Annotated in this window: 66 protein-coding genes and 2 tRNA genes; 22 read left to right on the forward strand and 46 right to left on the reverse strand. The window is 41.6% G+C overall.

The window, feature by feature from the left end; translation table 11 throughout:
• The 4 genes from KCX82_RS04630 to KCX82_RS04645 all read right to left on the reverse strand — a co-directional run.
• Positions 1-588: phosphate ABC transporter ATP-binding protein (locus KCX82_RS04630; RefSeq protein WP_227017269.1), on the reverse strand; the 588-nt coding region annotated here is incomplete at its 3' end.
• Entirely contained in the window at positions 578-1,459 is an 882-nt protein-coding gene (pstA, locus tag KCX82_RS04635) for a phosphate ABC transporter permease PstA (protein WP_227017270.1), read from the reverse strand. The genes KCX82_RS04630 and pstA, both read right to left, overlap by 11 nt.
• Complete coding sequence (gene pstC / locus KCX82_RS04640; protein ID WP_227017271.1) at positions 1,456-2,346, reverse strand: phosphate ABC transporter permease subunit PstC; 891 nt, start codon at positions 2,344-2,346, stop codon at positions 1,456-1,458. The genes pstA and pstC overlap by 4 nt, the downstream gene beginning before the upstream one ends.
• A 101-nt stretch (positions 2,347-2,447) precedes the next feature.
• Positions 2,448-3,320, reverse strand: coding sequence for a phosphate ABC transporter substrate-binding protein (locus tag KCX82_RS04645; RefSeq protein ID WP_227017272.1), 873 nt, complete (start codon positions 3,318-3,320; stop codon positions 2,448-2,450).
• 237 nt (positions 3,321-3,557) lie between these two features.
• Between KCX82_RS04645 and KCX82_RS04650 the strand changes: the two genes are divergently transcribed.
• Entirely contained in the window at positions 3,558-4,286 is a 729-nt protein-coding gene (locus tag KCX82_RS04650; protein WP_227017273.1) for a DUF881 domain-containing protein, read from the forward strand.
• A 3-nt stretch (positions 4,287-4,289) separates the two neighbouring features.
• Here KCX82_RS04650 and KCX82_RS04655 read toward each other — a convergent pair whose 3' ends face one another.
• The 15 genes from KCX82_RS04655 to KCX82_RS04720 form a co-directional block, all read right to left on the reverse strand.
• Positions 4,290-5,597, reverse strand: a complete 1,308-nt coding sequence (locus KCX82_RS04655) for a sensor histidine kinase (protein ID WP_227017274.1) — start codon at positions 5,595-5,597, stop codon at positions 4,290-4,292.
• Positions 5,598-5,609: 12 nt separating this feature from the next.
• Positions 5,610-6,284, reverse strand: coding sequence for a response regulator transcription factor (locus KCX82_RS04660; protein WP_227017275.1), 675 nt, complete (start codon positions 6,282-6,284; stop codon positions 5,610-5,612).
• A 287-nt stretch (positions 6,285-6,571) separates the two neighbouring features.
• Positions 6,572-7,825, reverse strand: a complete 1,254-nt coding sequence (gene preA, locus KCX82_RS04665; protein WP_227017276.1) for an NAD-dependent dihydropyrimidine dehydrogenase subunit PreA — start codon at positions 7,823-7,825, stop codon at positions 6,572-6,574.
• Position 7,826: 1 nt separating this feature from the next.
• A complete protein-coding gene (locus KCX82_RS04670) occupies positions 7,827-9,110 on the reverse strand; it encodes an FAD-dependent oxidoreductase (RefSeq protein WP_227017277.1) in 1,284 nt (427 codons plus the stop codon).
• A gap of 354 nt (positions 9,111-9,464) precedes the next feature.
• Positions 9,465-10,571: a hypothetical protein gene (locus KCX82_RS04675; RefSeq protein WP_227017278.1), complete on the reverse strand. Its 1,107-nt coding sequence runs from the start codon at positions 10,569-10,571 to the stop codon at positions 9,465-9,467.
• Entirely contained in the window at positions 10,571-11,596 is a 1,026-nt protein-coding gene (locus KCX82_RS04680) for a LacI family DNA-binding transcriptional regulator (protein WP_227017279.1), read from the reverse strand. Before KCX82_RS04680 ends, KCX82_RS04675 begins: the two co-directional genes overlap by 1 nt.
• Positions 11,597-11,655: 59 nt before the next feature.
• Positions 11,656-11,781 (reverse strand): hypothetical protein, encoded by a 126-nt coding sequence (locus KCX82_RS22915; protein ID WP_264373187.1) that lies wholly within the window; start codon positions 11,779-11,781, stop codon positions 11,656-11,658.
• Positions 11,782-12,024: 243 nt separating this feature from the next.
• The gene (locus tag KCX82_RS04685; RefSeq protein WP_227017280.1) at positions 12,025-13,140 is read right to left on the reverse strand and encodes a hypothetical protein; all 1,116 of its coding nucleotides are present in this window, start codon (positions 13,138-13,140) and stop codon (positions 12,025-12,027) included.
• A gap of 19 nt (positions 13,141-13,159) precedes the next feature.
• The gene (locus KCX82_RS04690; RefSeq protein ID WP_227017281.1) at positions 13,160-14,185 is read right to left on the reverse strand and encodes a LacI family DNA-binding transcriptional regulator; all 1,026 of its coding nucleotides are present in this window, start codon (positions 14,183-14,185) and stop codon (positions 13,160-13,162) included.
• A 153-nt stretch (positions 14,186-14,338) separates the two neighbouring features.
• The gene (locus tag KCX82_RS04695; protein ID WP_227017282.1) at positions 14,339-15,619 is read right to left on the reverse strand and encodes a cytosine deaminase; all 1,281 of its coding nucleotides are present in this window, start codon (positions 15,617-15,619) and stop codon (positions 14,339-14,341) included.
• Positions 15,620-15,651: 32 nt separating this feature from the next.
• Positions 15,652-16,971, reverse strand: coding sequence for a cytosine permease (codB, locus tag KCX82_RS04700; protein ID WP_227017283.1), 1,320 nt, complete (start codon positions 16,969-16,971; stop codon positions 15,652-15,654).
• 324 nt (positions 16,972-17,295) lie between these two features.
• Positions 17,296-17,475 (reverse strand): small, acid-soluble spore protein, alpha/beta type, encoded by a 180-nt coding sequence (locus KCX82_RS04705; RefSeq protein WP_227017284.1) that lies wholly within the window; start codon positions 17,473-17,475, stop codon positions 17,296-17,298.
• Positions 17,476-17,546: 71 nt separating this feature from the next.
• Positions 17,547-17,705, reverse strand: coding sequence for a CDIF630_02480 family spore surface protein (locus KCX82_RS04710; protein WP_227017285.1), 159 nt, complete (start codon positions 17,703-17,705; stop codon positions 17,547-17,549).
• 89 nt (positions 17,706-17,794) lie between these two features.
• Positions 17,795-18,004 (reverse strand): alpha/beta-type small acid-soluble spore protein, encoded by a 210-nt coding sequence (locus KCX82_RS04715; RefSeq protein ID WP_227017286.1) that lies wholly within the window; start codon positions 18,002-18,004, stop codon positions 17,795-17,797.
• 105 nt (positions 18,005-18,109) lie between these two features.
• Positions 18,110-18,295 carry a hypothetical protein gene (locus KCX82_RS04720; RefSeq protein WP_227017287.1) on the reverse strand — a complete coding sequence of 62 codons (186 nt, stop codon included), beginning with the start codon at positions 18,293-18,295 and terminating at the stop codon, positions 18,110-18,112.
• A 175-nt stretch (positions 18,296-18,470) separates the two neighbouring features.
• Here KCX82_RS04720 and ku point away from each other — a divergent pair, with 175 nt between their 5' ends.
• Positions 18,471-19,292 carry a non-homologous end joining protein Ku gene (gene ku, locus KCX82_RS04725; RefSeq protein WP_405127668.1) on the forward strand — a complete coding sequence of 274 codons (822 nt, stop codon included), beginning with the start codon at positions 18,471-18,473 and terminating at the stop codon, positions 19,290-19,292.
• A gap of 159 nt (positions 19,293-19,451) precedes the next feature.
• On the opposite strand, the gene KCX82_RS04730 is transcribed toward ku, so the two are convergent.
• Complete coding sequence (locus KCX82_RS04730) at positions 19,452-19,592, reverse strand: hypothetical protein (RefSeq protein WP_227017288.1); 141 nt, start codon at positions 19,590-19,592, stop codon at positions 19,452-19,454.
• Positions 19,593-19,754: 162 nt separating this feature from the next.
• Here KCX82_RS04730 and KCX82_RS04735 point away from each other — a divergent pair, with 162 nt between their 5' ends.
• Complete coding sequence (locus tag KCX82_RS04735) at positions 19,755-19,919, forward strand: hypothetical protein (RefSeq protein ID WP_227017289.1); 165 nt, start codon at positions 19,755-19,757, stop codon at positions 19,917-19,919.
• An 18-nt stretch (positions 19,920-19,937) separates the two neighbouring features.
• Here KCX82_RS04735 and KCX82_RS04740 read toward each other — a convergent pair whose 3' ends face one another.
• The 5 genes from KCX82_RS04740 to KCX82_RS04760 all read right to left on the reverse strand — a co-directional run bounded on the left by KCX82_RS04740 (position 19,938) and on the right by KCX82_RS04760 (position 23,777).
• Positions 19,938-20,651 (reverse strand): NifB/NifX family molybdenum-iron cluster-binding protein, encoded by a 714-nt coding sequence (locus KCX82_RS04740; RefSeq protein ID WP_227017290.1) that lies wholly within the window; start codon positions 20,649-20,651, stop codon positions 19,938-19,940.
• Positions 20,652-20,946: 295 nt separating this feature from the next.
• The gene (locus tag KCX82_RS04745; RefSeq protein WP_227017291.1) at positions 20,947-22,167 is read right to left on the reverse strand and encodes an FAD-dependent oxidoreductase; all 1,221 of its coding nucleotides are present in this window, start codon (positions 22,165-22,167) and stop codon (positions 20,947-20,949) included.
• 87 nt (positions 22,168-22,254) lie between these two features.
• A complete protein-coding gene (locus KCX82_RS04750; RefSeq protein ID WP_227017292.1) occupies positions 22,255-22,803 on the reverse strand; it encodes a YeeE/YedE thiosulfate transporter family protein in 549 nt (182 codons plus the stop codon).
• A 45-nt stretch (positions 22,804-22,848) separates the two neighbouring features.
• On the reverse strand, positions 22,849-23,076 hold the full coding sequence (locus tag KCX82_RS04755) for a sulfurtransferase TusA family protein (protein ID WP_227017293.1): 228 nt from the start codon (positions 23,074-23,076) through the stop codon (positions 22,849-22,851).
• A 20-nt stretch (positions 23,077-23,096) separates the two neighbouring features.
• Positions 23,097-23,777 (reverse strand): YeeE/YedE thiosulfate transporter family protein, encoded by a 681-nt coding sequence (locus KCX82_RS04760; RefSeq protein WP_227017294.1) that lies wholly within the window; start codon positions 23,775-23,777, stop codon positions 23,097-23,099.
• A 157-nt stretch (positions 23,778-23,934) separates the two neighbouring features.
• On the opposite strand from KCX82_RS04760, the gene KCX82_RS04765 reads away from it, so the two are divergent.
• Complete coding sequence (locus KCX82_RS04765) at positions 23,935-24,831, forward strand: LysR family transcriptional regulator (protein WP_227017295.1); 897 nt, start codon at positions 23,935-23,937, stop codon at positions 24,829-24,831.
• Here KCX82_RS04765 and KCX82_RS04770 read toward each other — a convergent pair.
• Together KCX82_RS04770 and rfbB are read right to left on the reverse strand one after the other, a co-directional pair.
• Positions 24,828-25,070 carry a sulfurtransferase TusA family protein gene (locus tag KCX82_RS04770; protein ID WP_227017296.1) on the reverse strand — a complete coding sequence of 81 codons (243 nt, stop codon included), beginning with the start codon at positions 25,068-25,070 and terminating at the stop codon, positions 24,828-24,830. The two genes, KCX82_RS04765 and KCX82_RS04770, sit on opposite strands and share 4 nt — an antisense overlap.
• Position 25,071: 1 nt before the next feature.
• Positions 25,072-26,055 (reverse strand): dTDP-glucose 4,6-dehydratase, encoded by a 984-nt coding sequence (gene rfbB / locus KCX82_RS04775; protein ID WP_227017297.1) that lies wholly within the window; start codon positions 26,053-26,055, stop codon positions 25,072-25,074.
• A gap of 277 nt (positions 26,056-26,332) precedes the next feature.
• On the opposite strand from rfbB, the gene KCX82_RS04780 reads away from it, so the two are divergent.
• From KCX82_RS04780 to KCX82_RS04805, 6 genes are read left to right on the forward strand one after another with little or no spacing between them, the layout of a single operon-like run.
• Complete coding sequence (locus KCX82_RS04780) at positions 26,333-27,517, forward strand: aminotransferase class V-fold PLP-dependent enzyme (RefSeq protein WP_227017298.1); 1,185 nt, start codon at positions 26,333-26,335, stop codon at positions 27,515-27,517.
• Entirely contained in the window at positions 27,496-28,197 is a 702-nt protein-coding gene (locus KCX82_RS04785; RefSeq protein WP_227017299.1) for a glycosyltransferase family 2 protein, read from the forward strand. The genes KCX82_RS04780 and KCX82_RS04785 overlap by 22 nt, the downstream gene beginning before the upstream one ends.
• Before the next feature lie 11 nt (positions 28,198-28,208).
• Positions 28,209-29,435: an ATP-grasp domain-containing protein gene (locus KCX82_RS04790; protein ID WP_227017300.1), complete on the forward strand. Its 1,227-nt coding sequence runs from the start codon at positions 28,209-28,211 to the stop codon at positions 29,433-29,435.
• Positions 29,435-30,448, forward strand: a complete 1,014-nt coding sequence (locus tag KCX82_RS04795) for an ABC transporter substrate-binding protein (RefSeq protein WP_227017301.1) — start codon at positions 29,435-29,437, stop codon at positions 30,446-30,448. The genes KCX82_RS04790 and KCX82_RS04795 overlap by 1 nt, the downstream gene beginning before the upstream one ends.
• Positions 30,426-31,214, forward strand: coding sequence for an ABC transporter permease (locus KCX82_RS04800; RefSeq protein ID WP_227017302.1), 789 nt, complete (start codon positions 30,426-30,428; stop codon positions 31,212-31,214). The genes KCX82_RS04795 and KCX82_RS04800 overlap by 23 nt, the downstream gene beginning before the upstream one ends.
• 16 nt (positions 31,215-31,230) lie before the next feature.
• Entirely contained in the window at positions 31,231-31,854 is a 624-nt protein-coding gene (locus KCX82_RS04805) for an ABC transporter ATP-binding protein (protein ID WP_227017303.1), read from the forward strand.
• Here the strand turns inward: KCX82_RS04805 and KCX82_RS04810 are convergent.
• Positions 31,804-33,249 carry an ArnT family glycosyltransferase gene (locus KCX82_RS04810; RefSeq protein WP_227017304.1) on the reverse strand — a complete coding sequence of 482 codons (1,446 nt, stop codon included), beginning with the start codon at positions 33,247-33,249 and terminating at the stop codon, positions 31,804-31,806. The genes KCX82_RS04805 and KCX82_RS04810 overlap by 51 nt on opposite strands.
• Positions 33,250-33,620: 371 nt before the next feature.
• Here KCX82_RS04810 and KCX82_RS04815 point away from each other — a divergent pair, with 371 nt between their 5' ends.
• Together KCX82_RS04815 and KCX82_RS04820 are read left to right on the forward strand one after the other, a co-directional pair.
• Positions 33,621-34,541 carry a sulfurtransferase gene (locus KCX82_RS04815; RefSeq protein ID WP_227017305.1) on the forward strand — a complete coding sequence of 307 codons (921 nt, stop codon included), beginning with the start codon at positions 33,621-33,623 and terminating at the stop codon, positions 34,539-34,541.
• Positions 34,542-34,555: 14 nt separating this feature from the next.
• Positions 34,556-35,503, forward strand: coding sequence for a rhodanese-like domain-containing protein (locus tag KCX82_RS04820; RefSeq protein WP_227017306.1), 948 nt, complete (start codon positions 34,556-34,558; stop codon positions 35,501-35,503).
• Between the two features lie 108 nt (positions 35,504-35,611).
• Here KCX82_RS04820 and KCX82_RS04825 read toward each other — a convergent pair whose 3' ends face one another.
• Positions 35,612-36,049 (reverse strand): C-GCAxxG-C-C family (seleno)protein, encoded by a 438-nt coding sequence (locus KCX82_RS04825; RefSeq protein ID WP_227017307.1) that lies wholly within the window; start codon positions 36,047-36,049, stop codon positions 35,612-35,614.
• A gap of 143 nt (positions 36,050-36,192) precedes the next feature.
• Positions 36,193-36,642 (reverse strand): DUF2680 domain-containing protein, encoded by a 450-nt coding sequence (locus tag KCX82_RS04830; RefSeq protein ID WP_227017308.1) that lies wholly within the window; start codon positions 36,640-36,642, stop codon positions 36,193-36,195.
• Between the two features lie 201 nt (positions 36,643-36,843).
• Here KCX82_RS04830 and KCX82_RS04835 point away from each other — a divergent pair, with 201 nt between their 5' ends.
• Both KCX82_RS04835 and KCX82_RS04840 read left to right on the forward strand, forming a co-directional pair.
• Entirely contained in the window at positions 36,844-37,539 is a 696-nt protein-coding gene (locus KCX82_RS04835; protein WP_227017309.1) for a response regulator transcription factor, read from the forward strand.
• Entirely contained in the window at positions 37,529-38,977 is a 1,449-nt protein-coding gene (locus KCX82_RS04840; protein ID WP_227017310.1) for a sensor histidine kinase, read from the forward strand. The genes KCX82_RS04835 and KCX82_RS04840 overlap by 11 nt, the downstream gene beginning before the upstream one ends.
• A gap of 56 nt (positions 38,978-39,033) precedes the next feature.
• On the opposite strand, the gene KCX82_RS04845 is transcribed toward KCX82_RS04840, so the two are convergent.
• Positions 39,034-39,921, reverse strand: a complete 888-nt coding sequence (locus tag KCX82_RS04845) for a LysR substrate-binding domain-containing protein (RefSeq protein WP_319633332.1) — start codon at positions 39,919-39,921, stop codon at positions 39,034-39,036.
• Positions 39,922-40,068: 147 nt separating this feature from the next.
• Here KCX82_RS04845 and KCX82_RS04850 point away from each other — a divergent pair, with 147 nt between their 5' ends.
• Positions 40,069-41,073 (forward strand): YeiH family protein, encoded by a 1,005-nt coding sequence (locus tag KCX82_RS04850; RefSeq protein ID WP_227017312.1) that lies wholly within the window; start codon positions 40,069-40,071, stop codon positions 41,071-41,073.
• Positions 41,074-41,192: 119 nt separating this feature from the next.
• Here the strand turns inward: KCX82_RS04850 and KCX82_RS22920 are convergent, their stop codons facing one another.
• Together KCX82_RS22920 and KCX82_RS04855 are read right to left on the reverse strand one after the other, a co-directional pair.
• Complete coding sequence (locus KCX82_RS22920) at positions 41,193-41,318, reverse strand: hypothetical protein (RefSeq protein ID WP_264373188.1); 126 nt, start codon at positions 41,316-41,318, stop codon at positions 41,193-41,195.
• Positions 41,319-41,436: 118 nt separating this feature from the next.
• Positions 41,437-41,649, reverse strand: a complete 213-nt coding sequence (locus KCX82_RS04855) for a hypothetical protein (RefSeq protein ID WP_227017313.1) — start codon at positions 41,647-41,649, stop codon at positions 41,437-41,439.
• A 216-nt stretch (positions 41,650-41,865) separates the two neighbouring features.
• Here KCX82_RS04855 and KCX82_RS04860 point away from each other — a divergent pair, with 216 nt between their 5' ends.
• Positions 41,866-42,750, forward strand: coding sequence for a hypothetical protein (locus tag KCX82_RS04860; RefSeq protein ID WP_227017314.1), 885 nt, complete (start codon positions 41,866-41,868; stop codon positions 42,748-42,750).
• A gap of 96 nt (positions 42,751-42,846) precedes the next feature.
• Here the strand turns inward: KCX82_RS04860 and KCX82_RS04865 are convergent, their stop codons facing one another.
• Positions 42,847-43,164 carry a phage holin family protein gene (locus tag KCX82_RS04865; RefSeq protein WP_227017315.1) on the reverse strand — a complete coding sequence of 106 codons (318 nt, stop codon included), beginning with the start codon at positions 43,162-43,164 and terminating at the stop codon, positions 42,847-42,849.
• Positions 43,165-43,695: 531 nt separating this feature from the next.
• Here KCX82_RS04865 and KCX82_RS04870 point away from each other — a divergent pair.
• A tRNA-Pro gene (locus KCX82_RS04870) sits at positions 43,696-43,773 on the forward strand.
• Positions 43,774-43,973: 200 nt separating this feature from the next.
• Positions 43,974-44,120, forward strand: a complete 147-nt coding sequence (locus KCX82_RS04875; protein ID WP_227017316.1) for a hypothetical protein — start codon at positions 43,974-43,976, stop codon at positions 44,118-44,120.
• Between the two features lie 64 nt (positions 44,121-44,184).
• Here KCX82_RS04875 and KCX82_RS04880 read toward each other — a convergent pair whose 3' ends face one another.
• From KCX82_RS04880 to KCX82_RS04895, 4 genes are all read right to left on the reverse strand, one after another.
• Positions 44,185-44,508, reverse strand: coding sequence for an LPS biosynthesis protein (locus KCX82_RS04880; protein WP_227017317.1), 324 nt, complete (start codon positions 44,506-44,508; stop codon positions 44,185-44,187).
• A 118-nt stretch (positions 44,509-44,626) separates the two neighbouring features.
• A complete protein-coding gene (locus KCX82_RS04885; protein ID WP_227017318.1) occupies positions 44,627-45,247 on the reverse strand; it encodes a zf-HC2 domain-containing protein in 621 nt (206 codons plus the stop codon).
• Positions 45,244-45,726 (reverse strand): RNA polymerase sigma factor, encoded by a 483-nt coding sequence (locus tag KCX82_RS04890; RefSeq protein WP_227017319.1) that lies wholly within the window; start codon positions 45,724-45,726, stop codon positions 45,244-45,246. Before KCX82_RS04890 ends, KCX82_RS04885 begins: the two co-directional genes overlap by 4 nt.
• A 148-nt stretch (positions 45,727-45,874) precedes the next feature.
• Positions 45,875-46,579: a thermonuclease family protein gene (locus KCX82_RS04895; protein WP_227017428.1), complete on the reverse strand. Its 705-nt coding sequence runs from the start codon at positions 46,577-46,579 to the stop codon at positions 45,875-45,877.
• Positions 46,580-46,773: 194 nt separating this feature from the next.
• Here KCX82_RS04895 and KCX82_RS04900 point away from each other — a divergent pair.
• Together KCX82_RS04900 and KCX82_RS04905 are read left to right on the forward strand one after the other, a co-directional pair.
• A tRNA-Pro gene (locus KCX82_RS04900) sits at positions 46,774-46,850 on the forward strand.
• A gap of 145 nt (positions 46,851-46,995) precedes the next feature.
• Positions 46,996-47,589 (forward strand): hypothetical protein, encoded by a 594-nt coding sequence (locus KCX82_RS04905; protein ID WP_227017320.1) that lies wholly within the window; start codon positions 46,996-46,998, stop codon positions 47,587-47,589.
• Here the strand turns inward: KCX82_RS04905 and KCX82_RS04910 are convergent.
• A complete protein-coding gene (locus KCX82_RS04910) occupies positions 47,586-47,930 on the reverse strand; it encodes a DsrE family protein (protein WP_227017321.1) in 345 nt (114 codons plus the stop codon). The two genes, KCX82_RS04905 and KCX82_RS04910, sit on opposite strands and share 4 nt — an antisense overlap.
• Before the next feature lie 97 nt (positions 47,931-48,027).
• Here KCX82_RS04910 and KCX82_RS04915 point away from each other — a divergent pair, with 97 nt between their 5' ends.
• A complete protein-coding gene (locus KCX82_RS04915) occupies positions 48,028-48,642 on the forward strand; it encodes a hypothetical protein (RefSeq protein WP_227017322.1) in 615 nt (204 codons plus the stop codon).
• 39 nt (positions 48,643-48,681) lie between these two features.
• Here KCX82_RS04915 and KCX82_RS04920 read toward each other — a convergent pair whose 3' ends face one another.
• Both KCX82_RS04920 and KCX82_RS04925 read right to left on the reverse strand, forming a co-directional pair.
• Positions 48,682-48,873: a hypothetical protein gene (locus tag KCX82_RS04920; RefSeq protein WP_227017323.1), complete on the reverse strand. Its 192-nt coding sequence runs from the start codon at positions 48,871-48,873 to the stop codon at positions 48,682-48,684.
• A 110-nt stretch (positions 48,874-48,983) separates the two neighbouring features.
• Positions 48,984-50,096, reverse strand: a complete 1,113-nt coding sequence (locus KCX82_RS04925; protein WP_227017324.1) for a glycoside hydrolase family 3 protein — start codon at positions 50,094-50,096, stop codon at positions 48,984-48,986.
• A 308-nt stretch (positions 50,097-50,404) separates the two neighbouring features.
• Between KCX82_RS04925 and KCX82_RS04930 the strand changes: the two genes are divergently transcribed.
• Positions 50,405-51,100, forward strand: coding sequence for a TMEM165/GDT1 family protein (locus KCX82_RS04930; RefSeq protein WP_227017325.1), 696 nt, complete (start codon positions 50,405-50,407; stop codon positions 51,098-51,100).
• 52 nt (positions 51,101-51,152) lie between these two features.
• On the opposite strand, the gene KCX82_RS04935 is transcribed toward KCX82_RS04930, so the two are convergent.
• The 5 genes from KCX82_RS04935 to KCX82_RS04955 all read right to left on the reverse strand — a co-directional run bounded on the left by KCX82_RS04935 (position 51,153) and on the right by KCX82_RS04955 (position 55,331).
• Positions 51,153-51,548, reverse strand: coding sequence for a PspC domain-containing protein (locus KCX82_RS04935; RefSeq protein WP_227017326.1), 396 nt, complete (start codon positions 51,546-51,548; stop codon positions 51,153-51,155).
• A gap of 102 nt (positions 51,549-51,650) precedes the next feature.
• On the reverse strand, positions 51,651-52,532 hold the full coding sequence (locus KCX82_RS04940; RefSeq protein WP_227017327.1) for a patatin-like phospholipase family protein: 882 nt from the start codon (positions 52,530-52,532) through the stop codon (positions 51,651-51,653).
• 71 nt (positions 52,533-52,603) lie between these two features.
• Positions 52,604-53,008 carry a hypothetical protein gene (locus tag KCX82_RS04945; protein ID WP_227017328.1) on the reverse strand — a complete coding sequence of 135 codons (405 nt, stop codon included), beginning with the start codon at positions 53,006-53,008 and terminating at the stop codon, positions 52,604-52,606.
• Positions 53,009-53,038: 30 nt separating this feature from the next.
• Complete coding sequence (locus KCX82_RS04950) at positions 53,039-53,566, reverse strand: hypothetical protein (protein ID WP_227017329.1); 528 nt, start codon at positions 53,564-53,566, stop codon at positions 53,039-53,041.
• A gap of 613 nt (positions 53,567-54,179) precedes the next feature.
• Positions 54,180-55,331: a copper amine oxidase N-terminal domain-containing protein gene (locus KCX82_RS04955; RefSeq protein ID WP_227017330.1), complete on the reverse strand. Its 1,152-nt coding sequence runs from the start codon at positions 55,329-55,331 to the stop codon at positions 54,180-54,182.
• Positions 55,332-55,512 lie beyond the last annotated feature (181 nt).

The following is a 55,512-nucleotide window of genomic DNA, read 5'->3' on the forward strand; positions in this document are numbered from 1 at the left end:
CTTCTCTGCAAGCTCCTCAAGGAGACCTTCTATTTTAGAGGTAGCCACCGGATCCAGTGCGGATGTGGGTTCATCCATGAGAATCACTTCCGGTTCTACAGCCAGACACCGGGCAATGCAAAGCCTTTGCTGCTGCCCGCCGGAAAGACCCATAGCCGGTTTATGCAGTCTGTCCTTTACTTCATCCCACAGGGCAACCTCGCGAAGAGTTCTTTCTACGATATGATCCAGCTGGCTTTTATCCCTTTCTCCATGAATCCTCGGCCCGTAAACAATGTTCTCATAAATTGTTTTCGGGAATGGATTGGGTTTTTGGAATACCATACCCACCTTTTTTCTCAGGTTGATGATATCGTAGTCCTTTCCATAGATATCCTCTCCGTCAAAAAGGATGTTTCCTTCTATTTTAATACCTGTAATCAGGTCGTTCATTCTGTTCAGAGTTCTTAAAAATGTGGATTTACCGCAGCCCGAAGGTCCGATGAGCGCCGTGATCTTGTTTCCATATATGGTCATATCCACACTTTTTAGAGCCTGAAAACTGCCATAATACAAATCCAGATTTTTGATATCAAATTTAGTTTCCATTTCTTCCTCCTAGACTGCTGCCGATGAGATTGGCTGCCGTATTGATAAGCAGCACGATGACAATTAAAAGTGCAGCAGTTGCATATGTTTTTTCTTGTGACAATCCTTCCGCCGATAGGATATAGAGATGTACTGCCATGGTTCTGGTGGAGTCAAAAAGAGAGTCAGGCACCCTGAGGGATCCTCCCACTGTCAGCATAATGGCTGCCGTCTCACCAATGGCCCTCCCGATTCCAAGAATCAGGCCTGTCAAAATTCCCGGTTTGCAGCAAGGAATAATGACCTTTATGATAGTCTGCCATTTCGTTGCTCCCAGAGACAAGCTTCCTTCCCGATATGCCATAGGAACCGTCTTTAAGGATTCTTCCGTAGCCCGTATCAGAGTAGGCAATACCATCATAGCCAGAGTCAGGCCCCCGGAAAGTACCGACCATCCCATCCCTAGGAAGATGACAAAGAAAGCAAAACCAAATAAACCGAATATAATAGACGGAATACCTGCTAAAATTTCTGTAAAGAATCGTATCAGAGTGACACCTTTGCCTTCTTTGGCATACTCGGTAAAATAAACGGCTGCCGCAATGCCAATAGGAGTTGCAATGAGAATGCCGACCCCGGTTACATACAAGGTTCCGATGATAATAGAGAAGATTCCGCCTTCCTTACCCATTCTTCTGGGTTCTTCTGTTAAAAATTCAAGATTGATATGGGAGAGACCGTTAATCAGAATGTATCCGATAATAATGATCAGTGCAGCCAGCGTAACTGCAGCCAGAAATCCTATGAGTCCATAAAAGATGACATTCTTGGTTGTCTTTATCTTTTTCCTGTCTTTATTTATTTTTGTATTTCTTATGTTCTGATCTGTCATGATGCCTTACCTCCTATCCCCTTCATGCTGACCTGAGCGATGATATTCAACAGCATGATGATGACAAACAGGATAATTCCCACGGCAAACAGCGCCTGCTGATGAGTTGGTGACGCGTAGCCCATTTCCATGGCAATGGTACCTGTCAAAGTGGCCACCGGATCCAGTATGCTTCCCGGAATTTTTGCCATGTTTCCCGTGATCAGCAATACCGCCATCGTCTCTCCGATGGCTCTTCCCATACCCAAAATGATAGAGGAGATGATCCCCGATTTGGCAGCAGGTATCAAGACTTTTATAATGGTTTCCATTTTATTGGCTCCCAATGCGAGAGATGCTTCTTTATACTCTCTGGGCACCGCGGCTATGGAATTTTCCGAAATACTCACGATAGTGGGGAGTATCATAATTGCCAGAATAACAGCACCGGCTAAGATGCTAAAGCCCGTAGTACTTTTATCCGGATTAAAAAACTGGTAGATAGGAAGAATATAATTTCGTATTGCAGGGACCAGCACCACCAGCCCAAAAAATCCGTAAACCACCGAAGGAATGCCCGCAAGCAGTTCAATGGCGGATTTGAAACCTTTCGCCCATTTTGCAGGTAATATTTCAGCCAAAAAGACAGCACAGGCAATGCCGGTCGGGATTCCAATCACAAGCGCCCCGAAGGTTACGGAGAGGGTTCCTGCGATTAATGGTAGAATCCCGTAGCTGCCATTGGTTGGAGACCAGGTTGTTCCTAAAATAAAATCAAAAACTCCGTAGCTAGCCAAAACCGGTAAACCTGACTGAAATATAAAAATAGTAATCAGCGCTACGGATATGGTTGCTACGACAGCAGAAATTAATATTAACTTTTCGATTATTCTTTCATATGTTTTCATCTGCGTTACCCTATGCAGTCTCAGCGAAAGCCTTCCCGTAATTTTACGGCAAGGCTCACTGTTTCACAAACTGCTCTATCTATATAAAATTGAGGAGAAGCTTATATTACCGGGATAAACCCACTTTCTTCAACGATTGCCTGACCTTCTTCGCTCATCACAAAGTCGATGTAAAGTTTTGCTGCTTCTGTCAGTTCACCGCTTACTACATAGATGAATGGTCTGGATATTTTGTATTCGCCTGAGAGTACTGTTTCTTCAGAAGGCGCAACCCCTTCAACTTTCACAACTTTTACGCTGTCGCTCAGTGATCCCAGAGATACGTATCCAATGGTGTTCGGGGTAGTGGCAACAGTCTGCATAACTGCCCCGGTTGAACCTTGTACCAAAGCGTCTTTTGTTGTTCCGTCAATTTCTTCTCCGGCTTCATTTTTGCTCATGACTTTGGTAATCTCAGTAAATGCACCCCTTGTTCCGGAACCTTCTTCTCGGGATACTACGACGATGGGAGCATCTTCTCCGCCGACTTCTTTCCAGTTCTTAATCTCACCGGTATAGATCTTTTTGATCTGCTCAATCGTAAGATCTGTTACGGTAGATTCAGGATTCACAACAACGGCAACACCGTCCTTTGCAATGATAAATTCTTCTGCTACGGAACCCTTTTCTTCATCCTTTACGTTTCTTGATAATGCGCCAAAGTCTGCGATTTTTTCTTGTATGGCTTTAATTCCCTGTCCTGAGCCACCTCCCTGTACTTCTACAGAGATTCCAGGATTGGCATCCATAAATGCTGCCGCTAATTCTTCTGATAAAGGCTGCACTGAGGTTGATCCCGCAGTTACTACAGTTCCGGTTACATCGCTTGCATTACCGTTATTGCCGTCATCTCCGGTGCTGTCTTTGGCGCCGCAGCCTGCCAGTGCTCCAAGAGCCAATAATATTACTAAAGTAATGGATAATATCTTTTTCATTTTTTAATTCCCTCTTTCTTGTTTTATTGTTGATGTTATTCTTTCTCTTTACATTTCTTATCATACATAGTGAATGTTAAGAGCCAATAAACCAAATGTTAAGAGTATGTTAAAATGTAAATGGACGAACTTATCAATATGATGTATAGTTTGTATAAAAAGTGTTAAATGCTTTATGATAAAGAGACAGCTATGTTCACAAATAATGCCGGTAATGCGGTGTAGGGAGACTACAAGATGAATAAAAAGAATCGTATCATTACAATCTTCGGAATGACTTTCCTCATAGGAGTGGTCCTATCGGCACAGATCGGTGCACAAAACTCCGGACAAAGAGGGCTTGTTCTCATCACTCAAACACAAATGTATAAAGAGGAACTTCAGAAAGTACAGGAAGAAAAAGAGTCAGCCGGTAAACAGCTTCTGGAATGCGAGAGCAGAATAGATGAAATCGAGAAGGACGAAGCCGGCAAAAGTGCCTATTTGAAATCGCTGGTAGAAGATGTTGACAAGTACAAGATAGATGCCGCACTTACGGACGTAAAAGGGCCAGGGATTAAGATAACCATAATGGATCCTGTTCTTCTGGAAGAAAATCTCCTGGAAAAGGACGAAAGCATAATTATGTCAAATTGCGATTTATTGATAAGTCTGGTGAACAAATTAAAAAGTGCCGGGGCTGAAGCGATTTCCATTAATGGTCAGAGAATTTTAGCGACTACAGAAATTATTTTTGTTGGTGACAACGTAAATATCAACACCGTGCCTACCGCGCCGCCTTATTTGATAAAAGCTATCGGTGACCCCGATGCGCTGGAGTATGCATTGACTATTCGATATGGAATCGCCGAACTGATGAGGCAAAGCTATTCGCTTCAGGTGACTGTAGAAAAACAAGAAGAAGTGACAATTCCCAGATACAACCGCATCATCAATTTTCGTTATGCGAAACCGGCAAAAGACTAATTCCTATTTAAAAATTACGGTAAAGGTAGATCCCTTCCCCAATTCGCTTTCCACCTTGATTTCCGCTTCGAACAATGCTGCAATATGCTTCACAATGGCAAGACCGAGCCCTGTGCCGCCTACCTTCTGGGAACGGGATTTATCAACCCGGTAAAAACGTTCGAAAAGCCTCGGCAGGTGCTCCTCTGAAATGCCGATACCTTGATCTTTTACACTAATGTGTACCTTACCCTCTACTTTTTTTGCAGCGATAAAGATCGCTCCCCCGTCATGGGAGTATTTTACCGCATTTTCTATGAGATTCATCATGAGCTGCTTAAACCGGTCATAATTTCCGCCAATGTAGATTTCATAAGCAAAGTACGTGGATACGCTAACCTTCTTTGCCTCCAGGATAGGCTCCAAAGCAGCTAAAATTTCCTCGATGGCCTCCCTTACATTGATGTCGCTGTCCGTGTTCACCTCACGTTTATTTTCGATATCGGAAATGATCAGAATATCCTCGATGAGCCGTTTTAATCTGGCGGATTCAATGGCGATAATATCAAGAAACTTCCTTCTGATTTCTGGATTTTCGGCAGCACCGTCCTGAAGTGTCTCTACGAAACCTGAAATGGAAGTGAGGGGCGTCTTCAACTCGTGGGTAACATTTGCAACAAAATCCTTCCTGATTTTTTCCGCTTTTTTGTTTTCATCCATAGTAATTTTCAGTTGTTTTTCCATTTCATTGATGGGCTTGATAAGCTTGCTGGTATACAGGATAGCGATAATGGCCGCAATCAGAATCCCCACCAAAGATGAGATCAGCGAGGCTTTCACTACAAAATCATTGATCATTTTCAATTTATCGATTTCCATGGCAACCCGGGTAATCATCACCGTTTCTCCCTGGTACTCCAGAGCATCGGCTACATAAAGAAATTCTTCCCCCAGCGTGCTGCTTTCTCTGCTGCTTCCGCCGGCACCGGATAACAGGGCTTCCTTCACTTCCTCGCGGTTGGCATGGTTTTCCATATAAATGTAGTCTTCGCCTTCGGCAGAATCGGCAAGCACCGTTCCGTCTATATCGATGAAGGTAAGCCTCAATCCCATTTCGTCGGAAAAATCCTTGGCATAGACCACAAAATCAGCCTGAGTTCCGTCATTATAGTCCTCAATGATGGCTTTATTAATCAGTTTAGAGTAAGTGAGCAGTTCCTTTTCCTTCTCCGCAATAAAATTACTGATATTGACATTAATGGAAATAAAACTGGTTAAAATTACACTCAGCAAGATTAAGCCTATGGAAAAAAGCAGAAATTTCTTTTTCATCTTGTCTCCCTTTTACGGCATCTTATAGCCCATACCACGAATGGTTTGTATATATTTGCCTTCGTTATCTTCATCGCCAAGCTTCTTTCTCAAATACCTGACATGCACATCTACCGTCCTGGTCTCGCCGATGTATTCGAATCCCCAAACCTTGTCCAGCAGCTGGTCTCTGGTCATAACTCTTCCCCTGTTTTCCGCAAGGGTCTTTAAAAGATCGAACTCTTTTAGGGTAAGATCCAGAACCTTTCCTCCCAGTCTTACTTCATGACGTTCAATATCGATGGCCAGATCCCCGATCATCAGGGAGTCTTTATCAGAATTACTTTCATATCTTCTCAGCACCGCCTTGATCCGCGCCATTAATTCTCTGATACCAAAGGGCTTTGAGATATAATCATCTGCTCCGAATTCCAGACCTAATACCTTGTCGATTTCTTCATTTTTAGCAGTAAGCATGATAATCGGTGTCTTACTGCCTTCCGCTCTCAGTTCTCTGCAGATATCATAGCCGTTTTTCCCCGGCAGCATAATATCCAGCAAAATCAAATCCGGCCTTTCTTCGTGAGCCAGCTGCAAGCCCAGCAATCCGTCTTCCGCTCCGATGCCTTCATAGCCGTTTTCCTTCAAATTATATAGAACCAGTTCTCTGATATTGGGTTCGTCTTCTATAATTAAAATCTTTTGCATAACACTCCTCCATTGCACTACTTACCTTCGTGCCGGACCTAGAAACAGTCCTGCTATATTATTTGCATTATACAATACACTCATCCAAGAAACAAGATTTCTATTAAAAAGTGGCTGCTGCGCTGTTCCCATTCGGCTATTCCCACGCTAAAAAGGAAAGCGCCGTATACTGATACACGGCGCTCTCATCTTATTAAGGAATATGGTTATTGTTTACCGGCGCAAAAGCACCGAGGTGTCTATTTTAGAATTCTGTCGTTTGGCTCAGATGCCAACGAAAAAGTATCCTATTCGTAGTCGTGCTTCAGAGCAATTTCAACCGGCTTTCTGCCTTCTTTCCACTTGATTTCGCCTGGAGTGATGCAACCCTGAACCGGGCAAACATTTAAGCAAAGGTGACAGCCTACGCACTCTTCGTTGAGGTTTGGTCTTCTTTTCTTAGCATCCCAGTCAATTGCCTGATGAGCACCATCATAGCAGGATACGTAGCATCTTCCGCAGCCGATACATTTTTTGTGATCAAAATTTGGAAGGATTTTGAAATCTCTGTTCAGGTCTTCTGCAGGGATGATATTTCCGATCGCTTTTCCAATGAAATCATCAAGCTTGTCATATCCTCTTTCATCCATGAAGTGGCTTACACCGTTGATCATATCTTCAACGATTCTGTAGCCATACTGCATGATTGCTGTCGTAACCTGAAGGTTTCTGCATCCTAAGAGTAAGAATTCAACTGCGTCTCTCCATGTTTCGATACCGCCGATACCGCTGATTGGAACGTTCTTTAAAATTTCATCCTGCAGCATCTGTGCAATAAATCTTAAAGCGATTGGCTTAACAGCAGCTCCGGAATATCCAGAAATAGAGGATTTACCGTTTACAACCGGCATAGCAGTCATATTTTCGAAGTCGATGTTTGTGATTGACTTCACTGTATTGATCGCGGAAACTCCGGCAGCTCCGCCTTCAATGGCAGCACGTGCTGGAAGTACCATATTGGTTACGTTTGGAGTCATCTTTGCAATGAAAGGAATCTTTGTAGTGGAGGATACTGCTTTTGAGTACAGTTTTACCAATTCCGGAGTGGAACCTACATCAGAACCCATTGCATGACTTGTCATCTGTGGACATGAGAAGTTACCTTCGATCAGGTCTGCTCCTGCCTGTTCGCACATTTTAGCAAGCTCTTTCCATTCGTCTTCTGTGCTGCCCATGATAGTAGCTACCATGATCTTTTCAGGATAATCTCTCTTTAATCTTGCCATGAATTCGAAGTTCTTTTCTGTCGGCTTGTCGGAGATCTGCTCCATGTTTTTGAATCCAACCCAAGGAAGACCTTCTTTATTTGTCTGGTCAAATCTTGGAGAACATTCGTCAGCTACGAAAATACCAACGGTTTTGAAGAATACTCCGCCCCAACCGGCTTCATAAGCTTTAGCAACCATGTCATAATTTCCACCTACCGGTGAGGATGACAGGAAGAATGGGTTTTCGCATTTAACACCTAAGTAATTTATTGATAAATCTTTCTTAACAGCCATCTTATTTCACACCTTCCTTCTTTTCGAGGTACTCAATGATTTCAGCTGCCGCTTCTTTTCCTGCCGCTACTGCTTCCACAACGGTCTTTCCGCCGTTTACAATATCGCCAGCTGCAAAGATACCAGCAACGTTTGTCTTACCTTTTGCGTTTGCTGCAATCGTACCTTTGTCAGCTACTTTTACAGGGGCAATCTTGGTCATATCTTCCGGAGCCTGGCCGATAGCAAATACAACAGTATCCGCTGCAACCTTTGCACTGGAAGCGCCGTCTCTTCCCTTGAATACAGCAAATTCTACATTTTTGTCACCAACTAATTCTGCAGGAGCAAAGTTCGTTGTGATCGTTACCCCTAAAGAAGTAGCATACTGGATTTCAGCCATGTTTGCAGGAGCTTCTTCTAAGGTTCTTCTATAATAAATAGCTACATTTTCAGCGCCTAACAGCTTTGCAGTTGTAGCACAGTCCATAGCAACGTCTCCGCCGCCGATTACAACCACGTTCTTTCCAGGGTTGAAATCTCCCTTGGAATCTCTGGCAGCCTTTAAGAAGTCAATGGCATTTGTAACGCCTTTCAGGTCTTTTCCTGGAATTTCAGGAACCTTTGCTTCCCATAATCCGGCGCCGACAAAGATGGCTTTAAAGTCAGCCTTTTTCAGTTCTTCTACTGTGATATCTTCTCCAACCTTGGTATCAAATACGAATTTAACGCCCAGGTCTTTTACTGCTTTGATGTCAAAATCCACAACGTGCTGTGGTAATCTTGCCGGTGTGATTCCGTATGTAAGTACTCCGCCTGCTTTTTCTGCAGCTTCGAAGATGGTTACCTGATATCCGGCTTGAGCGAGTTTTGCTGCGCAAGCAAGGGATGCAGGTCCGGAACCGATGCAAGCGACTTTGTCAGCTTTTTTCTTGGAAGGTGCTGCCAAAATCTTCATTTTGTGTGCCTTTTCCTGTTCTACTGCAAATCTCTGCAGCTTACCGATTTCGATTGGTCTGTCAATACCGCAACGGCTGCAAGCCTCTTCACAAAGTCTGTCATATGGACATACTCTGGCACAGCTTCCGCCGAGAATGTTATTTTCTCTGATGGTTTCAGCAGCACCTTTAATGTTTCTGAATCTGATTGAACGGATGAACTTACCAGGATCTGTTCCTGCAGGACATCCTTTGCTGCAAGGTGCATCGATACATAGTAAACATCTTGCTGCTTCTTCCATCGCGGTTCTTGGGGTGAATCCGTCAACAGCATCAGCAGTATACTTTGCTTTTACTACTTTACTCAAAACTTTCAACTCCTTCTCTTTTAACAAATCAATATAACCTTTAGAATACCGTTTTCCAATGTTTTCCTTTCAGTCTGGCAATCCAGCCAAAGAAAGCACTTTCATTAGGCAAATCTTTTTTGATAAGGCTGATAACGCCTTACTTTTTTTGTGTATATACCGATTCTGCATGACAGAAAAATAATAGTAAAGTTCAATTTTTTTTGCACAATCGTCATTGTAGTGAAACCAGTTACACACAACTTCATTTTAACATCTTTTCAGAATTATGCAATAGTTTATCTTGCAAAATTCTAAAAAACTTATTTCCAGTTGTTATTCAGTTATGGTTCTCTTCTTCTGGTGTTCCTTCTTTTACCAGTCTAATCTGAATTTTTTCTCAGGACAAACACAGATGCAAAGACCGCAGCCGGTACATCGTTCACTGCTCAGAATCATCTCGTTGTTTTTCTTTTCAATGGCTCCGTAAATGCAGGATTTTACACAGTCTTCACAGTCAAGAATACAGATCTCATCATTAATTCTGCTAACCACAGGTTCAATTTTGATTTCCTCAAAAGATTTTAAATTATTTAAGGCTTTACCTTTTATCGTTTTTACTTCCTTGATATCCCGTTCTTCCCCCCAGCGCTCCAGGTCTTCCACAATTTCGGTAATACACGAAAAACCATTTAGCATCACCGAAGTTCCGATCTGTACGGCCGATGCTCCCAGCATGATATATTCCAGCGCATTTTTATAATTCCCGATGCCGCCGATTCCGCAGATAGGAACATCTACAGTCTGGGCGATGGTCGCCACGGATGCGAGGCCCAAGGGCCTGATCGGTGCTCCTGAATAGCCTCCATATGTTGACAGCGTGGGCTCTGCCGTCTCGATATCCACACCCAGAATACAGCGAACCGTATTGATGGCACTCACACCGGAGCCTCCGGCTTTTTTCACTGCTTTCGCCACTCTGGATATGTTTGTGGCATTCTGGGACAATTTCACCATGACGGGAATTTTAATATTTTGGACCACTTCCTTTGTCATTTCAAAGACACGCTCTGCATCTGATGCAACGACTTCCAGAGATTCTCCCATCGGAGAAGAGATGCCCAGTTCGATAGCGTCTGCCCCAAATTTTTCCATTTTCATGGCAAGATAGGCAAGCTCAGAAGGAGTATGGGCTGAAATGCTGGCAATTACTAAGCCTTCCTTGCTTTTGGCGATATCCATTTCTCTTTGCCATCCTTCCACCTGTATATCACTGTAAAGTCTGATATTTTGAGCGCCCTGACCGTTGTAGGCAATTCTCGGCCGAACATCCAGCAAGGCATCGCTGACAATGGTTTCCGTAATGACAGCGCCTGCACCGGCAGTAATTCCTTTTCTGATGCTTTTTCCATCACGATTCCACGGTCCAGCCGCTACGATAATGGGATTTTTTAATTTTAAACCTAAAAATTCTGTTTTCATTAGAATATCTCTCCGATTCTCTCCCTGTGACCACAGGATTTTCTTATCTTCAGCTTGGATTGTAATAAAATTTCTCTATTCGCGGAGTCCTCTTCTTCTTTGCTGTCCATCAAGTCAAAGAGCAGTCTTGCACCAAGAACTCCCATTTTATGCATGGGTTTTTCCACGGTAGTCAGCTTTGGTTCAATCAAATTTGACATTCTGATATTGTCAAAACCCATCACGGCAATTTCTTCCGGAACTTTCAACCCAAAATCCTTCATGGCATCGATCACTCCGAATGCCAGAAGGTCGGAGGATGCAAATATGGCTCTTGGACGTTTTTCCATATCGATTAGCTTTTTCGCGGCAATATAACCGCCTTCTACGGTATTCGGCGCCACCAGGATCAGTTCCTCCCGATCTGGTATTCCTTCTTCTGACAGTGCATGCCGATACCCTTCCAGTTTACGCATGTTTTCTATTTCCGGGGTATCTCCGTAAATGATCGCAATATCTCGATATCCTATGTCTATCAGATGTCTTACCGCTTTGTAAGCTGCTCCCTGACAGTCTATCCTGACAATGGATACATCGGAAATATTCCGGTTTTCACCGATCAAAACCACCGGAATCCCCTGTTTTTTAATAAGTTCCACATCCTCATCTTCCAGCAGGGAAGAGACCAGAACGATGCCGTCTACCCTTCTTTTAATCAGGGAATCCGCATATCGCCTTTCCTTGCTTACGTCATTTTCTCCGTTACATAACAAAGTCGTATAATCCTTTTGATGCGCAACATCTTCAACCCCCTTTGCAATTTCCATATAGCCGGGATTTAAGATGTTCGGAATTAAAAGAGCTATGGTATTGGTTTTATTAAAGTTCAACCCTCTAGCAAACCAATTGGGTGTATACTCCGATTCCTTGATTACCGTTAAAATTCTCTCCTTCGTATCCGAAGCAACGCTTTCAGGATGATTCAAAACCCTGGAAACCGTGGCCACAGAGACTCCGGCTTTTTTTGCAATTTCTTTAATATTCATCTTACACCAAATTACCCAAAAAGCGGGGAGTATCCCCGCTTTCCATTCTAAAATAATAGCTATAATTTAAATTCTTCTGATTCCAGTACTGAAAGCTGCATACGGATAGCCGCAAAGCCTGAAAAGGCCTCTTCCATACAATCCGTTCTTACGTTATCAATCGGTTTACGGCTATAAAATCGCATCTTTATCTCCTTCTCACTGATCAGAAAATACCTGTTTATACGCAACCGCAGAAAATTTTTCGACTGTAGAAAAATTTTATTACATCTGTGCGTTTCAACGCGAGGCAATGGATATGATTCCGTCTCGTTATATTATGTCACTTTATCAATTTTTTTTCAATAAAAAAACAAAAAATAATTCCACTTTTAAACTAGTTTCAACAGGTGTTCTCCTATTGCTCTGCAAGTTGGAATTTCAGGAAATTATGGCCAGATCAGTTCGATTTTGCCTTCCGGGCAGATATCCCCGCAAAGCCCGCAGCCTTTACATTTTTTCCCGTCGATGACAACGTTCTGATTTTGCTCTGAAATTGCTTCATAAATGCAGCATTTGATACAGCGGAAGCAATCTTTCCGACTGCACGGGCTTTTCATGTATGAAATCTTGGGCTCCACCTGCATTTCATCAAAGGATTGGATATGAGCAAGAGCTGTGCCTCTGATCCGGGAGAGATCCTCTACTTCATTTTCCTCCATCCATGATTCCAAATCCTCTTTTACCTTTTCGATATGGGAAAATCCGTTCACCATGACAGCGGTACCCATCTGTACAGCCGTAGCACCCAGCATCATATATTCCAGAACATTTTCATAGGTTTCGATTCCACCGATTCCGCAAAGGGGCAATCTCGTACTTTGAGCTATCGTAGCTACAGAGGCAAGGCCCAGAGGTCTAATAGGAGCACCGGAATAGCCGCCATAGGTAGGGAGATACGGTTTTCTGCTTTTGATATCAACACCTAAAATACAACGTACCGTATCAATGGCGCTGATGGCACTTCCTCCGGCCCTTTCCACCGCACAGGCGATCTTGGACATATTCGTCACATTCTGGGACAGCTTGACCATGACGGGTATATCTACACTGCTTACCACTTTGCTGGTCATCTCATAGATTTTTTCCGCACTGGCTGCCATCACTTCCAGCCCTTCTCCCATAGGGGAAGCAAGGCCGAGTTCGATGGCATCCACACCTATTTTCTCCAGTTTTCCGGCGATATAGCTGATCTCTGACGGGGTCTGCGCACAGACGCTGGCGATTACGATGCCGTCCTGACTTTTCGCCACATCGATTTCCCTCTCCCATTCTTCCAGCAGAATGTCACTGTACAGGCGAATATTCTGAACACCATTGTTGTGATAGGCTACTCTGGGCCTGACATCGATATTAACCTCGTTTACAATGGTTTCCGTAACCACTGCACCAGCCCCGGCAAGGAAAGCCTTCTTGATCATTTCGCCGTTTCGAGACCAGGGTCCTGCGGCCACGATGATTGGATTCTTTAATTTTAATCCCATGAAATCAACGGAAAGCGTCATTTTTTCCCCTCCTTAGCGGTTAAAATATCTCCTTAAGCCTGTCCTGATGTCCGCAGGACTTTCTGACTTTAAGCTTTGACTGAATTAATATTTCCTGGGGCTCTTGTTCTTTTTGTTCATCCTCTTCCATCAGATCAAAAAGCAGTCTGGCCGCTACCAGCCCCATTCTGTACATGGGTTTTGCCACGGTAGTGAGTTTTGGTTCCATAAAGCCTGAGATTTTTAAATTATCAAAACCGACTACTGCAATATCCTGAGGAATTCTCAGGCCTGTTTGTTTTATCTTTTCCATAGCCCCGATAGCCATGGTATCTGAGGAAACAAAGAGCGCTTCCGGCCTGTCCGCCTGGTTCAGCAGTTTGCTTGCTGCCAGGTAGCCGCCTTCAATGCTGTTTTCTTCTTCTACTATATGTGAATCCCGATAATTTAGACCTTCTTCCATCAGGGTCTTTTTAAAGCCTTCCAGCTTATCCATATTTTCAAGCTTTGGCCGTGTCCCATAAATCATTCCGATCTTTCGGTGACCGATTTCGATCATATGCTTTACCGCTTCCGAAGTCGCCGCTTTGTAATCCGTATAGACAAGATTCGCACCGGTGTTATCCTCATTTTTTCCGATGAGTACTACCGACACATCCTGTTTTTTGATTTGCTGAAGATCGCTGTTTTTCAGAAAGGAGGAAACCAGAATAATACCGTCCACCTTTCTTGTCAGGAAATTTTCTACCTGCTCTTTTTCTTTTCCGCGATCCTCCTCGGTGGTGCAAAGCATGATATTATATTTCTTTTGATGTGCAACATCCTCTACTCCTTTTGCAATTTCCATATACCCCAGATCAAGAATATCCGGAATCAGGAGCGCAATGACACCGGTCCGGTTCAGCTTTAAGCCCCTGGCAAACCAATTTGGCGTATAATCCAAGCTCTCCATGACGCTTAAAATATGTTCCTTGGTATCAGGAGCGACAGCATCCGGATGATTCAGAACTCTGGATACGGTAGCAACGGAAACGCCGGCTTTTTTTGCTACGGATTTAATATTCAAATGTCACGCCTCCTATTTTGAAGTTTCAGAAGTTTACAGTAATAGTATAGCATAAACGGAATCTGCTTTCCAAACCCAAATGCTGAAACATGAAAACAGAAAAGGAGTGAGACCAGCCTGAGCAGCCTCACTCTCTTTTCGAAGTGTTTCTTGTCATTTAAGCTTAAAATCTACGAATTCCGGTTCTGCTCCGATTTCCAAACGTCTTACCGCCGGTGTGGTTCTGGAAATAACTTTACCTTTACGTATCACGTAAAGACATTCGCTGGTAAGTCTTACGGCTTCCGCATCATTTCCTGCATCCAGTATGATAATATCTGCAGGTTTACCCTCTTCGATACCATAGGTATCTTCTATGTTCATGGTTTTTGCTGAGCGGGTGGTAATCATATCCATTAAAATGGTAATTTGGTCGTGCCCGTTCATATGCGCCGTATGGGCCAGCAGGTTGGCGGCCGCGATCATATTTCCCTTTCCCATGGAATACCACGGATCCATAATGGAGTCATGGCCGATGCAGACATTGACACCTCGAGCCAGAAGTTCATCCACTCTGGTATGGCCGCGCTTTCTCGGATATCCGTCGGTTCTGTTCTGCAGCACCGAATTGTCAAAGGGGTTGGTAATCATATTCAATTCAGCCTTTTTCAAGATGCCCATCAGTTTAAAAGCATAATCGTTATTATAGTTATGCATAGCGGTGGTATGACTTGCGGCAGCTCTGCCCTGCCATCCTCTGACAATATTTTCTTTTGCCATGACTTCTACAAATCTCGAATGGGGGTCACCGGTCTCATCGATATGAATATCGATGAGCCTGTCGAATTCTTCGGCAAAGCGGTAGACGCATTCCACGTCCCTGACTCCGTCCTCCCTGGTGTATTCAATATGAGGCGCTCCCCCTACCACATCGGCACCCATTTCCAATGCCTTCCTCAGCAGAGCTTCTCCGTCAGGCTTTGTAAAAATACCGTCCTGAGGGAAGGCAACGACTTGAATGTCGATAAGGTCCTTTGCTTCCTCCTTGATTTCCAGCAGGCTTTCTACCGTCAACAGTGTGGGGTCCGAACAGTCCGCATGAGTTCTCACCCTTAGGACACCGTTGGCAACATACCATTTTACCACTTCCCATGCATTTTCTTTCAGAATGTCCTTCGTCAAAAAGGGCTTCCGCTCTCCCCAAATGTCGATAGCTTCCAGCAGGGTGCCGGATTTATTAGGTCTGCTGAGATCTCCTGCAGAAAGTACGGCGTCCATATGAACATGGGGATCCACAAAAGGCGGAATCACAAGATTCCCCATGGCATCTATCACTTCGTCGTAATTTCCCTGCAGTTCATCGGTGATTTTACTGATTTTTCCGTTTTCTATCAGAATACTTTTGAAACCATCACGATCTCTTAGCTTGGCATTTTTGATTAATAATGAACTCATTTTATGCTCCTTCCTTGCCTGAAAGCCATATTCTATACGTATTTTGCATCCTTGCTCACTTCGTGCATATCATTGTAATTGGCTGTTTTAAAGATTGCGTTTATAACTGGTACCGCAAGAGCCGCTACGATAATTCCCTGTAAGGAAGGAACTCCGATTTCATATACGCCGCCGAAATAAGCAGCTGCGCATCCGATAAGGTAAGCGATCAAAGGTACCACTCTCAGCTTTTTAAATGTAACGAATTCCAGCATGGGAAGTGTCTTCTTGTATGTAAATAAGAAATCTCCGATAATTACCCCGCCGAGAGGAGGAATAAAGGTGCCAAATAAATTGAGGAGCGGGATAAAATAAGCGCCGATGCCTGCTACTGCTACCACCGTTGCAATAATAACGCCTCCGATGATAAAGGGTCCTTTATTAGATTTATTGAACATTTCCGCTCCAGCTACACCAAATGCATAAGCGGTGGCATTGTTTGTGGTCCAGATATTCAGCGTGAGGATAATCAAAGCCCAGAAGGTAAGTCCCATGGTAATCATCAGTTCTATGAGGTCTCCGGTCTTGAATGCAAAACCTCCGACCATTCCGGAGAAAACCATGATGCCGTTTCCGATAAGGAAGGAAATAATACCTGCGGTAAACGCTGTTTTTCCGTTTTTTGCGAATCTGGCCCAGTTTGCCGCCTGGGTTCCGCCGGATGCAAAAGTACCCACAATTACTGTAATAGCAACGGTTACGGACATGGTTGCAGAAGGCTGTACACCGAATAAAGCTTCCATGCTCCCAACTTCTCTGAAGGCCATCCAGGTTACGATAACAACCAGGGCTACCATCAGCGGTAATGCCACATAGGATACAATAGCCATGCTCTTAAAGCCATAAAGAGCGGTGGCACCCATGATGACAGACCAGAAAATCATGAAGAAAATCTCCCATCCCGGAAGGCCAAGACCCTTCGCAAAGAGAATGCCCATATACTCAGCTGTAATGGCATACCAAAGAACCTGAGTGCCTCCCAAAATAATATCTGCCCATTTTGCCCCTGCTGTTCCAAGGGTATATCGTGCAAGAAGTACTGAGGTTAATCCGGTTTTGGCTCCGATTGCACAAATAATAGCTACATAAACACCAAGTATGGCACTTCCTGCCAGCAAAATCCAAACCAGCTCCGAAAAGGCGAAGGCGGCTCCCAGCCTTGCTCCTGCTGCCATGGTAGGAGTAAAGAAGGTAAAGCCAATCAATACCCCGGTGACCGCAAGTAGTCCTGAACGTGCTTCCTTGGGCACATGACTGAGAGGATAATCTTTTTCTTCGACGACTGCTTTTTTCTGTTTTTCCGCTTTTGACATTTTCATTCTCCTTTCAATTTCTAACATCTGGGTTGACTGCGAGAACCTCCGTAATCATTTACATTTAATCCTGTTTTATAATTTCAATAATTCCATGAATTTATGGGGCTTTATTAAATGTAATTAATTACATTTCTCGTTCTCATACTATCACATCATGTAATTAATTACAATTATATTTTTTAATTTTCGGAAAATTTTATTTGTTAATATTTAAAAAAGGCAGACAACAAAATTTGCTGTCTGCCTTTCTGAAATTTTTAATTAAAATACCACAATTTGGTTTATATTGTCTATGAAAATGGAAATCGTATAATTTTCTTTTTAATCCTCGATAAAAGGCTGTCTTTCCGCCATCTCGGCAATAGTTTTCACAATATCACCATTCGCTCTGGATGTGACTTTCCCTCTGTCTATATCATCAAAGTCCTTTACGCCATATTGATGCGCAATTTCCGATTTCACTCTTTTAATGATCGCTTCCTGCTGCAGCGTTAAATTCATCCGGCATACCTCCTCTCATTTTCATTTTCTGTTCTATAACTTTATCATCAAATGAATAGGAATTTTTTTCTCTACATTTCTTTAAAATCAACCCAATCCTTTACATCGTCCACCGCATCCTCCGAAGGGATAGTCACTTTTGAATCCGGTTCCACATCGATGGTATCCGTCAATGGGAATGTCGTAAAATTCGGCATATGTTCAGGATTAATTTTTACTTCCTGCTTCATGTTTTCCTCCTGCTAATTTTAAGCGAAAATAAAATCAGCTTATGGAGATTATCTATAAGCTGATTTATTAATAAAATTATTTTTTATACTTATCTACCGGATAGCTGCTGTTCAGCCATTTCAACTAATCTCTTAGTCATATAACCGCCAACATAACCATTCTGTCTAGCTGTAAGGTTTCCCTTATCGATTGTGTCATAACCAGTTAAACCTAATTCATTAGCGATTTCAGTTTTCATGTTGTTCAGTCCATTCTTAGCGTTTGGAACTACTGGTGTGTTGTTGTTGTTATTAGCCATTTGTTTTCACCTCCTTTGTGGTATTAATTTAACCCGTCATAAGATTTATATTACAAGTAAATTTTTCTTGTTTTTCCTCTGTTTTCATATTTATTTTATATCGTATTATTCACTGACAGATGTCTTGACCTGCATATCGTTAACCTGATATCCGCAATGATCACATAAATAGTCAAAAGCAGAACATGCTCTCAATCCATAAAAACCTCCATAGCAAGAAATATGCTTATGATTTGTATGCACATTGCCTTTTAAAGCTTTTAAAGCTTCTTGTTCAGTCCAATGATTCATCTTTTTTTCACCTCCTATTATAGTATCTGATAACAATCTCTTTTCTATTTTCAAATTTTCTTGTTAACTTTTGGTTTGACTCTCTGATATTTAGAATAATTTTCCTGATAAATTTTCATACTAAAAAATGAAAAAAAGGTGTAATCCAAGATTTTAATTAAAGGAAAGAGGTAGAATGAACATGGCAGTTTCGCATAAAGGTGCAATTTCTTTTGGATTGGTTTATATTCCGGTAGCTTTGTATACCGCTACCCAGGACAACGATATCCATTTCAACCAGCTTCATAAAGAGGATCATTCCAGAATCAGATACAAAAAGACCTGTGCCCATTGCGGGAAAGAAGTTTCCGGAAGTGATATCATAAAAGGATTTGAATATGATAAGGATAAATATGTCGTTGTGACCGATGAAGATTTTGAAAAAATCAAAACAGAAAAAGATCGTACCATCCAAATACTGCATTTTGCAGATCTGGAAACCATAAATCCCATTTATTATGAAAAATCCTATCATACCATACCTGAAACCGGCGGCGAGAAAGCTTTCGAGCTTCTGCGCACAGCAATGAAGGATGAGAGTAAAGTAGCCATTGCAAAAACCGTTATGGGGAATAAAGAGACTTTGCTGGCTATTATTCCTACGGAAGATAATATTCTAATCAATACCATGTTTTTTGAAGATGATATCAAGGAGCTGCCAAAGGCCTACGCAAAACCCGAATTGAAGGATGAAGAGCTGACAATGGCTAAAAATCTCATACAGACGATGGTGAGATCCTTCGAGCCTGCTTTATATAAAGACGAATATCAGGAACGGCTCCGCGGCCTGATTGAACAGAAAATTGCCGGCAAAGAGATTGTCGCCGCAAAGGAAGAGGAAAAGAGCAATGTAATCGACTTGATGGAAGCATTAAAGAAAAGCATCGAGCAGAACCAACCGGCAGAACCGCCGAAGAAAAAGCGTGGACCTGCTAAAAAGGAACAACCCGGAGCATAATGAACTGATTGGGGAAAAAACTGTTAAACCATCTGTAAATACATGATGAAAACCAAAGGGGGGGCTCCATCCGGCATCCTCGATTTAAAGGATTGCGTATGGAAAAAGCCCCCCAGGAATGTTTGGAATCATAAGCTGCTGCTTTTAGATTGTCCGGAATCATAGTCTCTTGTTTTCCTCAGGCAGATCCGGCAGCTGCTGTTCTGAAAATGTGATAAATTCGTCGGTCTGTTCTTCCGTCAAATGACCGCCGTCTCTGCAGGCAACCATTTCTTTTTTCGTTCGATATTCCTTTTCCATCCTGCTCACCTCCTGAAAGTTAATATTACCCGGTCGGTTCCGATTTATGTGTCAAAGCAGTGTGGTTTCCATATGAAATGATAATAATGATAATAAGGTTCTATAAATTTTATTTTGAAGTAAATTATATCAAGAAAAAACTTGATGAAGTGAGGAATGAATATGTTTCCAAAAAAAGATTCGAAAGTGAATAAACAAAAAGATCAAAAAATATCCGTAAATGAACGCGAAAAGGACTTTGTATTAACCGGTTCTACCTATGAAAGTAAAACCATACCGGAAAATCTTAAAGACCGGGATTGGATGAGTCTTGGGAAAGGCCGGTAAGTTCATTGAAATACCCGGTCACAACAAACTTAATTGGTCCTTTTGATAAGCGTCTATATTATCCCGAATCGATCCCAAAATTGCTTTGTAAATCAAGACCTCTACATTTTTGAAAAGTTTTTCTGCATTTTCACCGCATTGAGGAGTAATAATTACCTTTACACCATTATCGGCCAATGCTTGAGCCGCTCTAAACCCGCCTCCGCCTTGAGCTGCTACGGCTTTATGATCCAGATAGCCGATTTCTTTAGAATGGGTATTATAGATTATGAAAAACGTAGCCCGACCAAAGCATTTATTAATAACTGCATCGAAAGACTTTTCGTTAACCGGCAATGCAATTTTCATTTGTTTTACCTCCTTGTTGCTAATAACAAGTTTCTTTAATTTCTTTTCTGTTTCTTCGCTTATCGAATGTTCAATCTTACAAGCTTCTCTTGCAGCAGTTGCGGGATCAACACCCAGAACATCTTTCAAAAAATCTTTTATCAAATTTCGCCTTCTCTTCATTAGAGCTGCTATATCATAGCCTTTTTCAGTTAATGTGATCTTACCATAGGGATCTTTTTCAAGATACCCGGTTTCTCCAAGGATTTTCACCATACGGCTTACGCTTGCACGTGAAAAACCAAGAGCATATGCAATATCTATGGAACGAATTTCAGTACCGCCCTCAGACAATTCAAGCAAGACCCTAAGGTAATCCTCTTTCGATTGCGTTATATTTTTCATTCTAAAGTCCTTCCATTTATATACTGATATATACTGAATATAAGGAGTTCTTTATTATACATCATAAAGCCATTATGAGCATATGTCAATAACTTTGAATTTATTACTAAAAAAATTATAATAAATTAAAAGAATGGAGAACTAAGATTCCAATTCTGAATCCAAAAACCAAGAATGCCCGCCGACATTTGCAAATTCAATGCGTGGCGGGCTCTCGTTTCCGAAGAAATTCATAGCGGCAAGACATTTTAAGTTCAATATTCCTGCCTATTTTTAAACACCGATTTAACCAAAGCTACAGCAAAGCTTCTATACGTTCCATGGTAATATCGGATGTTAAGGTATTGACGATTGTACCATCCTTGATCAATACTACCGCCGGAATCTCGCCGACTCCCAGCCTGTCGGCCAGGCCTTTGGATTTATAAACATCCACTTTGGTAACCTTTATTTGGTTCTTGTATTTTTCTTCAAATGCTTCGATCATAGGCAGCAAGGCTCTGCATTCCGGAGAAACGGCATTCCATAGGAATACGATACCCGGGAGTTCCCCGCCCATGATCTGATCCTTGAACACTTCGCTTTCGGCAATGTATTTTTCAGCGCCATATCCTGCAATAGCACCGTCTCCCACCGCTGTTGCAACCTGTTTGAGGAATTTATCCCTTACATCTCCGGCCGCAAAAACGCCCGGGATATTGGTTTCCATTTTTTCATTGGTAATCACATATCCGGGTCTGTTCAGCTCGATTTCGTCCCGGAAGATTTCCGTATTCGGGAGATAGCCGATGAACAGGAAACAGGAGTCCACAGGAACCTCGATCAGCTCATTGGTCTTAGTATTTTTCAGAACGACTGTATTCAGTCTTTCTTCTCCGACGAATTCCTGGGGCAGGGTATTCCAGATGAACTCCATCTTTGGATTTTCCAGAGCCTGGCTCTTAGCGATTTCGTTGCAGTCCATGATTCCTTCGTCATGCATGACAGAAACGATTACTTTATCAGCAAATTTGGTAAGGAACATGCCTTCTTCGATTGCGGCATCCCCACTGCCTATTACCATAACGGTTTTTCCGGTATTGGCAGCAGCATCACAGGTCGCGCAGAAGGAAATTCCTTTATCATAAAGGAATAGATCTTCATTTTTTGCCCCAGTCAAACGAGGTTTGCCTCCGGAGGCAATGATAACCACCTTGGCTTCATAATTCGTGCGGAACGTTTCTACAATCTTCGTATCGCCTTTCAGCGTTACTCCTTTTACATCCGTAAGCTTGAAATTTACACCGAATTTCTTTGCCTGTCTATGAAACAGCTCCATTAATCCAAGCCCCGTTGAACCGTCAGGAAAACCGGGATAGTTTTCAATTTCGTTGGTATAGGTTGCAAGACCGCCGACCAAAGATTTCTCTATTAATAATGTGTTCAATCTGGCTCTGCCGCAATAAATGCCTGCGGTCAGTCCCGCAGCTCCGCCGCCGATAATGACCACGTCATATTTTTCGACTTTTTTTTCCATCTCTTTTCCTTTCTTACTTTGTTTATTCCATAAGAAGCTAAGGGGTATGCCAAAAAAGCTTCCCCTTTAGAATTTTTGTCGATTCAATTACATAAAAAACTTCGCTAACAATTTGCTTCCGATATACGCTCCAATCAGCAGAGAGAGCGCAAATACCCAGCCCGATAGGGAGAGCGAAGCGATTCCGCTGAAGAGTGCCCCGATATTACAGCCAAAGGCCAACCTTGCACCGTAACCCATTAACAGTCCACCTAAAACAGCTGCAATCACCTGCCTGACGGATTTGATCTTTTTGAATTTAAACTGTGATGCAAGCAAAGTGGCCATAAGGGCACCGACAATGATACCTACATTTTGAATGGAGCCAGTATCATTTAAAAATCCGCCATTCAGGGTGTTTTGTGCACCGGCCGAGGAAAAATAGAACCATTTGTCCACGCTTCCTCCCAATGCTTCAAACAGCCATGCACCCCAGTTTGTGAAAGGACCCGACACACCCCAAGGATTCCCCGAAGTGGCCAGAAGCGCTATCTGCAGAATGGAGAGCAACACCGCACCGGTTACATATGTAAACGGATTTTTAAAGATGGCTGTGTAGTATTGATTTTTCTCAAGCTTTTCCCAAATTTTTTTCAACCCTGCGTCACCGCCTTTCTGGAAGTGGAAAATACTCCGAAACCGCTATTTTGTCTTCTCAATAACTACTTCCCATTCTCCGTCGGCTACTTCGTCGATTTCAACATTGTATCCCTGGTTTCTGGCCCATTCTGGAACGTTCTTCATTGCACAGCTATGATCGATTTGAACGATCAGTACATCGCCGATCTCTATTGAATTTATTTTCTTTTCTGTTTTCATAAGAGGTACAGGACAAGCCTCGCCTAAACAATCTAAAGTATGTTCTTTCATTTCTGTATTCCTTTCCCGCGTTATGCGCCCATTTTCTTTTTCTGCCACAGGTCGGCAGCAACATAAAGACAGCCAATAATTAAAAACTGTATGATTACAGCCCCGAACCAACCGAAATAATCCGGCAGGAAAACTTTAGGGCCGTTTGATATGAAGTTAATCTTCCAAAAGCCAAAATGATAAGCGCCTAATAATGACCCGATAATGAAGAAAATCAAGGCCAGCATCTGCATCATAAAGCCTTCACCTACCCTCATCAAGGTACCGGATGCACAACCTCCGGCAATTACCATGCCCGTTCCAAAGAGGACTCCGCCTATAACGGTGGCGAAACTGATCGGAACGACATAACTCATTCCCGGAATCGGCAATCCATTGATAAAGGCACCGTATTTAATCGCCGTGAAACCAATAGTGGTTATTGCAAAAGCAATCAAAACGGCCTTTGTTATCGAAGTACTCCCGGTAATCCATGGATCTCGAAAAGATGCGGTAAAGCAAAATCTCGATTTTTGGAGAACGAAGCCAAAGCAGATGCCAAATATCCAAAACATTGCCAGATTGCCAGACTTATAACTAAGTGCAATCCCTATGAAGATGATGATGATCATAAGCGCAATTCCGTAAGGAATTTGACTTTTCTTTGGTTTTCTAGGAGTGCGAGTACCGGATCGCTGAATACTTCTAATTTCTTCTGACATAGGTACCTCCTTTTACGTGATATAATTTGTTAAGTTTTTGACAGTTTACATGTTGTCATTATAGCATACAAAACACTTGCGTATCCATACCATCTGGTTATACAATATAACAAGTATTTATAACAAAATAACCGATGTGAGTTCAGGAGGATTTGATATGCAAATAGACCATCTCATACTGTTTCATAGAATAGCAACCGAGAAAAGTATCTCTAAAGTAGCAGAAGAATGCCACCTGTCACAGCCTGCTTTGAGTCAGCAAATGAGAAAGCTGGAAGAAGAAATAGGACTTCGTCTTTTGGATCGGAGCAATCGCGGTATCGAATTGACCAGCAGCGGAAAGGTTGTACATAAATACTTTCAGCAAATCATAGAAGTTTATGAGAATCTATTGGAGGAAACGAAAAATCTGACCAATTACAGCGGTACCATCAGAATCTTTGCCTCTCATGTGGTTGGGCAGTATGCTCTTCCTTGCACCATTCACAAAATGAATGAAAAGTTTCCGAAGTTTAATTTCACATTAACGACCATGACTTCCAATGATGTGGTTCGAAAAATCATGGAGGAAAAAGGGAGTATCGGTTTTATTGTCAGTTCGGTCAATAATCCGGATCTGGTCTGCAAACATATCTATACCGACAGGGGGTATCTGGTATGTTCGGAAAAATTTTACAACGAAAATTCCATTACACTGGATAAGCTGAAAACTTATCCCATGATCACCTTGATCGATCGCTTCAGCTCACAAAGAATATTAAATCAGTCACTAAAAAAGGCAGGATACGATATTAATGATTTTTCCGTTTTAATGAATCTGGACTCCACGGAATCGGTAAAGGCTTCTGTGATTGCCAACCTGGGCTTTGCCTTTCTGCCATATATGTCCATTAAGAAAGAAATTTATTTAAAACAACTGAAAATCTTGGAAATACCAGGGTTTCAGGTCAACTACGATTTACATATGATTTACAAGAAAAAAGAAGATGCTCTTGACACACCTGCTGAAATTTTTGATTATTTTGAAAGTATCGTAGACGAAACCTTCTGTTAATCATTTGGTTTTTTGCTGATATAGAATTCCCAAACACCGTTTACCGGCTCCAGGATTTTTACTTTGTAGCGATGTACATTGCAATAGTTTTTTACCGATTCCGATACACAGCTGTGGTCTGTAATCAGCACGATTTGTCTGCCTTTTGAAAGCTCACCTTCCCGTTTCTGCAGTTTTATGATCGGGACAGGGCACATATCTCCCAGACAGTCGATTCGGATCAATTCCTCATGTTTCATCTTATAATACCCATATCATATCTTTCCACCAGTCTTGATGATTCTGGTACCAGCGAACCGTATCAACGATCCCCTTCTCAAAGCGAATGGATGACTCCCAGAAAAGTAAATTTTTAATTTTAGTAGAATCTACCGCATATCTTAAGTCGTGTCCCGGCCTGTCTTCCGCATATTCAATTAAATTCTCCGATTTCCCTAATTCTTTTAGAATAATGCTGACGACCTGAAGGTTTGTCCTCTCATTATTTCCCCCTATGTTATAGACCTCTCCCATCTTGCCCTGAACCAGTATAAGATCTATGGCAGTGCAATGATCAGATACATGAAGCCAGTCCCGAATATTTTCTCCGGTGCCGTATATCGGCAATTTCTGATTTTTTAAGGCTCTGATAATCGTGGAAGGAATCAGCTTCTCCAGAAATTGGAACGGGCCATAGTTGTTGGAGCATCTTGATATGGTAACCGGAAATCCGTAGGTTCTGAAGTATGATTGTGCAAGCAGATCGGCTGCCGCTTTAGATGCTGCATACGGGGAGGAAGTCTGGATGATGCTCGATTCCGTAAACAGCAGGTCCGGCCTGTCCATAGGCAGATCTCCGTAAACCTCATCCGTCGACACCTGGTGGAAGCGCTTCACCCGAAATCTTCTGGAAGCATCCATCAATACTTGTGTTCCTAAAACATTCGTCTTTAAAAAAATTGTTGAATCCTCAATGGATTTATCGACATGGCTTTCAGCCGCAAAATTGACTACTACGTCAAAGTTCTCAAGATCAAAAACATCAAATATGAAATCCCTGTCTGCAATATCCCCCTGAATGAACTTGAAGTTCCGATTTTGCATAGCACGGTCTAAGGTATGAATATTCGCTGCATAGGTTAACTTGTCAAGGCATACCACATTCCAATCTTTATACTTTTCAAGAAAATAATAAACAAAATTACTGCCAATAAAGCCTGCTCCGCCGGTAATCAGTATTTTCATTCAGTCCTCCTTCTAGTAGCCGCTAATGCATCAACGGCTTCGCCTCCGACTCGCTTCGCTCCCTGCTGTCCGTTTTTCCATTGCAGCTTTAGCTGCGGAAAAAAGGCAACGCTGCATCTCAATAATCGCGTTCATTCTATCATAACTAGGTCAACCATGATGATCAATGAACGCTTCTTTACAGCAACGCTGCATCTCAATAATCGCGTTCATTATATCACATATTGACAATGCAATTGCAAGTATATTATGATTAGGTTTGCCAATTACCACCCTATTGAGTTTAAGTGTAGAAGATATGATTGTCAATTTTTATGAAAGATTTCAACCGAAAAATCAGATGTGCTGCTTGGAAGATGCTTTATTTGAAGGCTTTCTTTCCACCGACGGCAAGTATGCCGGTTTGCTGAAGGAGCACTTCGATCAAAGCGGCGGAATAAGCAATATATTATTTACGCCATCAGCTACTGCAGCATTGGAACTGGCAGTTCAGCTTCTTGGTTTAAAGCCGGGCGACGAGGTGATCATTCCCTCTTATAACTTTCCATCTGCCGCCAATGCTGTGATCAAATATGGCGGAACTCCCATCCTGTGCGACGTCGATTCGATAACGAAAACCATATCTTTGGAAGATGCCGCTTTAAGAATTACCAAAAAAACGAGAGCGATTATGCCTACCCATTATGCCGGGATTTCCTGTGATATGGACAGCCTGATGAAGCTGGCTCAGGATTGCCGGATAGCGGTGATTGAAGACGCGGCCCAGGCAGTTCATAGTTTATACAACGGTAATCCGCTAGGGACCATCGGCGATTTTGGTGCATATAGTTTCCATCATACAAAGAATTTTTCCTGCGGAGAAGGCGGAGCTTTTTTATGCAAAGATTCATCCCGAATAGATTTTGCGGAAATTCTGAGAGATAACGGCACCAATAAGGCACAATTCTATAAGCAGAAAACATCGAGCTATTCCTGGCAGTGCGCCGGTTCAAATTATATGATGAGCGCGGCTTGTGCCGCTTTGCTGTACGCCCAACTCCTTGATTATGAAGTGATAACGGCAAAACGCAAAGCGGTTTCGGACACCTATCATGAAATTTTATCCGGATCGTTTGAAAAACTTGGTGAAAAAATAAGCCTCATGGAAATTCCCGACTATTCGGCCCCCAATTATCACATCTATTACATCAATTGCAAGGATTATGAAACCAGAGAAGCCGTAAGAAAGGGTTTACTTGCCGACGGTATCGACGTCAGAACACACTTTGTTCCGCTGCATCTTTCCGATTATGGAAAAGCTTTGGGTTACACAGCCGCTGATTTTCCGAACAGCCTTTCCGCTTTCGAGACCCTCTTGAGGCTGCCGATCCATACGGAAATGACAAGGACAGACTGTGAAACTGCAGCCGGCCTTCTTATCAAGCGAGTAGGAGAACTATCATGGCAACGCTTATCAACGTAATCATACCAACTTATAATGCTTCCGGAACCGTTCGGCTGCTTACGGAGCAGCTTGAAAAAGAACTCGGAAGATACGATTTTCGTATTTTATTCGTCGACGATGCAAGCATGGACGATACAAGGGATATCATTCAAACCCTGGCACAGGAATATCCCAATATCGATTATTTCTTTGCCCGGAAAAACAGAGGACAGCAGGCATCGCTGCATACCGGCCTGAAGATGATATCCGAACCCTGTGAATATGTCATTACGATGGATGATGATCTCCAGAACCCAGTCAGTGTGATCCCTTCTCTTCTCGAAACAATGAAATCAGGCTATGACCTTGTTTATGCCGTGCCGGTTATCGGAAAAGAGGCAGTCAACCCTTCTCCATCCTTTATCAGACGTTTGGGAAGCCGCTTCCGTGATCTGCTTTTCGACAGTTTTCCCAATAAGCCTGCCGGTGTCAGAGTAAGTGCTTTTCGAATTCTATCATACGAGCTTGCCGTAAAAATCGCAGAGTCGAAAAAGAAGTATTTTTATCTTTCGGCAGAAGCGTTTCAATATGATATCCGTACAGCAAATATTACTTATGAGTATGTTCCCAGACACTGTGGAAGGTCCAGCTACCGTTTCGGAAAATTGCTGCTTGTATATTTCAGGCTTTTAATGAGCTATAAGTTAAAGTTGTTATAAATGGTGGTAATATGAAAAAAATAATGATACTCGGCGGTTCCAATTGCCAGAAGAATGCTGTTTTACATGGAAAATCACTTGGGTATGAAGTGTTTATAGCCGATTATGCGAAGTCCCCGTTGGCGGCATGCTTTGCCGATGGCCACATAGAGGTCAGTACCTTTGATCCGGAAGGCTGCATTCGGGCCGCCAGGGAAATCGGTGCCGACGGAATTATGACGATGGGTACGGACCAACCGGTTCTGACAGCCGCCCTCATTGCAGAAGCCTTGCATCTGCCGTCAGCCATCGGCTCCGAAGAAGCAAAGTCGGTCACCAATAAAAAAATAATGAAAGCTATTTTTAAGGCCAATCAAATTCCATCCGTGAATTATAAACTGATTCATTCCGATTCCTCCTTTGACGACATCAAAGAGCTTACCGTACCGGTAGTGCTGAAACCTCTGGATTCGCAGGGGCAGCGGGGAGTTTTCCGGCTGGATGATAAAAATCTTGTTTTTCATTATCTCGATCAAACCCTTTCCTTTTCAAGGGAAAAGGAAGCATTGCTGGAAGAGTACTATCCTTCGGATGAAATCACTGTAAGCGGATGGATCCAAAATTCCAGCCTGACCATACTGACGATAACCGACCGGATATTGCTGCAGGATCCCGTCCATATCGGGATTTGCACCTCCCATAGGTTTCCCAGTGTACATATGGGTAACTATAAGGAAATCAAAGAAATATCAGAAAAGATCGTAAAGGCTTTTCATCTTACAAACGGCCCCTTGTATATCCAGATGCTTATCGGTGAAAAGGGTCTCATGGTGAATGAAGTGGCAGCAAGAATCGGAGGCGCTTTCGAGGATGTCATCATCAAAAAAATCAGCGGCTTTGATATTCTGGACGCCGTCATGCGCATATCTCTGGGCATGGAGGTCGATGCAGCTCCTTTGCAGGATTTTGACTGTTCGAAGTCCAGTGCGGAAGCTTCGGTCCAGCTGATGTTTGCAAGTCCTGGTATCCCATCATCGATCACTCCTGTCGAGCAGCTGTTAAAGCTGGAGCATGTCATAGATGCCGGCTATAATTATAAACAGAGAGAGGAAATAAAATCCATTAAAAACGCAACTGCCCGTTTTGGACATTGTGTTCTTTTTACAGACTCCGGTCCAATAGCACCATCCGTTGATCTTTTTCAACGCAATTTTAAAATTCTGGATGAGAAAGGGAATAATTTATATAAGGTTTTATAATGCTTCAATACTTTAGAAAAAAAAAATCAGCCAGAGCGCTGGTTTACGGTTTGTCCGTATGTTTGCTTTCCGCAGCAGTTTTGCTGCCACTTTCGGGATGTTCCGGCAGTGAAAAACAAAAAGAGATTCATATTGCGGAGCAATTCGGTATTGCCTATGCTCCGCTGCAGGTTATGAGAGAGCAAAAATTGCTCGAACAAGAGCTTCCAGGCGTAAAAATAAACTGGAAGCAATACGGCGGCCCGACTCCGATCCGGGAAGCCATGCTCGCAGGAGACGTCGACTTCGGCTTTATGGGTTCCGCACCCGTCCTGATCGGAATCGATAACGGTATGGATTGGAAATATGCTGCCGGTATCTCTTTCAATCAAGTCGCACTTGTTACGGATCAGCCTGATATCAATTCCATCCGTGATTTTCGTGACAACGACAGGATCGCGATATTATCGCCGGGTTCTACCCAACATATCCTGCTTTGTATTGCCAGCAATCAGGTATTCGGAGACCCAAATAAATTTGACAATCAAATCGTTTCCTTATCACACCCCGATGCCATGGACGCATTGATTGCCGATACCGAGGTCACGGCTCATTTTTCAACTCCCCCCTACCTTGATAAGGAACTGGAGCATGGCATGAAGATTATCACCACCGGTGAGGAAATCATGGGACAGCCGTTCACCTTTATCACGGGAGTTGCCATGGTAAGCTTCTACAAGGAAAATCCCGAAGAATATGATGCGATCATCCGTTCTCTGAACGCTGCTATCGATTATATCAACAGCAATATGGATGAAGCTGTAGAAATGCTGGCACCGATTTATGATATCGATAAAGCAACTTTAAAAGAACAGATGACCTATAACGGTACGATTTATTCCAATCAACTTACCGGCATCGACAAATTGGCGGAAGAGATGTATCGTATCGGGATGCTGAAGAATCCTATTAACTATCACGATGCGGTTTTCCCCAAATCAAGAGGTACCAATGAAAACAACGAAAAAGAGTAAGGAAAAGCTTATCATTATATTCTGGATATTCGTAATGCTGATAATCTGGCAGTTAGCTGCCACAATCGGCGGAATATCTAGTCTTTTGCTGCCCAGTATCGGTGATGTGGCAGCGGCCTTGACCGACTCGTTCCTGCATGGTGATCTGGCATATCAATTGTATTATTCTCTCAGAGTGATTCTTATCGGTATCGTCATTGCGATTTTATCGGCCATTCTGCTGGCGTTTGCCGCACAAAAATCCATGATCATGTCGGGTCTGGTAAAAGTTCTTTCAGCTATCGGTCATCCCCTGCCTGCATTGGCGCTTCTGCCGCTGATCATCGTCTGGTTTGGTACCGGGGATGCGAGTATCATTGCCATTATCGTACATTCGGCCTTATGGCCGATTCTGATCAATTTGAACTCGGGTTTTCAGGCAGTTCCTCAAATTTATCTGGATATTGGCAGAAATTTGGAATTGTCCCCCCTGGAAATTGCTTATGAAATCAAGCTGAAAGCCTCTCTCCCCTATTTGATTTCAGGCGTGAAAATAGCATTCGCCAGAAGCTGGAGAGCTTTGATCGGCGCGGAAATGGTATTTGGCGCCATTGGTCTGAAGGGCGGCATCGGCTGGTATATTTTCAAGCAGAGAACCTTTATGAATACCTCCGGCCTGTTTGCCGGTATTATCGTCGTGATCCTTGTCGGATTATTGATAGAAAGAATCCTTTTTGACTCTATTGAAAAAAGAACTGTACTGAAATGGGGACAAAGTAAAATCTGAATGAAGGCGGCATCATATGGATATCAAATTAAGCGGAATTACAAAAGAATATCTTCACGAAGAAGGAACAAGAAAAGTTCTCGATAATTTGTCACTGTTTGTCCCCAGCGGCCATTTCGTCTCGATTATCGGCCCTTCCGGCTGCGGCAAAACGACCCTGCTCAAGCTGATCGGCGGTTTCGACGGACATTCGAAGCCTTCCAGAGAAATATTTATGATTTTTCAGGATGCCAATCAGCTGTTTCCCTGGAGAACCCTGGAAAGTAATCTTTCCTATGCCATCAGGAAAACCCATAAAGGAATCAGTAAAGCACAAGCCGCAGAGAAGGCAAAGGCGGCCCTTTCAGAAGTCGGTCTGCTGGAGTACCATCATTACTATCCCCACCAGCTGTCAGGCGGAATGAAACAAAGAGGTGCCCTGGCCCGTGCCCTGGCGGTAGGATGCAAGGTTCTTCTGATGGATGAACCATTTACCAGTCTGGACAGGGTTAACAAAGAAATAGCCTATGAACTCCTGCTTAAAATCTGGAGAGAAAAGAAGCTTACGGTCATTTTTGTGACCCATGATCTGGAGGAAGCAGAAAGACTGTCAGAACAAATCCTTTACTTTGAAGATCTGAACGGTAAAATCTCTGTCTGAATTTATGTATGGTATGATTCGAATTCCATATAGATTGTTCCGGAATTCGTGGACCGGCATGCAGTTTTCATCCAGGAAGCGACGGAGTTCTTCCATATATCTTGGATTTCCGTAAATCATATTCCATACAGGTCTCTGCGAGTATATCAGGTCCATTTCATCGGACAGTATGATATACTCGATTTTATTTTTTCTGATATATTCTTCTACAGACAGATCCTCAGCCGCTAAATAGGATAGATTTCTGTAATCAAGAAGCTTACCGTTTTCGAAATAATATTCGCTGTTCAGATTTGCAAGAACCTTGTTTTCCGGTTCCACCGTCTTTGCTATTTCACCGATATAATCTTCATAGCTGAAATGCAGCCATGGAGCGATATTGACAGCGCTTATGGAAGTGACTGCCATAATGAGCACGATGTTCATGATATTGCGTACCGTTTTTTTTGCCTTGCGCAGGATGTCCGTCATACAGCTAACGGCAAGAAAAACCATTGTTGAAAATAAGGGGAATAAAAAGATAATGCTTGTCTGATTGTATCTTCCGATCAGCACCATACCGGTCAGGATGCCGACGAGACCCTTTCCAACTAAAACAAATTCCGCTCCGTATCTCATTTTTCCCCGTATCAACAGAAGCAGCAGGAATGCTGCCGCCAGGCCGAACAGGACGAATTCGAACCTCACGTTGGGAACGTAATAAGTGCCGCTTACTTGATACCAGATTTTCAGAAAAAAATAAGGCAGCTCCGTTACCTTGTCCGTAACGGGTGCACCGACATCAAACTCACTGCTTCCATATTCAAAATAATGACGGAAAAAGCTTCTGTCAAAAGAAAGACTTACTGCAACAAAAAAAGCAGCGATCATCGATGTGATCCCGGCGTAACCCAGCAGCGGTTTCCAGCTCTTCAGCCGCCTCATATTTTTGAAGCCTACCGGAAACAGCATGGCGGCGCACATCGTACCGATCAGAAAACTGTTTGGGTGAAGGCCGACGGATAAACCCGTAATCAAACCGGCGGTCAGGCTCCGTTTTTTTATGACGGCCAGAATACATGCGAGAATACAGCAAACAAGGATGATTTCCTGTCTGGCAAAATGACTGGCGTAGATGAATTGAATATCGGCGGACAAGAATACGGTTCCCGCCAGGGGGTATTCGCAGAAACGTTCCTCACCAAATTTATCAAAAATGGCTTTCAGCAGAAAATAAAACAAGATAAGGGCAATACACCCGAATATCAGGGAAAGGAGCCGAAAGGAAAAGATATGATATTGAAACAATGCCAGCATTGGCATCTGCAGCAGATGAAACAAGATTTTTATTGCGTGAGGATATCTAGGCTTCAGGTCATAGAAGGTTTCCGTCACGCCCAAGTCTCCATTCTCCATCATATTCCTCGTTAATCCCGACAGCCACGACTCATCGGAATGGACAAACGGAAAATTAGTTAAAAAAGATAAACTGATAAGAAAGTAACAAAAAATATAAATTCCCAGGATCAGTTCCTGTTTCCTTACCCGAATCCTGAACAACCCAAAATGCAATGTATTTATTATATCGCTTATTCTCATTATACGTTCCACCGTTCTATAATCCCATTTTCACCACTATCTCACAATGTCCTTGTTATTTCAACTATAAAATAATAGCATGTTGTATAATAGATATTTATATCACAATGTTTTCATTTTGGTATATGATGTTTACAATGACAGTTTACAAATCAGGTATGACACTTTGTAAAGGAGGAGGCAAGTTTGTGCGATTAATTGCCAAAAATTTAACATTCTTCCTGTTGGTCGTAATGTTAGCAATCGTTATTGCTGCCTGCAACCCATCCGAATATGAGGAGACAACGCCTCAAATCATTAGCGCTGCTTCCCTTACCGACCTCATATCGAACAATGACAATCTAGTGATCGTAGATATGCAGAGTCCGGAAGAATATGCAGCAGAACATGTTAATGGCGCCGTCAATATTATCAAGGACGACATTGTAATCAATGTACCGGTTGAGAATATGCTCACCTCAAAATCCAAATTTGAAAGACTGATGGGTGAAAAAGGTATTGATAATGATTCAACAATTATAATCTATGATAATGACAAAATGAGTGCTGCACGACTATGGTGGTCACTGCTGGTATACGGAAATGAAAATGCACGAGTTATCGACGGAGGTCTGGAGGCAATCAAAAGAGCCGGAATCGAGCTAACAGGAGAAGTTCCGGAAATTCAAAAAACCACTTACACTGCGGACGAAAAAAACAAGGCATTTCTTTCAGACATCAGTGATGTGATGGATCAAATCAACGAGCCAAACCCCAATGTTGTTCTGCTGGACGTAAGAACAGATGAGGAGTTCAGCGAATCAGGAAAAGTTCCATCATCCGTCATGTATGATTACAACAATATTTTTTACTCGGACAATACTTTTAAAGACGTACAAGCGACCAGAATCAACTTTATTGACAACGGAATGAGACCGGAGAAAGAAATCATTCTGTATTGCCGAACCTCAATGAGAGCTTCAGCAGTGTTCTTATCCCTCTATAATGCGGGATACCGGAATATCAAAATCTATGATGGCGCTTATCTGGAGTGGTCATCAAACCCAAATAATCCAATAGAATTGCCTGCCGGAGCCAGCGCTCTGCCAAGCAAAAAAGATGCATCCTGAGGAGGAAGTAAACTATGAAACTGAAAAAATTATTGGTTATCTTGTTATGCGTTCTCTTGACAGCGGTATCGTTCGCAGCTTGCGGCAGCAACGAAGAGGCTGCGGCACCACCTGCTGAACAAACCCCTGTTGCTGAAGAAACCAACGCTGTCGAAGAAGCAGCCCTGGCATACTTCGCAAATTTCCCTGCCGATAGACATGTGATCTCTCCTGCTGATTTCTTTACGAAAATCGATGCGGGCGAAGAAATGTTCATTATTGACATTCGATCTGCTGATGATTATGCAAAAGGCCATATTAAAGGCGCTGTAAATTTGCCTTTTGGAAATGGATCCATCGCGCAGAATCTCGAGATCATTCCTGATGATGTTTCGGTCTACGTATACTGCTATACGGGTCAGACAGCGTCTCAAACCACCGCTGTATTAAACGTAGCAGGTAAACCTGCTTATAACGTTCAAAGCGGTTTTGTAAGAGGTATTTCCGTAGAGCCGAATTTTGAAAATTACTTAAGTACCGACCCTGTAGATCTTCCTGCCGATACCTATGAAGTAAACAGCGATATCAAAGCCGCAGTTGAAGAATATTATGCAACAGTTGCTTCCTACGCCGGAACTCCGACAGAGGCCCAGAATATCAAGGTTGAAAATGTGAAAGAAATTGTTGATTCTGAATCTGACGATTATATGATCGTTTCCGTCAGAAAGGCTGAAGACTATGCGAAAGGCCATGTCAAGGGTGCTGTCAACATTCCTTTCGGAGCAGGAATGCAGGATTCTTTGGTTGAATTGCCCAAGGATAAGAAAATCATCGTGTACTGCTACACCGGCCAAACAGCTTCTCAAACGGTTGCCATTCTCAGGCTGCTGGGTTATGAAGCTTACAACATGCAGTTTGGTATGGGTAGTGTAGAAACGAAATCAGGCTGGCTCGGCGCAGGCTTCGAAACCGTAACCGAATAAGTACTGATCGGGTAAGCCGATTCTCCACAAAATTGTTTCAGAAATAGAAGGACACCTGAAATATCGGATATCAGCCGATACCTTCAGGTGTTCTTATTCTTTGCTCCTTTATACCAGCCCTTTTTCTTCGATAAACTCCATTAACATCTTGCTTGTATTACCTGTAATCTTTAAACAATTTGTTAAATGTTCTTTTGTTTCAAACGGATATGGATTCAATGCACGGCAACAGGTAACGCTGTATTTTTCTACAAATCGTTCGCTGAATTCCTTGGCATATTGATATGCTTCTTCTCGGGACTCCAGGTTTGAAGTTCGTCCTTTTATCATATTTAATGCAACAATCGCTCCGGAAAGTGCACCGCACATACATCCCGACTGTCCTACACCACCGCCGAATCCAGTCATCAGCTTCACCAAAGCAGGATCTATTTCCGGAGCAAGCAATTCACGAAAGGTTAAAAAAACTGCTTCTGCACAATTGTACCCTTCTTTAAAATAATTTCCGGATTTGTTCCTTGCTTCGACAGACATTTCATCACTCATGATACGCCCTCCATTCATTTATACTTATATAGTAGCATTGTAATGAGCATATGTCTATATTCCTTTATGGACAATTATAAAAACATGAGATATTCCTGAAATGATATGGAACACCTCATGTTTTTTATATGAAAAGCTCGTCACTATTGGGCCTGACCAAGACCACTGCATTGGCCGAACCCACCTCTGCCATTACCTTGCATACCGCCAAACCCTGCACCCATTCTTTGACCGTTTTTTAGCATACCAGTACCATCACAAGAGGATTGATTGTTTTCTATAGCTGTGATTATTTCATCAGCCCTCTCCTGTGTCAATAGTCCGGCTGCAACTTTTTCAGCTAAAATATTCTTTTTGATTTGCAGCATCTCTGCCTTATACGCTTCTAACTTTCCTGCCTCATTTGCCATAGTTCCATAGGATTTTCCCGTTTCATATCTTTCTGCGATGACAGCTTCAACTGTTTTGCCTGTTAACCCCGCTACAGCCTCTGCGGGAGTGTTATATGAGGAAGCTGCAAATGCGGTGACTGATGCCGCACCCGCTGCCAATACTATAACTCCCACCATGATTAATTTTTTAATTTTTTTCATTTTAAAACCTCCTTATTTCTACTGAACGATTACAAGTAATTGCTTTCACTTGCTATGATGATAGATTACCTGCAAAGTATGGCAAAAATATGTTTTTTAATTTATAAAATTATGTTATTTCGATAATATAAAAACACACTTTTGCCACAACTCTTGTTACCGGATATGGTATAATTAGCAATCATATGTTTGAGGTGATTTATGCCAACGATTCTAATTGCGGATGACAATAAACAAATTACCTCCATTTTGGAGGAATATGCAAAAAAAGAAGGATTCCTAACAAGAATTGCTTTAGACGGCCGGGAAGCCTTGGATCTATTCCAAGAGGTGCAGCCTGATATCGTATTGCTTGATGTTATGATGCCGCTAATGGATGGATTCGAGGTTTGCCGTGAGATTCGAAAGACTTCCAATGTTCCGGTGATCATGATTACAGCCAGAGGCGAAGACTTTGAGAAGATTATGGGATTGGATATCGGTGCAGACGACTATATCGTAAAACCCTTCTCTCCCGGAGAAGTTATGGCAAGAATACGGGCAATTTTGAGAAGAATTTCCCGCGAGGAAGATCAAAAGCATCAAACCTATTCTTACGCCAATTTAAAAATTAACTTGGACGATTATACTGTGGCAATTAATAATTCCTATATTTCATTAACGAAAAAGGAAATTGAATTATTATGGATTCTGGCTACAAATAAGAATAAAGTATTTTCTCGTGATAACCTTTTAAACAGCTTATGGGGGTACGATTATTTTGGCGACAGCCGTACAGTAGATTCCCATATTAAACGCCTGCGTGCAAAACTGGAAGTAATTGACCATGATGAATGGGATATAAAAACGATCTGGGGCGTTGGTTATAAATTTGAGGGTAAAACCGATGAAAAATAAAATTGCATTTCGATTGATTCTATACTTTTCAGCAACGCTGCTTCTGTTTTCTATCAGCATTGGCAGTGTGTTTATGATGCTGTTCAAAGTGCATACGATAGAACTTCAAAAATCAGAATTGGAAAATCGTGCAACAACCATTGCAGCCACTGTATCTGAATTATTGAATGATACGCGTAATAACCCTGGTATGAGAATGGGCATGATGAGCGGAGGCCAGGGTGGTTATATGGCATACCTTCGTTTTTTAGACGATATCGCCATGGCAGATGTCTGGATCGTGGATGAAAACCTGGAATTAATAACAATTGGGCATATGGGGATTCAATCATTTAATTATGCTGATTTGCCCAAAGATGCCGAAACAGTCGTGAAAGAGGTTTTCCAAGGAAGCACCACTTTCAGTGAGGGCTTCAGCGACCTGTTAGAAACACCCACCTTAACAGTCGGAACGCCAATTCAGCAGGACGGTAAGGTGATTGGAGCTTTATTGCTGCATTCTCCTGTCAATGGCATCCATGATGCCATTGATCAAGGCTTTCAAATACTGGCAATCAGTGTTTCCATTGCACTTGTATTATCTATTATTCTATCGATCTTGTTAGCAATTTCCTTTACACGACCGTTAAAAAAAATGAAAAATTCAACAGTACAACTGGCAGGTGGTGATTATTCAGTTAAGACCGGTGTTCATAGCAAGGATGAGATTGGGGCACTTGCTTCCGCAATTGATACCCTGAGCGAACAGCTTGAAGTTGCTAGTAAGGAGAGTGATCATTTAATGAAGCTGCGTCGTGATTTTGTAGCTAATATTTCACATGAGCTTAGAACTCCGGTAACAGTGATTCGCGGCTCGCTGGAAGCTCTTTGTGATGAGGTTGTCGTCGATTCGGAGCAAATAAAAAATTATTATCGTCAAATGTTAAACGAAAGTATATTTTTGCAAAGGCTGGTTGACGATTTACTCGATTTATCCCGTCTCCAAAATATTGATTTTAAAATAGAAATGCAAGAATTAAACTTGTGTGATGTTCTGAATGACGTTGTACGCAGTGCAAGGAATATAGCATCTGGCAAGAACATTGAGATTCAATACAAACAGGATTCCTTGCTTTGCATGGTGGTAGGAGATTATGGCCGGATCCGGCAAATGCTGATGATTATTCTTGATAATGCCATCAAATTTTCTTCTGAAAATAGCATGGTTTCCATATCTCTGCAAAATAGGGAAATTTCTATACGGGATTCTGGCGTGGGAATTCCCCAGGAGGATTTGCCCTTTATCTTTGATCGGTTTTATAAATCCAAGTCCGAGCAGAATAAAAATGGCACAGGTCTTGGACTTTCCATCGCGAAACAGATAGCAGAGAGACATCATATTCAGGTTTCGGTGAACAGCAGTCAAATAGTGGGAACTGAATTCAGATTTCGTTTTTAATTTCCATTTGACTTCATTCACAAGCCAAATGTTCTGGAGGATTCGTTCCGCACGCTTCAGTTTTTTAGAATTGCAAACAATTTCTTGTATCTTTCAGCGAATATACTCCCCTTCCTCCAGACAAATGTAAAATCATGTGTTACATTGTATTTGCCAAGAGGAATTTCTTTTAGCTTTCCTTCTGTTATTTCTTTCCGTGCTGCTGCTTCGTAAAGAAAAGTAATTCCACAGTTTGCCTGTACCAAAGACTTAATTGCATTCATGTTACTGATCTCCACAAGATTCTTAAAGTCCTGTATGGTCAGATTCCTTTCTCCAAGTGTTCTTTCCAGTATCTCCCTTGTCCCGGAACCCGGCTCACGGACAATCAACCTTTCATTCAGCAGATCCTCCACTGTGCTGCCCTTTCCGTTGAATACATATTCCGGACCGCATACCGGGATATATTTTTCTCTTGAATATGGAAGATAATCGTATTCACTTTTCGTGAAATATCCTTCAATAATGGCAAAGTCGATCTCTCCGTTGTTCAGCTTTTCCAAAAGTACGTAAGTGTTGGCTACCATCATCTGAATCGATGTATCAGGGTATTTGTGTAAATAGGCCGCCAGGTGACTTGGAATAACAAATTCTCCAATCGTAAGCGTTGTTCCGAAAATTAGTTTTCGCCGTTCTCCTTTTAACTCTTTTAGATGCTCTCGAAGAAAAAGGTCATCGTGTTTTATGGTAGTTACGGCATTTAACAGCGTTTCGCCTTCCTTTGTCAGCTTCATCTTCTTGCCGTCATACTTGAAAATTTTTATGCCGTACTCCTCTTCCAGATACCGTATATGCTGCGAGACTGCAGGCTGCGTTATATTCATTTTTTCTGCTGCTCTGGTAAAATTCATATATTTGCAGACAGCTAAAAAGGTCTCTATCCTATAATCCAACAATTTTATCACCCTGACTTTAAAAATTTACTTTTCATTTATCATAACATATTATTATCGTTATATAAAATATAATAATTTTTATTTATCATTATTCTATGTTAATCTAAACCAATAAGCTATATATTCATTTTAAGTATTTAAAGAGGCGATAAAATTATGGACTTTATGAAGAAATCCTGGAAAGGCATTTTATTATGTTTTTTCATTGCTGCTCCTTCCTGGTATCTGGGTCAGATCCTTCCGGTTGTAGGCGGTCCCGTTTTTTCTATTTTGATTGGGATGATTGTAACCGGTGCAATCCGCAAGGATGACTCCTTTCGGCCGGGCATCACTTTTACATCAAAGAAAATCCTGCAGTTTGCAGTCGTCCTGCTTGGTTTTGGGATGAATTTCACTGATATTTTATTAAAGGGGAAGCAATCTCTTCCAATTATTATCACAACTATCTCAACTTCACTGATCATCGCATTTATCATTCATAAAGCATTAAAGGTTCCGGAAAAAACATCGACACTGATCGGAGTTGGTTCTTCCATTTGCGGCGGTTCTGCAATTGCTGCTGCCGCACCGATTATCGGTGCAAGCGACGAAGAAATAGCTCAGTCCATTTCAGTTATTTTCCTTTTCAACGTTGCAGCAGCATTGACTTTCCCAACACTAGGCAGTTTGCTCGGTCTTTCCGACACAGGTTTTAGCCTTTTTGCCGGCACAGCGATTAATGACACATCATCCGTAACAGCCGCTGCAGCTGCATGGGACGGAATACACGCAAGCAACACATTAGATGGCGCTGCCATAGTAAAATTGACAAGAACTCTGGCTATCATTCCAATATCCCTTGGACTGGCCTTCCTGCGTACCAGGAGAGAAAAAAATATGGATTCAAAGCTAAGCTTAAAGAAAATTTTTCCGAAATTCATTCTTTATTTTGTACTTGCTTCCATTGTTACGACTCTTTTTCATCCCCCAATCGAAATCATTGGCCCTATAAAAGAATTCAGCAAATTCTGCATCATAATGGCAATGTCTGCCATTGGCCTGAACACAAACATCGTAAAACTGATAAGAACAGGGGGTAAACCAATTATTATGGGATTCTGCTGTTGGGTAGGTATCGCACTGGTAAGCTTGGGAGTCCAGCATATAGCAGGATACTGGTAGAAAAGGCTTGTATTTCTTTGTTTTCAAACTCTCCTGAAATGTAAACAGACTACAAATACTTGAATTGTATCATAGTCTGTTTTTACATTGTCCATTTTTAGAATGACACTACACGCTTTCTATTTGTTGTCATTGTCTGTTGTATATCTGTCAGTTCCTTTATAAATTTCCCTTGTCTGATCAGATGTTAGGTTTTCCTGTGAAGATTGATTCATCTCTTTTATTTGCTTCTTGTCCAATTTCATTTCATCACCCTCCTTTTTCACTATTGTAACCCCGAATCAAACAGATTATTTCTATCAACGTGAATCGTCAGATATGTATCCCATGCATAACCTGATAATCGGGTTATGCATAGGAATACTATATTCTTTCAAGCTCCGAAATAACCTGACGAATTCTTTCTTTTGGGAGGTAATCCTGCGCGTATCGCAAGACTTTTTCTAATGTCATATTTCGAGCCATACCGATCATGGGATGATTGATCAGATTCGGAAATTCTCTGTGAAGAACTGCCTTCGACTTTGGGTTTGACAGGAGCTCTCCTACCGTGATTTTGTAATTTTTTAAATCCACGTATCCACCTCCTTCCATATATCTTATGTTTTTATTTTTTAGATGTTCCTCTTCCAGCACAACTTTCACCTGATTGTCACAAGGATACTACTTACCCTTCACATTTTTATATTACAGTACTGTTATGGGATACGGCACAGACCGAATAAGTCCTGATGCCAAGTCTCAGAAAATTGTGCAGCAAAATTTCAAAAAGGAAAGAAGGGATGAAGAAATATGACGAGAAAAAAAATTGTTCTGGCTGCTATGACTGCGATAACCGTTCTGGTTTCATCCGGTGCCATAGCATTTGCATCTGCAGATACCACAGCCGGAACCGCAAAATCAGGCCGGGGAACGTATCCTACTGATTTTGTAAGCCTGACAGAAACACAAAGAGAAGCAGTACAGCAGGCAAGAATCAGCAGCATGGAGGAAGCCGTTGCGAATCTTGTTAAGGATGATATCCTTACCCAGGAAGAAGCAGACAGCATTCTGGAAATACAGTCAAAATTGTCGGAGCTAAAAGGCAACCCACAGCAGGCTGATCAGGAAGCTTCTCCGAAGTCCTGCAGAAACACTCCAAATGTAACCGAGGAACAAAGAGAAGCCCTGCTGGAAGAGATGCAGTCCAACTACGAAGCTGGTATCAGTGCGTTAGTGGATGAGGGGACCATCACGCAAGAGCAGGCTGATATCGTGCTGGATGCAGACAATGGAATCAAAGACAGTCTCAATCTTACTGACGAACAAAGAGAAGCCGTAAAGCAGGTAAGACGTGACAGCATGAAGCAAGCTCTGGAAACTCTGGTGAAGGATGGTATCCTGATGCAGGAGGAAATTGAAAAAGAACCCGTTCAGAAGGAGGCAGGTGCTTGCCAGAATCTGAGCGATGATCAAAGAACTGCTCTGCAGGAAGAAATGCAATCGCTCTACGAAGCTGCTCTTTCCGAATTGGTGGATGAGGGGACCATCACGCAAGAGCAAGCAGATCAGCTGGTAAAATCCGGGGGAGCCTGGCTCCATAGGGGACCTGGATTGAAAGGAGGCAACAGACAGGGGATTGGGCCTGGAAATGCTTCCGAATCAGATGAGCAAAACATAACTAGCACAACTTTATAGAAGGTTTAACATGAAAAAGGCGCATAACTGCCAATGGCAGCTATGCGCCTCGCTTTGAACAGAAATCTTTCGTTTCTTGATTCGCTCTATCTTTATTCAAGGTTTATACTTCAGACATTCTCTTTCCTTCCTCTTTACATGCACCTGTTTTATCAGTTCGTTGCCGAATACCGTAACTGCAGCAATAAGAACAGATTGAATGATAACGGCAATGAGTACGGAAGGAGAAAAGCCTTCTCCTAAGTAAATGCTGACATAGGCTAAAGTGATCACGAAGCTGATTACCAGTAGAATATACGGGATCATCCATTCTTTTCTAAAGCTCTTATTCAACTTCAGAAAAAGCCCTACACAGTATAAAAATACAATTAAGATAGACAACTCCGGTCGAATAAAGGCAATTACACTCTCCATATTTTTCATTCCTTTCCGATGAAGCAGTTCAAGCCGCCTTTTTAATTTCAAGATCCTATATCTAATATATGCAGCTGGACTTGTCTAAATTTCAATAGATTCAGGCAAATATAGCAAGAGAAGAAAAAATTACGTATATTATCAGTTTTACGTTTATTATGTAAACCATTTGGCGAATATCTCCATCTTTTTTTCAACAGCCCGAAACCGTTAAAATATTAAGGGTACTGTCGTTTTTCCACACCTTTTCAAAAATTGTATACAATTTTATCCACGTGGCAGTGTGGATAACCATAATAAAGAAAAACTGACAAATTTCAATGTTTATTTCTATTTTCAAAAGAATTCCGCCAAAGTTATCCACAGGTTTTTTCTTTTATAAAGAAACCAGCCACAGTTTTCCAGTCATTTAACTTGATCAGGTCATCACAGAAATTTCATAGAAATTTTATGGGATTTCAATATGAAACTTTTAATTAGATCACAATACGGTCTTTACATTTGCCTCTAAAATGAATATAATAGAAACATCGGGGTGTAGCGCAGCTTGGTCAGCGTGCTTGACTGGGGGTCAAGAGGTCGGGAGTTCAAATCTCCCCACTCCGACCAATTAAAAATAACCTGCAATACGTTGTTTCAACGGCTTGCAGGTTTTTTGTTTATTCAGAGCAGAAATTCCGATTTGGTTATTCCGGGCTATTTCATAAAATTTTCGTATAAAAATTTGCAGGAAGTTGTCTTTCAGAATAACAGCGCATAAGCGAATATTAGATAACATACTGCAAATACTAAAACGAGGAGGTGATAAAATGAGTAATTCTTATAATAGAGACAACTTTGAACGGCTTGGTATAGACAAAAAGGATCGTAATATGGATAAAGTCATGGAATATGCCCTAGGTGAACATGAAACCCATGACAAAGAAACCGATACAAAAAAACCCCAAAATAAATAATCGTTGTTGCCCTTGAAGTGACATGTGGAAATAGGAAACGTTGATTCCGTCATTTCCACTTTTTTTATATTTTCTCTTCACTGGAATTCGAGCACGACGGGGTATAGTCCTTTATGGAGCCTTCTGTCATTCTGGACATCCCGTAAAGTTTCTCATTTATCATATCCCAAAAGCAAAAGGGAAGATGGTCTTGATGCCCTCTGTGAATCGTTACACATTCATAGCAATTACCGTGGTGCGGGCACGCTTCTTTGCAAGGGCAGTGATCAATACCACTTTCCTTGACCTGTCTTAAAAACTCGAATCTCATTTGGCGTGCTTCTTGTTTAAATCCCTGTGAATCAAGCTCTTGCTGTTTCTTAGCCATTTCGTTGTTATCTATTTTCATCTATGACCTCCAATAAACACTAATTTAATAACATGGTATCACAGCAAGTTCTTTTCTTCAACAAAAATCCGGGTTCCCCAGTTCTTATAAACATTACGGAAAAGTCATCGTTCGGGAATCAAATACTCAATTCCTTAACAATATCTTGCAGGTAAATCGTTTCGGTTTTATCTTTAAAATGCAAGATAATAAAATCGTCTTCTGAGAATTTCATAACGTTTCCCTTTTCATCCATATACCCTATTCCCCAAGAAAACTGATTCGGATATTTTCCCCTGTCATCTAAAATACTGCTGTAACATTCTCGGAAACTTATTTCGGCAGCAGGACCCGTGATTTTTTTATTGCGGATAATCCACGGGGTAAGCACCCTGCCATCTGTCAATTCAAAATCAATTGTTAAGGTGCCATTTTGATAGGAGTATTCCACGTTCATATCTTTGGAGTCTGCTTTCCAACCAATTTCGAAGAAATAGAAGTAAACGCCTGTTATCAAAATACACACTCCCAGCGTTATCAGCACCGAATAGAAGATCCTTCTGTTCAGTTTTTTAAACGGTTTGATTTTTGCTTTGTCGTACCGTGGATTTTCTGCCTTAACCTCCGCTTTCATTTGCTCCAAACATTCCTTGCATTGAGAGCAGTCTTTAAGATGTTCTTCGATTTCCATGTTGCTTTCAGAACTGGTCAAGTCATCAATATAGCTTGGCAGTAAATCCTTGATAATCTCACATTTCATTCCAATCTTCCTTTCATTATTTTTTGTTTTGCCCGATAAAAAGTGACTCTTGCCCAGTTTTCATTTTTATTGAAAACTTCACCGATTTCTTTAAAAGAAAATGCTCCTGTAATACGCAAGAGAACGACTTCCTTTGCAGTTTCATCTAGAATATGTACTGCTTTAATCAGATGCATTTTTTCTTCTGCCCGGCATAATTTTTCTTCCAGGTTTAATTCATCGGCAGCAATTTTATCATCAAGCGACGACGTTTCTTTGCGTTTTCTATGATCGATTTCCTGATACCATACATGTTTCGCAATTTGACAGAGCCAGGTTGACACTTTGCAGGTGCCGTCATAGCGCTTTGCCGATTTTATTGCACGATAAAAGGTTTCCTGAGTAAGCTCTTCGGCAGTGTTTACGTCATTGCAAAGGCTTATTAAAAATTTGAAAACGATTTTAGCGTAGTCTTTGTAAATAGCATCTATGTCAAGCAAGCAATGTCACCCCCTTCACAACATATATCCGAAAAACCATAATTTCGTTACATGGTAATGATAAAATTATTATATTGAAAATTTATGCAAAAGAAAATGCCGGGTCTCCCCGGCTTCAGATATTTTTTTGTCTATTTATCGGGCGCATTTATGGGTTGCATCTCTTACAGGGTTCATATCCCTGAGTTTCTGCTTCTTCGCCGGTTTGAAAGATTACTTTGTTTTCCTCATTCATTTTCAAAACAGCACTGCAGCTTTCCCGATGATATTTTTTTGTGCTGCTGTTTCCTATATAAGAGGTTTCTTCTTCCCTATCCCCCTCAGCCGATCCCTGTGATAGGCTGTCATATGCCCAGACACCTTTTTTCTCCGCCCTGGCTTCCTCCTGAAGTTCAGTAAAGTCCTCGGTATATTTCACATTCGGCGGATAGGTGGCCAGTTTGGCATGGCCCTCTGTCAGCAAGGTCTTATTAAACATGGTTCCATCCAGATAAACATAGGCCAGAATTCTCCCGTACCGATCTCTTTCCTGAACATCATACTCTACTTCTACCTGCTGGTCTTCAAGCATGTCTGCCGTATACTCGGAAGCAACCTTTCCATATGCCACGTTTTTTTCTCCATCAGGATGAACCGACTCCGGAGTATCCACTCCAATAAGCCGCACTCTTTCTTCCTGACCATCTATATCGATAATGATCGTATCGCCGTCTACGACTCTGACCACATCATAGGGGCCCTGTAATCCATCTTTTTCTTCCGCTGCCACTTGCCCTGCAGATGTTCCACTGCAACCGGATAATAGGATGGTTAATGCAATAGCAGCAGTCAGCCATTTTACCCTGTTTTTCACCCTCTTCAAAATTCTGCCTCCTTTAAATTCCAGCCCTTCCAATTTAAGGGAACTCAGTTCCTTCAGGCTACTATATTTCGTACAAAGATAAACTATACCGTAAAAATCCGGAAATTGCCAAATATATTTTTAAAATATAAAAAAAACATATGATATCTTTACAATCAGGCTCAATTTGCTTATAATAGAAATATCGGGGTGTGGCTCAGTTCGGTAGAGTGTTGCGTTCGGGACGCAAAGGCCGCCGGTTCAAATCCGGCCACTCCGACCAATAAAGAAGCTGAAGAAGTCGTTTAAAGCGACTTCTTTTTATTTTTCCGGCCGCGAAATATTTTGCATTGCAAAACCAATTTCAGAACGGATTTCTAATCTAAATCATATTATATGGTGAAAGTATTAGAATGGAGAACCATAAAATGGTAGATAAAAAACAGGATGAAAGCAATTACATAACCTATGGTCAAATGAATTTAATTAATGATTTTCGAACCCTTTGGGCAGAGCTAACCATCTGGGAAAGATCTTATATCGCCAGCATTGCCGCTCAGTTTGGGAACGATATGGCCGTAAGCGACAGACTGCATCGCATTCCATCCGATTTTAAAAGCAAGCTTGAAACCTTTTATGGAGAAGTGGCTCCGGAACGCTTTGAATTTTTACTGACGAAGCATATCACTTTAATTCAGGAAATGGTAAAAGCCCAGCAAAGAGGCGATATCGAGGCCATGAATACCGCCATTACCGAACTGTATAAAAACTCAGATGAAATCTCAACCTACCTGGCAATGATGAATCCATACTGGAATGCTGCACAATGGAGAATACTGTTGGATCAGTATCTCAGACTAACAATTGATCAAATTGTGGCCTTATTTTCCGGTGATTTTTCCCGTGATATTGAAATCTACGACAGGCTTGCACACCATGCCTTAATACTGGGCGATTATATGGCTGCCGGTGTCATGCAATATTTAATAACAAAGGAAGCACAAAAACGGTCCCCGTATTAAATAGAAATGACACGGTAACTGCTGTCCTGAAGATACTCAGTAAACGGCTCACCCATAAGTTTTACTTCAATCCCCATTTTTTCCAGCTGCTCCGTAAGACCGTATTCGTCAGCGCAACGTTTACAGGAATACACCTTTACACCTGCTTCCATGATCTGTTTCACCATAACCTGAACTTCCGGATTACTGCATAGCAGTTTATTGGAAGGACCCCAGGTAATCAGGTTGCATTCCTTCCACCAATGATTTACATTTGATTTCAGCGTATACATCAGCAGCATATTCAAGGCGATTTCTTCATCCTCTGATGTCCATAAGATCGTCAGTTTATCAATTTTCATAATTGATACCTCCTACTTTTATTTTTTATTATTATACCAGACAGGATAACTTTTGGAAACGAAAGGAAACTCCCATTACTAAAATGAGGTGACTGAATTGGAGAAACAAACGAACAGCCTCGAGCACAGAAGAAACCATATTACTTACGGACATATGAATATGATTCATGATTTTAAAAAGCTATGGACCGAACTGACCATTTGGCAAAGAACTCTCATAGGAAGCATGGCCGCATCCTTTGGTGACAGAGATTTAATTAACCAGCGTCTATATCGTATTACTTCCGAATTCAAAAATAAACTTCAGATGTTTTACGGCAAGGTTTTACCGGAACGACTTGAATTTCTATTAATAAAGCATCTTGTAACCGCAGAAGGGGTGATTACAGCTCTGAAAGATGGAAATCAGGAAGCTGCTGATCAGGGAATTTCAGATTGGTATAAGAATTGCGACGAGATGGCCCGTTATATGTCTCTGATCAACCCTTACTGGAATGAGGCAGAATGGAGAAATCTTCTTCGCCAATATGTCAAAATGACGGTGGAAGAAACCATCGCCCTATTTTCGGGAGCTTATGAAAAAGATATCGAAATATTTGACAGAATGTCCCATCATTCCTCCATACTTGGTGATTATATGGCAAATGGAGTTATCCAGCAAATAACCGAGCGACCGAGACAAAGCTGGCACTTTTTAAGAATAGACCGATAAAAAACCGCTTGCCTATAGAACAGGCTAAGCGGTTATTTTTTATATTTCCTTTAATTGGGCTCCGCATAGAGGGCAATAGTTTACTTCCAACTTAATATTTCTAAGAGTCACTTTCTTATTCGGCCTGTATGCGCATAAAATTGAAGAAATAGATTTTGCATCAAACCCAACATAGACTTCGTTGGGGCTTTTGAACTGACTTTCCAGGCAGCTGCAGGTAAATTGTTTCATCTAACTTGACCTCCCTTTACTATCACTGGATATTATGGTATGAATTTCTTATGATTATTCCCCTTTTATATGATTATTCCCCTTTTAGGAGAATGTCATGATTTTTATTCTTAGGATAAAATGCCGAGTTTGAACTTCCAGCAAAGAATCCTTACTACAGATTCATTAATACGTTCTTCGCGAATCTCACCTCTCGCGATTGCATCCAATACAGATGGTATTTGAATATCAAAGTCAGAAGCGATGATGAGATCATTTCCTGCTTGAATCGCCAGCACTGCGGATACTTCATCCCCAATGTATTGCTTGATAGCATCCATTTTCAGATCGTCAGTCATAATCACACCTTCAAACCCAAGATCTTCTCTTAAAACTTTATGAACTGCCGGTGAAAGGGAAGCAGGCAGCTGTTCATCCATACAAGTGACGATATTATGAGAAACCAATATGCTTCCGGCCCCGGCTTCTATCCCTGCCTGAAAAGGGAGAAAGTCACTGTTGAGAAAAGAATCATAGCTCCTATAATCAATTGCAATTCCCGTGTGTGTATCCGTATTATTTCCATAGCCGGGGAAATGCTTTAAAGTGCACCCGATCTTCTGAGAATTCATCGTTTCCACCACAGTTTTCACATACATTGCCGTTTCCTCCGCATCCTTCCCAAAGGTTCTCAAATAGATATAATCATCGGGATCCAAAGAAACATCGCAGACCGGAGCCAGATTTACGTTAATTCCCAAGCTCGTAAGAAGAGCGGCCTTTTCTTCCGTATCACTGATGATTAAGGGGTAGCCCCCCTCCTGGTACAATGCCTGCGGAGAATAAAAAGGTACTTTCCTGAATTGAGGATAATTGCTCAATCGGTTTACCTTTCCGCCCTCTTCGTCAATTCCGATCAACATTTTTATTTTGGCTGCATCCTGATAGCTTTTTATGGTGGATTTCAAGGTCTCTTTTGATTCGTCACGGACATTCTTGTCAAAAAGGATATAGCCCCCGAGATCATATTGCTCTACATCTGAAACAGCAGTATCCTTTCTGCATCTGACAAAGAACATCTGCCCGACCTTTTCTTTCAAGGTCATCTCTTCCAGCATCATCGCAGCTCGTTCCTCATAAGAGAGGGGCTGTTCAACAGGGGCATTTTCTGAATTGCTGCTGCCGCACCCCCATAAGACGGCCAGCAATATTAGGATCAGGACTGTAGAGAAATTTTTTTTCATGGCAATCTCTCCTATCGAAAGCGTTCATTTATGCTTTTTACCCTATTTTTTTCAGATGACTTGTCAATAATACTATTATTACTAATATTATTGACAAGTCGCCTCAAAATATAGTAACATATTGGATGTTAAGAGGGAGTAGTTATTTTTGTAAAGTCAACATACTGGAGAGGGCTGACCGAACCTGGCTTTGCAACCGTGAACCGGCAACGAGACTTTTAGCATAATCCGTTATTTGGGGTTATGTTGAAGGTTTTTTTTATTGGCCTCTTCATGACCCAATCAGTAAAATGAAAGGTTGGAAAAACATGTATTCAACTCTAATCGCATTTCTTTTTTCCGTAGGAGCCGTAACACTTGCTGAAATGGGGGACAAAACCCAGCTGCTGGCAATGGCTTTTGCCGCGAAATATAAAGCTTCAAAAGTTCTTTTAGGAGTATTTCTCGCGACCGTGCTCAATCACGCAATGGCAGTGGCCTTAGGAAACTTTATCACCAGATTTGAGTCCCTTGAAATCTGGATCCAAAGCATTGCGGCATTATCTTTTATTTTCTTCGGTCTTTGGACAATCCGCGGCGATAAGCTGGAAGGAGAAGAAAACAGACAGACCCGGTTTGGTGCTGTTATGACGGTTGCCATCGCCTTTTTTATTGCGGAGCTCGGGGACAAGACACAGCTTGCCACCATCGCTCTTGCAGCCAAATTCCCCGCTGAACCCATTGGTATTCTGATGGGTACCACCACTGGCATGCTAATTGCTGATTCCATAGGGATCGTTGCTGGTGTGGTAATGTGCAGGAAAATTCCCGAAAAGACAATAAAGCTGGTCTCGGCAGGGGTCTTTATCTTATTTGGATTTATCGGTTTTTATCAGGTTGCTGTCAATGATTTAAAGCTTAATTTTTCAATTACGGCAGGTGTATTGCTGTTTTTACTGCTTCTGACCGCCTTAACCGCCTTCTATTTTCTAAAGAGAAATGTCTGTCCAAAGGAAGAACGGTAAAATTTGGTAAAAAAATACCCTTTTCCCAAGGGTATTTTTTATCTCATGTATTCTATTTGCTTTTCTTGGTTATAAAGAAGATTCCCAATCCGATCAATAAGGCTGCCAGGAAAATTTCTTCGGGGATCCATGGAATAAAATTTTTCAGAAGTACGATTCCGCCTAAAATAATCAGAATGATTCCCAACGCAGGCATCCCGCTGCTATGTCTTGCCGGTTCAGTTTCTTCCGAATTGTAATAGGTGTCGCCAGAAGACCGATTGCTGTTTTTTTCGGGAATGATAATAGCCGCAATAATGTAGGCAATCAGGCCTGCTCCGGCCATAAGCGTGAATACTACCCAGATCAGACGAATAATAACGGAATCCACACCAAAATACTCACCGATCCCGCCGCATACTCCTGCAAATACCTTATCATTAGATGATTTGTACAGTTTTCTTTCCATATCTTTCATTCCTATCTTTTATCATACATTCAACAGAAGAAAATTCTGTCGTTATAAATTCTTTTATTTACATTGAATATAATATTACCATATTTTTCTCTGTTAATCTATACACAAAAACTCTTTCCACAACGGCAAATCCCGTTGACCTTGCGTATAACCCAGATGATAGCTTTCCGACAGCTTGTTAAAATTAAGCTCACGATTGGAGACCGGCATTGTTTCAGGATATACGAGGAAGGCTTTTCCTTCGCTTTCCAGTTGTTTCAATTCCTCAAGGGTCTCATTGTAAACAATATGGCGTCTCATCATCGCTTCGACCACAGCAGGATGCTTACGATAATAAGCTTTCAGAGCGCCCTTAAATTTTACAGGGTTCTTTCGGTATCCCCTTTCACGACTAAGTACTACGAAGAACTTCTCCATACCGTCTCTTTTTGCAATATCCAAAGCGATTCCTCCGCCCAGGCCGCCGTCTATATAATAATGTTCTCCGTAATAGGTGGGCGGCATAAAAATAGGCATGGATGATGACGAACGCACAATTTTCATCAAGTCCTGAATGTTATGTATGTCCTCTTTTGTATAATATATAATTTCTCCGCTGTCTCGTTCAAAAGTACCGATTCTCAGCCGAGCCGGATTTGCCACGAACGTATCGTAATCAAAGGGCAGCGAAGCTTCCGGATAGGGCGTTTCTTCATAAATATATTTTGAACGGAAAAAACCTTCCCCTTTTATAAAGGATCTCCATCCGCCGAAATTCGGATCCAAAACCAAATCTACAAAGGAGCGTTTTGAACGCTGCACATCTCTGGACAGATAATTTACACTATGGCTTGAGCCTGCAGAAATTCCCGCAACATAGTCAAAATATATTTTATTTTCCAACAGGATATTCAAAAAACCTGCCGTATAGCTGGCTCTCATTCCACCCCCTTCAAAAATAAGGGCAATGTCTTTGATATTGTTCGTAATCATCATGAAACTATATCTCCTCTTCATTCGTTAAAAAACCACCCAGAAAACTGAGTGGCTTTATCTTGCTTCAATCACTAGACCGTAGCATTTGCACTCATTTCCTTTACCAATTGATTGGTATTGCTGAATGAAAATGAGCACCACCGATGGTTTCTTCGGTCTTGTTTTTCCTGCTCTGCCATGGATGGTAAACCAATGGCTTCGTTTTCTTCATCCGATTCTGTTATCGGAGTCATTGAGATAGACAAAAAGCATGCCAACAAAGATAAATAGGGGTTTGCAAGCATAAATAGAAGTATGCCTCTATTCTCTTTACTGTGAGTTGATTTAAAAATATTGCCGATCACTACCATCAGCCACCACAGTGGCGCTTCAAGGGCTCTGTTTTTAAATTCTACCGTAACCGTCAGCAGGCTGGCTTTGCAGTATAGTCCCAATGAAATTGCCAAATACAAGCAAAGGAGCATTGCTACAACCATTTCATAAACCTCCCATTTATAAATATCTTATTAACTTGCCTTTCTTCTTTTACCGCAGCTCTTATTCTCTTTTTTCCCATGTATTGAGGATTCAATTGCATTAAATGCTAAACTATCATTTTTCCCCGGTACAAAAATTGCTAGAACAATCACTTCCAGGAGATTAAAAAACAAGATATAACAAATCCATGCTTTTTTAATTGCCAGTCCGCTGAAAATCAAAGCGTTTTTACTGACTGTAAAGTAATAGTCATTATCAATGAGTAATCCCGAAAATCCTGCCAGACAGATCATAAAGATTATAAAGTTGATAATCTTTATAATTCGATCAAAATAAATAATAATTTTGTTTTGCAGTTTGATTAGTACATCGCTGCTGTCTATAAACATCGGGGCTATATATAGTGCCAATGTAGAAAAAGAGAAGGAAGTATTTGTTATAATCAAATAGAAGAACCCAATGACTAAAATGACCAGTTTTTTAATGTATAATTGTCTCTGACTGATTTCTTCTACTATACATTTATTATATATACAGTATCTTCTTTTATGTGCCATTTTTATCACAACTTTCAAATTTTTTTAGATAAACCAGGATGATCAAAATGCTAATTCTCAAGCTATAACGAATATGGACTTATATTATCTTACCTGAAATACGTCTTTAAGTAAATATTACCTTCTATTGTTATTTTGACATAATAAATGAAAAAATACATCTTTTCATCATAGTGAACCATCCCCCCTCATATTCTAAAGAGCCCTTATCGTTGTAGTTTCCATCTAAAAAGAAAATACTCTCAAAAATCGATTTTGAATATAGCGAAAGGACGAAATGTGGTCTTGCGAGGACAAAATGTTATTTATTTTATAATCAATATAATTCGAATCAGCCTGACCACAGATATATTTGATTTAGAGTTTAAAAAAAGTGGAAATGACGGGATCAACGTTTCCTAAACGGAACTCCTCCTCAAGAAAGAAATAAAAATAATTTATTTTATGCTGTTTCCGAATCACACTTTTATTTCTTCATCATAATATATAACATGTTGCGAATCCTTTAACACTTAATTAAATCTTTTCAAAATACTATATTTTATAAATCAAATCATATTGATTTTTCAAACGCCCACAGCAATGTGGGCGCTTTTTTTAGTGTGTATTATTATTATTGAACGCCGTCTTTATAAATGGAAATGGCTCCATCCGTTCCAACATGCAAATAAGAAGGGATACAATCGGCTGTTCCAAACCAGGTTCCTTTTGCTCCTACTGTAGGTTTCCATTCACTGTATAACACGTGATCTGTAAAATCATAATATTGATCGGAATTTAGTATAGAGACTTTTACATTTTCAATTTTAGAATTCTCTGTTCGTGATTCACAATTGGTTCCATCGAATGATTTCGTCATGCCCATTGCCGTAACCGTCTTTACAGAAGCGTTGGTGAAGTCGGTAACCGCTGAAGCTTTGCGAATAATCTCTCTGCCGTCCAATTCGATCACTAAATCCACTTGTTTTTCAGAAATTGCTTCACTATAAAATTTAAGATGATGCACAGATCCTTGTTCCAGTACAATATGGTCGCCCCAGCGCCAGTCATTGCCTTGTCGCATAAATACCGTCCATTTGTTGTAGTCCGGATGATTGGAGTCTACAATAAATTGAAACCCGCCTTCCACATTTCCCACATCATTTTTCCAGTCAAAGCCAAAGTAAAGATACGGACAATCCCCTTTCTCAACGAACGGAACCAAAGGAAGAGTAATGTCCCCTTCTATTCCGTCAAACCCTGCAAAGTGAAGTTGTTTGCGCGAGAATATCCCCGTGGTTCCTCCATTGATAAGAAACGGCGTCAGTTCTACTCCAATGTTCGAGGAAGCGCCTGCTGTTACTGAAACAGTACTCGTCTTTGGATCCCAGTTAACATTATAGCCGTAAGCCTCCATAACGGCCCGGAGCGGTAAATACGTATGCCCGTTTTTCAGGACAGCGGCAGTATCGACCAGAACCGTTTTTTGATTAATACGAATCTCCCTGCTGCCTACGGGTATTTCAATTTCGATGCCTCCCTTATGTGATTTCACAGTCTGCGTTTCTTGATTCCAGTCGACAGAGCAGCCTATTGAAGTAAAACACTCCCGCAGGGGCATCATCGCACTTCCGGTATCCGTTATATAAGGAAATCCTGTAGATTCATTGAATGCTACCGTTTTACCGTCAACTGTAAATATCGGTTCCTTTTCAGCAGCATCACTGAAGGCGGCTGAAGCAAGGAAAAGTATACTGATTAAGGGGATGAGAAATAATTTTTTCATAATGGTTCCTCCCGGATTCAAATATTAGATCCATATATTATCTATTGTTAATAGGCGATTAACAGGCACAAGATTATTTATCACATCTTATATATTAAATATAAGAATATAAAAAAATCAACCCCTAATGCGCAATATGGCAAATATGTGCATGAAACGTACAATACCTAAAGGGGAAGGG

Source organism: Sinanaerobacter chloroacetimidivorans (assembly GCF_018128545.1).
Taxonomy (GTDB): domain Bacteria; phylum Bacillota; class Clostridia; order Peptostreptococcales; family Anaerovoracaceae; genus Sinanaerobacter; species Sinanaerobacter chloroacetimidivorans.

What these genes read in the sequence shown, in the direction of transcription:
- KCX82_RS04935 (WP_227017326.1), bottom strand. Translation starts at nt 51,548, where the DNA reads ATGGAAAGAAAACTGTACAAATCATCTAATGATAAGGTATTTGCAGGA.
- KCX82_RS04785 (WP_227017299.1), top strand. Translation starts at nt 27,496, where the DNA reads ATGGCAACGCTTATCAACGTAATCATACCAACTTATAATGCTTCCGGA.
- KCX82_RS04825 (WP_227017307.1), bottom strand. Translation starts at nt 36,049, where the DNA reads ATGAGTGATGAAATGTCTGTCGAAGCAAGGAACAAATCCGGAAATTAT.
- KCX82_RS04920 (WP_227017323.1), bottom strand. Translation starts at nt 48,873, where the DNA reads ATGAAACAATTTACCTGCAGCTGCCTGGAAAGTCAGTTCAAAAGCCCC.
- ku (WP_405127668.1), top strand. Translation starts at nt 18,471, where the DNA reads ATGAACATGGCAGTTTCGCATAAAGGTGCAATTTCTTTTGGATTGGTT.
- KCX82_RS04770 (WP_227017296.1), bottom strand. Translation starts at nt 25,070, where the DNA reads ATGAAACATGAGGAATTGATCCGAATCGACTGTCTGGGAGATATGTGC.
- KCX82_RS04650 (WP_227017273.1), top strand. Translation starts at nt 3,558, where the DNA reads ATGAATAAAAAGAATCGTATCATTACAATCTTCGGAATGACTTTCCTC.
- KCX82_RS04945 (WP_227017328.1), bottom strand. Translation starts at nt 53,008, where the DNA reads ATGGTTGTAGCAATGCTCCTTTGCTTGTATTTGGCAATTTCATTGGGA.
- KCX82_RS04735 (WP_227017289.1), top strand. Translation starts at nt 19,755, where the DNA reads ATGTTTCCAAAAAAAGATTCGAAAGTGAATAAACAAAAAGATCAAAAA.
- pstA (WP_227017270.1), bottom strand. Translation starts at nt 1,459, where the DNA reads ATGACAGATCAGAACATAAGAAATACAAAAATAAATAAAGACAGGAAA.
- KCX82_RS04715 (WP_227017286.1), bottom strand. Translation starts at nt 18,004, where the DNA reads ATGGCTAATAACAACAACAACACACCAGTAGTTCCAAACGCTAAGAAT.
- KCX82_RS04720 (WP_227017287.1), bottom strand. Translation starts at nt 18,295, where the DNA reads ATGAATCATTGGACTGAACAAGAAGCTTTAAAAGCTTTAAAAGGCAAT.
- KCX82_RS04875 (WP_227017316.1), top strand. Translation starts at nt 43,974, where the DNA reads ATGAGTAATTCTTATAATAGAGACAACTTTGAACGGCTTGGTATAGAC.
- KCX82_RS04820 (WP_227017306.1), top strand. Translation starts at nt 34,556, where the DNA reads ATGAAACTGAAAAAATTATTGGTTATCTTGTTATGCGTTCTCTTGACA.
- KCX82_RS04730 (WP_227017288.1), bottom strand. Translation starts at nt 19,592, where the DNA reads ATGGAAAAGGAATATCGAACGAAAAAAGAAATGGTTGCCTGCAGAGAC.
- KCX82_RS04660 (WP_227017275.1), bottom strand. Translation starts at nt 6,284, where the DNA reads ATGCAAAAGATTTTAATTATAGAAGACGAACCCAATATCAGAGAACTG.
- KCX82_RS04740 (WP_227017290.1), bottom strand. Translation starts at nt 20,651, where the DNA reads ATGAAAAATATAACGCAATCGAAAGAGGATTACCTTAGGGTCTTGCTT.
- KCX82_RS04710 (WP_227017285.1), bottom strand. Translation starts at nt 17,705, where the DNA reads ATGAAGCAGGAAGTAAAAATTAATCCTGAACATATGCCGAATTTTACG.
- rfbB (WP_227017297.1), bottom strand. Translation starts at nt 26,055, where the DNA reads ATGAAAATACTGATTACCGGCGGAGCAGGCTTTATTGGCAGTAATTTT.
- KCX82_RS04940 (WP_227017327.1), bottom strand. Translation starts at nt 52,532, where the DNA reads ATGATGATTACGAACAATATCAAAGACATTGCCCTTATTTTTGAAGGG.
- KCX82_RS04695 (WP_227017282.1), bottom strand. Translation starts at nt 15,619, where the DNA reads ATGAGTTCATTATTAATCAAAAATGCCAAGCTAAGAGATCGTGATGGT.
- KCX82_RS04830 (WP_227017308.1), bottom strand. Translation starts at nt 36,642, where the DNA reads ATGAAAAAAATTAAAAAATTAATCATGGTGGGAGTTATAGTATTGGCA.
- KCX82_RS04760 (WP_227017294.1), bottom strand. Translation starts at nt 23,777, where the DNA reads ATGTCAGAAGAAATTAGAAGTATTCAGCGATCCGGTACTCGCACTCCT.
- KCX82_RS04765 (WP_227017295.1), top strand. Translation starts at nt 23,935, where the DNA reads ATGCAAATAGACCATCTCATACTGTTTCATAGAATAGCAACCGAGAAA.
- KCX82_RS04930 (WP_227017325.1), top strand. Translation starts at nt 50,405, where the DNA reads ATGTATTCAACTCTAATCGCATTTCTTTTTTCCGTAGGAGCCGTAACA.
- KCX82_RS04860 (WP_227017314.1), top strand. Translation starts at nt 41,866, where the DNA reads ATGACGAGAAAAAAAATTGTTCTGGCTGCTATGACTGCGATAACCGTT.
- KCX82_RS04790 (WP_227017300.1), top strand. Translation starts at nt 28,209, where the DNA reads ATGAAAAAAATAATGATACTCGGCGGTTCCAATTGCCAGAAGAATGCT.
- KCX82_RS04955 (WP_227017330.1), bottom strand. Translation starts at nt 55,331, where the DNA reads ATGAAAAAATTATTTCTCATCCCCTTAATCAGTATACTTTTCCTTGCT.
- KCX82_RS04885 (WP_227017318.1), bottom strand. Translation starts at nt 45,247, where the DNA reads ATGAAATGTGAGATTATCAAGGATTTACTGCCAAGCTATATTGATGAC.
- KCX82_RS04800 (WP_227017302.1), top strand. Translation starts at nt 30,426, where the DNA reads ATGAAAACAACGAAAAAGAGTAAGGAAAAGCTTATCATTATATTCTGG.
- KCX82_RS04905 (WP_227017320.1), top strand. Translation starts at nt 46,996, where the DNA reads ATGGTAGATAAAAAACAGGATGAAAGCAATTACATAACCTATGGTCAA.
- KCX82_RS04805 (WP_227017303.1), top strand. Translation starts at nt 31,231, where the DNA reads ATGGATATCAAATTAAGCGGAATTACAAAAGAATATCTTCACGAAGAA.
- KCX82_RS04925 (WP_227017324.1), bottom strand. Translation starts at nt 50,096, where the DNA reads ATGAAAAAAAATTTCTCTACAGTCCTGATCCTAATATTGCTGGCCGTC.
- KCX82_RS04745 (WP_227017291.1), bottom strand. Translation starts at nt 22,167, where the DNA reads ATGGAAAAAAAAGTCGAAAAATATGACGTGGTCATTATCGGCGGCGGA.
- preA (WP_227017276.1), bottom strand. Translation starts at nt 7,825, where the DNA reads ATGGCTGTTAAGAAAGATTTATCAATAAATTACTTAGGTGTTAAATGC.
- KCX82_RS04645 (WP_227017272.1), bottom strand. Translation starts at nt 3,320, where the DNA reads ATGAAAAAGATATTATCCATTACTTTAGTAATATTATTGGCTCTTGGA.
- KCX82_RS04795 (WP_227017301.1), top strand. Translation starts at nt 29,435, where the DNA reads ATGCTTCAATACTTTAGAAAAAAAAAATCAGCCAGAGCGCTGGTTTAC.
- KCX82_RS04655 (WP_227017274.1), bottom strand. Translation starts at nt 5,597, where the DNA reads ATGAAAAAGAAATTTCTGCTTTTTTCCATAGGCTTAATCTTGCTGAGT.
- KCX82_RS22915 (WP_264373187.1), bottom strand. Translation starts at nt 11,781, where the DNA reads ATGCGATTTTATAGCCGTAAACCGATTGATAACGTAAGAACGGATTGT.
- KCX82_RS04675 (WP_227017278.1), bottom strand. Translation starts at nt 10,571, where the DNA reads ATGAAAACAGAATTTTTAGGTTTAAAATTAAAAAATCCCATTATCGTA.
- KCX82_RS04865 (WP_227017315.1), bottom strand. Translation starts at nt 43,164, where the DNA reads ATGGAGAGTGTAATTGCCTTTATTCGACCGGAGTTGTCTATCTTAATT.
- KCX82_RS04880 (WP_227017317.1), bottom strand. Translation starts at nt 44,508, where the DNA reads ATGAAAATAGATAACAACGAAATGGCTAAGAAACAGCAAGAGCTTGAT.
- KCX82_RS04835 (WP_227017309.1), top strand. Translation starts at nt 36,844, where the DNA reads ATGCCAACGATTCTAATTGCGGATGACAATAAACAAATTACCTCCATT.
- KCX82_RS22920 (WP_264373188.1), bottom strand. Translation starts at nt 41,318, where the DNA reads ATGAAATTGGACAAGAAGCAAATAAAAGAGATGAATCAATCTTCACAG.
- KCX82_RS04950 (WP_227017329.1), bottom strand. Translation starts at nt 53,566, where the DNA reads ATGGCACATAAAAGAAGATACTGTATATATAATAAATGTATAGTAGAA.
- KCX82_RS04685 (WP_227017280.1), bottom strand. Translation starts at nt 13,140, where the DNA reads ATGACGCTTTCCGTTGATTTCATGGGATTAAAATTAAAGAATCCAATC.
- pstC (WP_227017271.1), bottom strand. Translation starts at nt 2,346, where the DNA reads ATGAAAACATATGAAAGAATAATCGAAAAGTTAATATTAATTTCTGCT.
- KCX82_RS04705 (WP_227017284.1), bottom strand. Translation starts at nt 17,475, where the DNA reads ATGAATTTAACGCTGCAGCAGGAAGCGATCATTAAAAGAGTGAAATCG.
- KCX82_RS04680 (WP_227017279.1), bottom strand. Translation starts at nt 11,596, where the DNA reads ATGAATATTAAAGAAATTGCAAAAAAAGCCGGAGTCTCTGTGGCCACG.
- KCX82_RS04755 (WP_227017293.1), bottom strand. Translation starts at nt 23,076, where the DNA reads ATGAAAGAACATACTTTAGATTGTTTAGGCGAGGCTTGTCCTGTACCT.
- KCX82_RS04810 (WP_227017304.1), bottom strand. Translation starts at nt 33,249, where the DNA reads ATGGAGAATGGAGACTTGGGCGTGACGGAAACCTTCTATGACCTGAAG.
- KCX82_RS04910 (WP_227017321.1), bottom strand. Translation starts at nt 47,930, where the DNA reads ATGAAAATTGATAAACTGACGATCTTATGGACATCAGAGGATGAAGAA.
- codB (WP_227017283.1), bottom strand. Translation starts at nt 16,971, where the DNA reads ATGTCAAAAGCGGAAAAACAGAAAAAAGCAGTCGTCGAAGAAAAAGAT.
- KCX82_RS04840 (WP_227017310.1), top strand. Translation starts at nt 37,529, where the DNA reads ATGAAAAATAAAATTGCATTTCGATTGATTCTATACTTTTCAGCAACG.
- KCX82_RS04850 (WP_227017312.1), top strand. Translation starts at nt 40,069, where the DNA reads ATGGACTTTATGAAGAAATCCTGGAAAGGCATTTTATTATGTTTTTTC.